General features: G+C 72.1%; 51 protein-coding genes, 2 tRNA genes and 1 pseudogene (2 of these 54 running past the window's edge). 28 read left to right on the top strand and 26 right to left on the bottom strand.

Annotated features, from left to right (window positions below; all coding sequences use genetic code 11):
- Positions 1-401, top strand: the 3' portion of a protein-coding gene (locus tag F9C41_RS04365; protein WP_230689284.1) for an LOG family protein. Its footprint begins 193 nt before the window's first position; the window shows 401 of its 594 coding nt (coding positions 194-594); its start codon lies off the left edge, out of view; it ends in the stop codon at positions 399-401.
- Between the two features lie 57 nt (positions 402-458).
- On the opposite strand, the gene F9C41_RS04360 is transcribed toward F9C41_RS04365, so the two are convergent.
- Positions 459-1,019: a TetR/AcrR family transcriptional regulator gene (locus tag F9C41_RS04360; RefSeq protein ID WP_155385246.1), complete on the bottom strand. Its 561-nt coding sequence runs from the start codon at positions 1,017-1,019 to the stop codon at positions 459-461.
- Between the two features lie 90 nt (positions 1,020-1,109).
- On the opposite strand from F9C41_RS04360, the gene F9C41_RS04355 reads away from it, so the two are divergent.
- Positions 1,110-1,952: an alpha/beta fold hydrolase gene (locus F9C41_RS04355; protein ID WP_196279610.1), complete on the top strand. Its 843-nt coding sequence runs from the start codon at positions 1,110-1,112 to the stop codon at positions 1,950-1,952.
- A 101-nt stretch (positions 1,953-2,053) separates the two neighbouring features.
- Here F9C41_RS04355 and F9C41_RS04350 read toward each other — a convergent pair whose 3' ends face one another.
- Complete coding sequence (locus F9C41_RS04350) at positions 2,054-3,316, bottom strand: vanadium-dependent haloperoxidase (RefSeq protein WP_155385244.1); 1,263 nt, start codon at positions 3,314-3,316, stop codon at positions 2,054-2,056.
- Between the two features lie 193 nt (positions 3,317-3,509).
- Here F9C41_RS04350 and F9C41_RS04345 point away from each other — a divergent pair, with 193 nt between their 5' ends.
- On the top strand, positions 3,510-4,418 hold the full coding sequence (locus F9C41_RS04345; RefSeq protein WP_155385243.1) for a class I SAM-dependent methyltransferase: 909 nt from the start codon (positions 3,510-3,512) through the stop codon (positions 4,416-4,418).
- 12 nt (positions 4,419-4,430) lie between these two features.
- On the opposite strand, the gene F9C41_RS04340 is transcribed toward F9C41_RS04345, so the two are convergent.
- The 3 genes from F9C41_RS04340 to F9C41_RS04330 all read right to left on the bottom strand — a co-directional run bounded on the left by F9C41_RS04340 (position 4,431) and on the right by F9C41_RS04330 (position 7,696).
- Positions 4,431-5,183, bottom strand: a complete 753-nt coding sequence (locus F9C41_RS04340) for a hypothetical protein (RefSeq protein ID WP_155385242.1) — start codon at positions 5,181-5,183, stop codon at positions 4,431-4,433.
- Positions 5,184-5,194: 11 nt separating this feature from the next.
- On the bottom strand, positions 5,195-6,349 hold the full coding sequence (locus F9C41_RS04335; protein ID WP_155385241.1) for an LLM class flavin-dependent oxidoreductase: 1,155 nt from the start codon (positions 6,347-6,349) through the stop codon (positions 5,195-5,197).
- A gap of 102 nt (positions 6,350-6,451) precedes the next feature.
- Positions 6,452-7,696, bottom strand: coding sequence for an SfnB family sulfur acquisition oxidoreductase (locus tag F9C41_RS04330; RefSeq protein ID WP_155385240.1), 1,245 nt, complete (start codon positions 7,694-7,696; stop codon positions 6,452-6,454).
- Between the two features lie 383 nt (positions 7,697-8,079).
- Between F9C41_RS04330 and F9C41_RS04325 the strand changes: the two genes are divergently transcribed.
- The 13 genes from F9C41_RS04325 (at position 8,080) to F9C41_RS04265 (ending at position 23,712) form a co-directional block, all read left to right on the top strand.
- On the top strand, positions 8,080-9,753 hold the full coding sequence (locus F9C41_RS04325; protein WP_155385239.1) for an ABC transporter substrate-binding protein: 1,674 nt from the start codon (positions 8,080-8,082) through the stop codon (positions 9,751-9,753).
- 2 nt (positions 9,754-9,755) lie between these two features.
- Positions 9,756-10,688: an ABC transporter permease gene (locus F9C41_RS04320; protein ID WP_155385238.1), complete on the top strand. Its 933-nt coding sequence runs from the start codon at positions 9,756-9,758 to the stop codon at positions 10,686-10,688.
- Entirely contained in the window at positions 10,685-11,551 is an 867-nt protein-coding gene (locus F9C41_RS04315) for an ABC transporter permease (protein ID WP_155385237.1), read from the top strand. Before F9C41_RS04320 ends, F9C41_RS04315 begins: the two co-directional genes overlap by 4 nt.
- Entirely contained in the window at positions 11,548-13,248 is a 1,701-nt protein-coding gene (locus F9C41_RS04310; RefSeq protein ID WP_155385236.1) for a dipeptide ABC transporter ATP-binding protein, read from the top strand. Before F9C41_RS04315 ends, F9C41_RS04310 begins: the two co-directional genes overlap by 4 nt.
- Positions 13,241-14,644 (top strand): LLM class flavin-dependent oxidoreductase, encoded by a 1,404-nt coding sequence (locus F9C41_RS04305; protein WP_155385235.1) that lies wholly within the window; start codon positions 13,241-13,243, stop codon positions 14,642-14,644. The genes F9C41_RS04310 and F9C41_RS04305 overlap by 8 nt, the downstream gene beginning before the upstream one ends.
- A gap of 11 nt (positions 14,645-14,655) precedes the next feature.
- A complete protein-coding gene (gene ssuE / locus F9C41_RS04300; RefSeq protein WP_155385234.1) occupies positions 14,656-15,207 on the top strand; it encodes an NADPH-dependent FMN reductase in 552 nt (183 codons plus the stop codon).
- Position 15,208: 1 nt separating this feature from the next.
- Positions 15,209-16,417 carry an acyl-CoA dehydrogenase family protein gene (locus F9C41_RS04295; protein ID WP_230689283.1) on the top strand — a complete coding sequence of 403 codons (1,209 nt, stop codon included), beginning with the start codon at positions 15,209-15,211 and terminating at the stop codon, positions 16,415-16,417.
- Between the two features lie 136 nt (positions 16,418-16,553).
- Positions 16,554-17,903: an LLM class flavin-dependent oxidoreductase gene (locus tag F9C41_RS04290; RefSeq protein WP_155385233.1), complete on the top strand. Its 1,350-nt coding sequence runs from the start codon at positions 16,554-16,556 to the stop codon at positions 17,901-17,903.
- 15 nt (positions 17,904-17,918) lie between these two features.
- Positions 17,919-18,968, top strand: a complete 1,050-nt coding sequence (locus F9C41_RS04285; RefSeq protein ID WP_155385232.1) for an aldo/keto reductase — start codon at positions 17,919-17,921, stop codon at positions 18,966-18,968.
- An 89-nt stretch (positions 18,969-19,057) separates the two neighbouring features.
- Complete coding sequence (locus F9C41_RS04280; RefSeq protein ID WP_155385231.1) at positions 19,058-20,854, top strand: ABC transporter ATP-binding protein; 1,797 nt, start codon at positions 19,058-19,060, stop codon at positions 20,852-20,854.
- A 100-nt stretch (positions 20,855-20,954) separates the two neighbouring features.
- Positions 20,955-22,904: an ABC transporter ATP-binding protein gene (locus tag F9C41_RS04275; protein ID WP_155385230.1), complete on the top strand. Its 1,950-nt coding sequence runs from the start codon at positions 20,955-20,957 to the stop codon at positions 22,902-22,904.
- Between the two features lie 132 nt (positions 22,905-23,036).
- Positions 23,037-23,579 carry a flavin reductase family protein gene (locus tag F9C41_RS04270; protein ID WP_155385229.1) on the top strand — a complete coding sequence of 181 codons (543 nt, stop codon included), beginning with the start codon at positions 23,037-23,039 and terminating at the stop codon, positions 23,577-23,579.
- Between the two features lie 60 nt (positions 23,580-23,639).
- Positions 23,640-23,712: transfer RNA gene (locus F9C41_RS04265), tRNA-Cys, on the top strand.
- Positions 23,713-23,774: 62 nt separating this feature from the next.
- Here F9C41_RS04265 and F9C41_RS04260 read toward each other — a convergent pair.
- Positions 23,775-24,035: a hypothetical protein gene (locus F9C41_RS04260; protein WP_155385228.1), complete on the bottom strand. Its 261-nt coding sequence runs from the start codon at positions 24,033-24,035 to the stop codon at positions 23,775-23,777.
- A 167-nt stretch (positions 24,036-24,202) separates the two neighbouring features.
- Here F9C41_RS04260 and F9C41_RS04255 point away from each other — a divergent pair, with 167 nt between their 5' ends.
- Entirely contained in the window at positions 24,203-24,622 is a 420-nt protein-coding gene (locus F9C41_RS04255) for a cupin domain-containing protein (RefSeq protein ID WP_155385227.1), read from the top strand.
- A 29-nt stretch (positions 24,623-24,651) separates the two neighbouring features.
- Here F9C41_RS04255 and coaD read toward each other — a convergent pair whose 3' ends face one another.
- Positions 24,652-25,089, bottom strand: coding sequence for a pantetheine-phosphate adenylyltransferase (coaD, locus tag F9C41_RS04250; RefSeq protein ID WP_155385226.1), 438 nt, complete (start codon positions 25,087-25,089; stop codon positions 24,652-24,654).
- Between the two features lie 282 nt (positions 25,090-25,371).
- On the opposite strand from coaD, the pseudogene F9C41_RS04245 reads away from it, so the two are divergent.
- From F9C41_RS04245 to F9C41_RS04235, 3 genes and pseudogenes are all read left to right on the top strand, one after another.
- Positions 25,372-25,854: pseudogene (locus tag F9C41_RS04245) on the top strand (transposase); the annotation flags it as partial.
- 246 nt (positions 25,855-26,100) lie between these two features.
- The gene (locus F9C41_RS04240) at positions 26,101-26,571 is read left to right on the top strand and encodes a hypothetical protein (protein ID WP_155385224.1); all 471 of its coding nucleotides are present in this window, start codon (positions 26,101-26,103) and stop codon (positions 26,569-26,571) included.
- Positions 26,572-26,698: 127 nt separating this feature from the next.
- Positions 26,699-26,995, top strand: a complete 297-nt coding sequence (locus F9C41_RS04235; RefSeq protein ID WP_155385223.1) for a hypothetical protein — start codon at positions 26,699-26,701, stop codon at positions 26,993-26,995.
- 1,183 nt (positions 26,996-28,178) lie between these two features.
- Here F9C41_RS04235 and F9C41_RS04230 read toward each other — a convergent pair.
- The 8 genes from F9C41_RS04230 to F9C41_RS04195 form a co-directional block, all read right to left on the bottom strand.
- Positions 28,179-28,247, bottom strand: a tRNA-Val gene (locus tag F9C41_RS04230).
- 71 nt (positions 28,248-28,318) lie between these two features.
- Entirely contained in the window at positions 28,319-29,038 is a 720-nt protein-coding gene (locus F9C41_RS04225) for an ABC transporter ATP-binding protein (RefSeq protein ID WP_155385222.1), read from the bottom strand.
- Complete coding sequence (locus tag F9C41_RS04220) at positions 29,011-29,865, bottom strand: ABC transporter permease (RefSeq protein ID WP_155385221.1); 855 nt, start codon at positions 29,863-29,865, stop codon at positions 29,011-29,013. Before F9C41_RS04220 ends, F9C41_RS04225 begins: the two co-directional genes overlap by 28 nt.
- The gene (locus tag F9C41_RS04215; protein WP_155385220.1) at positions 29,862-30,827 is read right to left on the bottom strand and encodes an aliphatic sulfonate ABC transporter substrate-binding protein; all 966 of its coding nucleotides are present in this window, start codon (positions 30,825-30,827) and stop codon (positions 29,862-29,864) included. The genes F9C41_RS04220 and F9C41_RS04215 overlap by 4 nt, the downstream gene beginning before the upstream one ends.
- 232 nt (positions 30,828-31,059) lie before the next feature.
- A complete protein-coding gene (locus tag F9C41_RS04210) occupies positions 31,060-32,817 on the bottom strand; it encodes a DEAD/DEAH box helicase (protein WP_155385219.1) in 1,758 nt (585 codons plus the stop codon).
- Between the two features lie 149 nt (positions 32,818-32,966).
- On the bottom strand, positions 32,967-33,347 hold the full coding sequence (locus tag F9C41_RS04205) for a DUF1304 domain-containing protein (RefSeq protein WP_155385218.1): 381 nt from the start codon (positions 33,345-33,347) through the stop codon (positions 32,967-32,969).
- Between the two features lie 15 nt (positions 33,348-33,362).
- Positions 33,363-34,580: an MFS transporter gene (locus F9C41_RS04200; RefSeq protein ID WP_155385217.1), complete on the bottom strand. Its 1,218-nt coding sequence runs from the start codon at positions 34,578-34,580 to the stop codon at positions 33,363-33,365.
- 111 nt (positions 34,581-34,691) lie between these two features.
- Positions 34,692-35,423 (bottom strand): LysR family transcriptional regulator substrate-binding protein, encoded by a 732-nt coding sequence (locus F9C41_RS04195; protein WP_230689281.1) that lies wholly within the window; start codon positions 35,421-35,423, stop codon positions 34,692-34,694.
- A 187-nt stretch (positions 35,424-35,610) separates the two neighbouring features.
- On the opposite strand from F9C41_RS04195, the gene F9C41_RS04190 reads away from it, so the two are divergent.
- The gene (locus F9C41_RS04190; protein WP_230689280.1) at positions 35,611-36,084 is read left to right on the top strand and encodes a DUF5997 family protein; all 474 of its coding nucleotides are present in this window, start codon (positions 35,611-35,613) and stop codon (positions 36,082-36,084) included.
- A gap of 291 nt (positions 36,085-36,375) precedes the next feature.
- Positions 36,376-36,921: a hypothetical protein gene (locus tag F9C41_RS04185; RefSeq protein WP_230689279.1), complete on the top strand. Its 546-nt coding sequence runs from the start codon at positions 36,376-36,378 to the stop codon at positions 36,919-36,921.
- 51 nt (positions 36,922-36,972) lie between these two features.
- On the opposite strand, the gene F9C41_RS04180 is transcribed toward F9C41_RS04185, so the two are convergent.
- The 4 genes from F9C41_RS04180 to F9C41_RS04165 form a co-directional block, all read right to left on the bottom strand.
- Complete coding sequence (locus tag F9C41_RS04180) at positions 36,973-38,028, bottom strand: TerC family protein (protein ID WP_155385216.1); 1,056 nt, start codon at positions 38,026-38,028, stop codon at positions 36,973-36,975.
- 362 nt (positions 38,029-38,390) lie between these two features.
- Entirely contained in the window at positions 38,391-39,062 is a 672-nt protein-coding gene (locus F9C41_RS04175) for a class I SAM-dependent methyltransferase (RefSeq protein WP_155385215.1), read from the bottom strand.
- A 56-nt stretch (positions 39,063-39,118) separates the two neighbouring features.
- A complete protein-coding gene (locus tag F9C41_RS04170; RefSeq protein ID WP_230689278.1) occupies positions 39,119-40,186 on the bottom strand; it encodes a dipeptidase in 1,068 nt (355 codons plus the stop codon).
- Positions 40,183-41,490 (bottom strand): amidohydrolase family protein, encoded by a 1,308-nt coding sequence (locus F9C41_RS04165; RefSeq protein ID WP_155385214.1) that lies wholly within the window; start codon positions 41,488-41,490, stop codon positions 40,183-40,185. Before F9C41_RS04165 ends, F9C41_RS04170 begins: the two co-directional genes overlap by 4 nt.
- Before the next feature lie 79 nt (positions 41,491-41,569).
- Between F9C41_RS04165 and F9C41_RS04160 the strand changes: the two genes are divergently transcribed.
- Positions 41,570-42,394 (top strand): IclR family transcriptional regulator, encoded by an 825-nt coding sequence (locus F9C41_RS04160; protein WP_155385213.1) that lies wholly within the window; start codon positions 41,570-41,572, stop codon positions 42,392-42,394.
- Positions 42,391-43,332, top strand: coding sequence for an ornithine cyclodeaminase family protein (locus F9C41_RS04155; protein WP_155385212.1), 942 nt, complete (start codon positions 42,391-42,393; stop codon positions 43,330-43,332). Before F9C41_RS04160 ends, F9C41_RS04155 begins: the two co-directional genes overlap by 4 nt.
- On the opposite strand, the gene fdhA is transcribed toward F9C41_RS04155, so the two are convergent.
- Complete coding sequence (fdhA, locus tag F9C41_RS04150) at positions 43,333-44,535, bottom strand: formaldehyde dehydrogenase, glutathione-independent (protein WP_155385211.1); 1,203 nt, start codon at positions 44,533-44,535, stop codon at positions 43,333-43,335. It abuts the gene before it with no gap.
- 139 nt (positions 44,536-44,674) lie between these two features.
- Here fdhA and F9C41_RS04145 point away from each other — a divergent pair, with 139 nt between their 5' ends.
- Complete coding sequence (locus F9C41_RS04145) at positions 44,675-47,500, top strand: poly(A) polymerase (RefSeq protein ID WP_155385210.1); 2,826 nt, start codon at positions 44,675-44,677, stop codon at positions 47,498-47,500.
- 45 nt (positions 47,501-47,545) lie between these two features.
- On the opposite strand, the gene F9C41_RS04140 is transcribed toward F9C41_RS04145, so the two are convergent.
- The 3 genes from F9C41_RS04140 to F9C41_RS04130 form a co-directional block, all read right to left on the bottom strand.
- Positions 47,546-48,658, bottom strand: coding sequence for a DUF3103 family protein (locus F9C41_RS04140; RefSeq protein WP_155385209.1), 1,113 nt, complete (start codon positions 48,656-48,658; stop codon positions 47,546-47,548).
- Between the two features lie 252 nt (positions 48,659-48,910).
- Positions 48,911-50,098, bottom strand: coding sequence for an RtcB family protein (locus tag F9C41_RS04135; protein ID WP_155385208.1), 1,188 nt, complete (start codon positions 50,096-50,098; stop codon positions 48,911-48,913).
- 109 nt (positions 50,099-50,207) lie between these two features.
- Entirely contained in the window at positions 50,208-50,816 is a 609-nt protein-coding gene (locus F9C41_RS04130) for a PadR family transcriptional regulator (protein WP_155385207.1), read from the bottom strand.
- A gap of 55 nt (positions 50,817-50,871) precedes the next feature.
- Between F9C41_RS04130 and F9C41_RS04125 the strand changes: the two genes are divergently transcribed.
- Together F9C41_RS04125 and F9C41_RS04120 are read left to right on the top strand one after the other, a co-directional pair.
- A complete protein-coding gene (locus F9C41_RS04125) occupies positions 50,872-51,747 on the top strand; it encodes a CE1 family esterase (RefSeq protein ID WP_155385206.1) in 876 nt (291 codons plus the stop codon).
- A 59-nt stretch (positions 51,748-51,806) separates the two neighbouring features.
- Complete coding sequence (locus F9C41_RS04120) at positions 51,807-52,571, top strand: hypothetical protein (RefSeq protein ID WP_155385205.1); 765 nt, start codon at positions 51,807-51,809, stop codon at positions 52,569-52,571.
- Here the strand turns inward: F9C41_RS04120 and F9C41_RS04115 are convergent.
- The 3 genes from F9C41_RS04115 to F9C41_RS04105 form a co-directional block, all read right to left on the bottom strand.
- Positions 52,540-53,775, bottom strand: a complete 1,236-nt coding sequence (locus F9C41_RS04115) for a DUF2207 domain-containing protein (protein ID WP_155385204.1) — start codon at positions 53,773-53,775, stop codon at positions 52,540-52,542. The genes F9C41_RS04120 and F9C41_RS04115 overlap by 32 nt on opposite strands.
- A gap of 191 nt (positions 53,776-53,966) precedes the next feature.
- On the bottom strand, positions 53,967-54,746 hold the full coding sequence (locus tag F9C41_RS04110; protein WP_155385203.1) for an ABC transporter permease: 780 nt from the start codon (positions 54,744-54,746) through the stop codon (positions 53,967-53,969).
- On the bottom strand, positions 54,743-55,645 hold the full coding sequence (locus tag F9C41_RS04105) for an ABC transporter ATP-binding protein (protein ID WP_155385202.1): 903 nt from the start codon (positions 55,643-55,645) through the stop codon (positions 54,743-54,745). The genes F9C41_RS04110 and F9C41_RS04105 overlap by 4 nt, the downstream gene beginning before the upstream one ends.
- A gap of 133 nt (positions 55,646-55,778) precedes the next feature.
- Here F9C41_RS04105 and F9C41_RS04100 point away from each other — a divergent pair, with 133 nt between their 5' ends.
- A protein-coding gene (locus tag F9C41_RS04100) for a sensor histidine kinase (protein ID WP_155385201.1) crosses the window boundary here: on the top strand, positions 55,779-56,262 show its 5' portion. Its footprint extends 749 nt past the window's final position; the window shows 484 of its 1,233 coding nt (coding positions 1-484); its start codon is at positions 55,779-55,781; its stop codon lies beyond the right edge, outside the window.

The raw sequence follows: 56,262 nt of genomic DNA, 5'->3' as shown, positions 1-56,262 counted from the left end.
GGCTCACCGGGTTCTCCGTCGACTTCCTCCGGCAGTTCGCCAGGCACGACGCCGACGAGATGACCTACGCCAAGGACCTCGCCGAGCGTAAGGCGCTGCTGCTCGCCGCGGCCGACGCGGTGGTGGTGCTGGCCGGTGGCCTGGGCACGCTCGACGAGGCGACCGAGGCCTTGGAGCTGCGCAAGCACGGACTGTTCGACAAGCCCGTGGTGCTGCTCAACACCGCGGGCTTTTACGACGGGCTGATCCTCCAGCTGCGGCGGATGGACGCCGAAGGCTTTCTGCCGGTGCCCCTCGCAGAGCTGGTCTTCATCGCCGACAACGCCGCTGACGCGCTCGCCCACCTGGAGAAGGCGGTGTCAGCCGAGGACCCGGCCGCTACGGCAAGGCCTGCCGCCTGAGTGGCCGACATGTGCAGGGATGCCGGGCATCGGTCATCCCCTGCCAGGAGGGACGGGTCAGGCGAACGCCCGGTCCAGTTGGGTGTCGAGCAGTGCGGTCGCCTGCTCGGCGGTGAAGTGGCCGAGCAGCACCGGTCCGAGCAGGCCCTGGGTCAGGAAGAACAACGTGTCAGCCTCGTGCTGCCGGTGGGGCGGGAGTTGGGCGGCCAGCAGGGTGAGCAGGCGACGGTAGCCGTCGCGTAGTGCGGCGGCGTATGCCGGGGTCGCGACGGCGCGGTTGAAGAACGCGATCGACACCGCGGCTTCCTGGCGGGATTCCTTGGTCGAGGGCAGCATCTCGGTGAGCATCGCCCTGGTGACCTGCTTCGGCGTGGGATCGGGCAGGGCCGCGAGGCGGGCCTGGAGGCGGCGGCCGACCCGCTCGCCCATGTGATCCAGGGCGAACATGAGCATCTCGTCCTTGGTGCTGAAATAGTGCTGCACCATGCCCATCGAGACGCCGGCCTCGGCGGCGACGTCGCGCAGGCTCACTGCCTCGCTGCCGGTCGTCTCGATGACGCGGAACACGGCCTCGGCGATGGTCCGGCGCCGCTCGTCGGCGTCCACCTTCTTCGGCAAGCTGCGACCCCTTTGACAATACGACTGCATTGTGAAATGTTTTCACCGGCGTTTAGCATGTCGAGTGTATTGCAAAACGGAAGGCAGCACATGATCAAGACTGTGCGCAGGGGCGACGTCGACATCGCATACGAGGAGTTCGGGCTGCCCGGCGGCGAACCGCTGCTGCTCATCATGGGCCTGTCGTTCCAGATGATCTGGTGGCCGGACGAGTTCTGCGAGCAGCTCGCCGGGCGGGGCTTCCACGTGGTCCGGTTCGACAACCGCGACAGCGGCCTGTCCTCACGCTGCCCCGGCACGAAGTACACCGCGCGGGACCTGGCCGCCGACGCCCTGGCGGTCATGGACGAGCTGGGCTGGGACTCGGCCCACGTCGCCGGTGCGTCCCTGGGCTCCGCGATCGCGCAGCTCGTCGCGATCGAGGCGCCACCGCGGGTCCGGAGCCTGACCTGCATCATGAGCGGCGGCGTCGGCGGCAACTGGAACACCATGCGCGTGCTCAAGCTCGGCGCGCTGTTCAAGCTCATGGGTAAGTGCTATTCGCCCGACCTCGAGGGCCGGACCCAGGCACAGGTCGACGTCATCCGGGCGATGTCGTCGCCGAACCGCCCGTTCGAGGAGGAGCGGATTCGCCGGATCGCGACCGTCGGCGCGGAGCGCGGCGGTCTGGACAACGCCTCGACCCAGCGCCAGTTCGCCGCCGGACGCACGACCGGCAACCTGACCAGGCGGCTGCGGCAGCTGACCATGCCGGTCCTCGTGGTGCACGGACGGGACGATCCGCTGATCCGGCCGGTGGCCAGCCGCGACATCGCCGCGGCGATCCCCGGCTCCCGCCTGGTGATCTACCCCGCGATGGGCCACGACATCCCGAGCGACCTGTTCACCACGCTGGTTGACGAGATCCAGGCGATCACCGAAGCCGCGGTGTAGGCACTGCGCCGTCGGTGGAGCCCGAGCGGCGGGCTCCCCGCGGCCTGACCGGGCACTCACCCAGGCGGCGCCCGCCGGCCGGCGGGCGCCGCATGCTCGTGCTACCTCGTCGGCTTGAAGTAGTCCCCGGCCGCCATGTAGGCGAAGACGGACAGCCCGATCCGCACGCCCTGGTTGTCAGCGGATCGGAAGTGGACGCCACCCCAGATGCGCGCTTCGACGACCTCGGCCAGCGCCTTCGAGAAGCTCGCGAAGTGCCGTGTCGCGTTCGCGGCGGGACTGTACGCACTGAAGGAGATGTTGTCCCTGCGGTAGAAGAACGCCAGCGTCGCCATCGACGCGGAGGTGAAGCAGGTGTGGCCGGAGGTGTATTCGGGGAACCCCGGTGTCACGAGCAGCGGCATCCAGCTCGGATCGCCCACGGTGGCCCGGTTGCCGTCGGTTTCGCCGAGTTGGACCGCCGTCACCGGCCGCCAGAAGCTCCAGTGCTCCTTCTCGGCGTAGCACGCGATGAGGGCGTCTGCCTCGGTCATGTCCACCATGGCGAACATGCGAGCGGCTTGCAGCGTGTCCAGCCCTTGACCGATCGCGACCTGCCGTTTGATCTCCCACTCGGTCAGGCGCCTGTCGTGCCACCAGATGGCGGCCGACGTCTGGTCGGCGGTGCGTACCGAACTGTCGACCGCTCCGAGCCGCTTCACCTCGTCGTAGTCCCGGGCGTAGGCGCGGCTGGTGAGCTCGGGCGGTCCTGAGGTGCGGAACATGGACGCGCTGGGAATGAGGAACGGTTTGACGTGCCCCGTCCACGCTCCTGCCGATGCGAACGTCGGCGGCGTCGGGCGCCACTGACCGGGCTGGGTGCCCTCCCGCCAGGTCTGCGACCCGAATGCGCCATCGTTGCGACGTGCCGCGATCATCGCGGCAGCCGCCTGCGCGCCCACCGACACGCCGCGCTGCTTGTGCGGGCTGTCGGGGACCGCGGCCAGCGCCGCGTCGTACTGGGCCTGAAGCCGTGCCAGCTGAGCCGGGAACAAGAACGCGAGCACCTGGTGCGCGGCCGTCGCGACGGCCGCCTCGGCCGACTCCGTTCCGTCGGCGGCCGGTGCGCCCAGATACGGCCGGTACGGCTTGCCCGCGATCGCGTTCACCGCGTCGTAGACCGCCCCATGCACCATCGCGAAGCTGCGGGCCTGCTCGTTCGGCTGCTGCTGCGCGACATCCCAGATGGCCTGCTGGGCATTGGCGTCCCAGGTGACGACCGGGTTGGCGGCGGCAGCCTGGGCGCTCGGCGACCTGATCACCACCGTTGACGTGAGCACGACGACCGCGGAAACGACGACGCGCAGGACCGTACACCATGTCATGAAACTCCCCGTTCTGGACGTAGCTGCCAGTCGTCACCTATCGAACCATTCGGCTTAATGGATTTCAACGCCTACATCCCGGTCCGGCGTCGCCGCGAAAGGCTCCGGGCTCTGACCCGCCTGGTCAGCACATTGGAGGGTGTCGGCTCGAAATTGCGTGGATCGATGCGGGCCGGCGGGCTACGGTCGCGGCATGATCTACCAGCATCCGTTGGCATACCTGCTCGGGATCGAGGGCCTCGCGCTCCTGCACGGATGGGGCGGGGAGTACGACGAGGAGTTCACGCAGCGGCGGCTGGCCGAGGTGCGGGCGCTGCTGGCCAACCCGGCGCTCACCGGGCACTCGGGCGTGCAGGTCGGGTGGGGCGACACGGTCACCGGGTACCGGCAGTGGGCGGCGACCTACGACGAGCCGCGCAACAGCCTGTTCGACATCGACGAGCCGGTCATGCACCGGCTCATCGAGGCGCTGCCGGTCGGCAATGCCCTCGACGCGGCGTGCGGCACGGGAAGGCACGCGGAGCACCTTGCCGGGCAGGGGTTCACGGTGATCGGCGTGGACAGTTCACCGGAGATGCTGGAACGGGCCCGCGTCCGGGTGCCGTCCGGGGAATTCCGCCTGGGCGATCTGCGCGAGCTGCCGCTGCCCGACGACAGCGTCGACCTCGTCGTCTCCGGCCTCGCGCTGTCCCACTCGCCCTCGCTGGAGCCGGTGCTGGCCGAGTTCGCCCGCGTGCTGCGCCCCGGCGGGCATGCGGTGATCTCCGACGCCCACTGCGAGATCGGCTTCCGCGGCTCGATCCCGCACGCACTCGGTCCGGGCGGCGAACCCGGCCTCGTCGCCACGTACCGGCACACCACCGGCGACTTCGTGCGCGCCGCGCTGGCCGCCGGACTCCAGATTCGGGCGTGCGAGGAGCCGCGCGGCTCGGACGGTGACCAGCCGCCACCGCCTCCGCCGGTACCGCTGGCAGAGGCGTCTCCCGGCGACTGGGCCGGTTGGCCGTGGTCGCTGATCGCGCTGCTGCCCGAGGCGGTCCGGGCCGCGTGGGCGGTGCCCGCGGTCATCGTCTGGGACCTCGAGCTTCCTCGGTGTGCCTGAGGCTGCGAGCCGTCAGTGGGGGAGTCCGGCGGTGGACCGGTCGGCGATCGCGGTCAGCCACTGTGCGGCCTGGCGCGGGTCCGGGGCGGTCAGTCCGTACAGGTCGGTCACCGCGCGGGCGGCCGGGACCCAGTCGCCGTCGCGCAGCGTGGTGCAGGCCCGCGCGGCCGCATAGTCCCACCAGGCCTGCCGGTCGGCAGGCGGCTGCGGCCAGCCGGTCTCCAACCTGGTCAGCCGCCGGTATGCGGCATCGCCCGCGCTGCGCAGCCGCGCCTGCTCGGCCGCCGACACCGCCCCACCGGCGGCCGCGATGGCCAGCGGCCGCCGCCACGAGGCAGGCAGCAGCTCCTCGTCGATCGCGCGAAGCGCCCCCGCCACGATGTCGCGCAGCGTGTCGTCATCTGCCTCGTCCAGGTGCCGGGCGGCCCAGCCGAGCCGGGCGAACACCTCGGCGTCCGGGAACGGCACCCACGAGTCGAGCTCGCTGAACGCGTGCGCGAGGTCGGCGTGCGCCCCGGCCGCGCCGAGCGCCACCGCCTGCCGTACGCCGATGGTCCGCCCGCGGGTCAGCAGCCCGGCGGCCGGGGTGAGCTGGACCCGCTGGTGCGGGGCCGACCGGGGATGGAATCCCCGGTCCGGCGCCCAGCACCAGCGGTCAGGCCGCACGGCGTGGGGGATCAGCCCACCCAGCGGGCCCGTCGACGACACCGGCGGGCAGCGGTGGGCACCACTTTCACTGGTCAGCTGGTTCGTCGATCCGGTCATGAGGACACCGCCTAACGGGACTGTGCGCCGGCGAAGGGGATCTTCGGTAGCTCGCGCGCCGGGTCGCCGGCCGGGTGCGTCCACAGGCCGCGGTCGCGCAGGATCGGCAGCACCCCCTCGCCGAACCAGTACGCCTCCTCGACGTGCGGGTGTCCGGAGAGGATGAACTCGCTGATGCCGAGGTCGGCGTACTCGGCGATGCGGTCGGCGATCTCGGTGTGGCTGCCGACCAGCGCGGTGCCCGCGCCGCCGCGGACCAGGCCGACGCCCGCCCACAGGTTCGGCGCGATCTGCAGGCTGTCCCGCTTGCCGCCGTGCAGGGCCAGCATGCGCTTCTGCCCCTCGGACTCGCTGCGGGCCAGGCCCGCCTGCACCGCGGCGATGTCGTCGTCGCTGATGCCTTCGAGCAGTTTGCGGGCCTGCGCCCAGGCCTCGTCGGCGGTGTCGCGGGCGATGACGTGCAACCGGATGCCGTAACGCAGCTCCCGGCCCTCCTCGGCGGCGAGCTTGCGGATCCAGTCGAGCTTGCCGGCGACCTGCGCGGGCGGCTCGCCCCAGGTGAGGTAGACGTCGGCGTGCTTTGCCGCGACCGGGCCGGCGGCCTTCGACGAGCCCCCGAAGTAGATCGGCGGCACCGGGTCGGGCACCCGCGGGATGGTCGCGCCCTCGATGCGGTGGTGCTCGCCGGTGAAGTCGACGCTGCCGCCGCGCCACAGCGAACGCGTGACGTGCAGGAACTCGTCGGCGCGGGCGTAGCGGGCGTCCTTGTCGAGCCAGTCGCCGTACGCCCGCTGCTCGTGGGTCTCGCCGCCGACGACGACGTTGAGCAGCAGGCGTCCGTTGGAGTGGCGCTGGAAGGTGGCGGCCATCTGCGCGGCCAGGGTCGGTGACAGCAGGCCGGGACGGAACGCGACGAGGAACTTCAGCCGCTCGGTGACCTCGGTGAGCATGGCGGTGGACAGCCAGGCGTCCTCGCACCACGCGCCGGTCGGCGTGAGCGCACCGACGAAGCCCAGCTGCTCGGCGGTGCGGGCGATCTGGCCGAGGTAGGCCAGGGTCGCCGGGCGCGCGCCGCCGGCCACGCCCGCGGGCAGGCCGTGGCCGCCGCCGACGATGAACCGGCTGTCGCCGTAGGTGGGCAGGAACCAGTGGAAGGTGAGGCTCATGTGCGGTCTCCGTGCTGTTCGGGTTGGTCGCGGTCCGGGGCCGTGACGCTGTTGTCGCCGAACTCGCGGCGTCGCGGCCCCGGACCGACGTTGGTGGGCGGGTCAGAGCAGGCCGTGGCGTGGTGGGGCGGTGCCGGTGAGGGCGGCCCGGCCGAGGTGCTGGATCTTCCAGCGGACGGGGTCGTGCAGGGTGTGCGTGCGGGCGTTGCGCCAGTGCCGGTGCAGGTTGTAGTCGTCGAGGCTGGAGCGGGTGCCGCTGACCTCGAACAGGGCGCTGCTGATCTCGTTGGCGGCGCGGTCGGCGTACGCCTTCGCGGCGGCGACGGCCAGCGACGCGGTGGCGGCGGTGTCGTCGGTCAGGTCGACGGCGGCGCGGTCGATCTCGGCGGCGGCATGGGCCAGCAGCGCGCGGGCGGCCCGCAGTTGCAGGTCCAGCTCACCGAAGCGCTGCACGAGCAGCGGGTCCTCGGCGGCGGTCTCGACACCGGCCTCGAACCATGGTCGGGTCCTGGTACGCACGAACTCGGCGGCGTCGGCCAGCGCGCCCTCGGCGATGCCGACGTCGATCGCGGCGTGCACGATCTGCGCGAACGCGCCGTAGAGCTGCGGGCCGGTGAAGGTCAGGTGGTGTGGCACGACCCTGTCGGCGGGGATCGCGACGCCGTCGAGGTGCACGGTGCCGCTGGCGGTGGTGCGCTGGCCCATGCCGTTCCAGTCGTCGACGACGCTGACGCCGGGGGAGTCGGCGGGGGTGTACGCGACGTGCAGCTTCTCGTCATCGGCGCGGGCCAGCACGGCCAGCCAGTCGGCGAACAGCGCGCCGGTGGTGTAGAACTTCGTGCCGTCGAGCCGGTAGCCGTCGCCGGCGGGGGTGAGCCGGGTGCGGTAGTCCATCAGGTGCCTGGTGCCGGTCTCGGACTGGGCGTTGCCGATCCGCTTTCCGGCGAGCACCTCGGCGAAGAAGAACTTGCGCTGCTCCGCGGCGCCGTTGTGGCGCAGCACGTTGACGTAGACGAAGTGGCTGTGCGGGATCTGGGCGATGTTCGGGTCGGCGGCGGCCAGCAGCCGGAACACCTCGGTGACGGTGGCCGTGCTCGCGTCGGCGCCGCCGTGTTCGGCGGGCACCGTGATGGCCAGCAGCCCGCTCGCGCTCAGCCGGTCGAGCTCGGCGCGGGGCAGGCGGCGGCCGGCGTCGCGGGCGGCCGCGTCGGCGGCGAACTCGGCGGCGAGCGCCGCCGCGACCCGCAGCGCCTCGGCGTCGTCGGCGATGACGTGCGCGTGGGCGATGTCGGGAGTGGACGGGGCATCGAGCGGTGCCGAAACGAGGTCCGGTGTGGAGCTGACCATGAACGGATGCTGGCACGCGCAGGTGGGCCAGCACAATCCATCGAGCAGATAATTCATATTAATTCTATGGGATATACCGGAGAACTGTGTGATCCAGGTCACAAAAGCCTGGACGATCTTGCCTGCGCGCTCCTACCGTCCCTAGCCATGAAGCGAAGCCTGCGCCTGACCCAACGGCGCCATGTGGACTTCCAACGGGTGTGCAGCAGCGGCTGTTGACGCCGCGCACCGGCCTGCCTCAGGCCTGACCTTCTCGCGGCTTCGCGCCGGACGGCATCGCAGCCGTGGCCCGCGCCGCTCCTCGACTCCGATCTCCGAGCCGCCCCCGACGACACGAGGGCGGCCGTCTCGGCACACCCCTACCCCTTGCGAAGGGCTTCACCGTGCGTTTCCTCCTGTCCACCCGCCTGCTCGCCGCGACCGTCGCGATCGGCGCCCTGGCCGCCTGCGGCTCCAGCGGCGGCACCACCCCGGCCAGTGCCGACGCGTCGTCGCGTACCGCCGGGGACGTGCTCAACGGCAAGGGCTCCCCGGTCGCCGGGGGCATCCTGAACCTGTCGATGTCGGCCGACCCGCTGTGCCTCGACCCGCACGCCATCTCCTCCGACGTGGAGCAGATCTTCGGGCGCATCCTGACCGACAACCTCGTCTACCTCGACACCGACGGCAACCCGGGTCCATGGCTGGCGGAGAAATGGGAGATCTCCGCAGACGGCAAGGTCTACACCTTCCACCTGCGCCAGGGCGTCACGTTCAGCGACGGGGCGGTGTTCGACGCGGCCGCCGTGGTCGCGAACTTCGAGCACATGCTCGACCCGGACACCCGCTCCCCGCTGGCCGGGCCGTACATCGCGCCCTACGAGAGCAGCCGCATCGTCGACCCGTACACGCTGGAGGTGACGCTCAAGCAGCCGTACACGCCGTTCCTGGACGTGCTGGCGCAGGGCTGGCTGGGCCTGCTGTCGCCCAAGGCGATCAAGGAGAGCACCCCGGCGCAGCTGTGCGAGAAGCCGGTGGGCTCCGGCCCGTTCGTGCTGACCGGGTACACCAAGACGCAGGGCGCGACGTTCGCCAAGCGGGCGGGCTACGACTGGGGGCCGCCGCAGCTCGGCTACTCCGGCGCGGCGCACCTGGACGGGATCAACGTGTCCTGGGTCGGGCAGGACGCCGTGCGGTTCAACTCGCTGGTCAGCAACCAGTACCAGGCCACCGGGTACGTGCCGGCGCAGAACGCGGCGGCGGTGAAGACGGACCCGAACCTGGTGTACTCCAACGTCAACCGGATCGGGCTGCCGTACACCATCGAGTTCAACACCTCCCGCGCCCCATTCGACGACCTCGCGATCCGGCAGGCGTTCGTCTCCGCGGTCGACCGGGAGGCGCTGGTCAAGACCGTCGGGTTCGGTGAGCGGCAGCTCGCGACCAGCTTCGTCGACCGGGTCACCAAGTACTACGACCCCGAGGTGAAACTGCGCGGGCACGACCTGAAGCAGGCCAACGAGCTGCTGGACAAGGCCGGCTGGACGGGTCGGGACGCCGAGGGCTACCGCACCAAGGACGGCAAGACCCTGCTGGTGCAGTGGCCGGTGGCTCAGACCGCGACCATCAGCCCGATCTTCGACCTGGTCCAGGCGCAGGTGAAGGCCGTCGGCATCAAGGTCAACGTCGAGCTGCTGCCCAGCGCGCAGCTGACCACCCGGCGCTACAACGGCGACTACGACCTGTCCGCGGGCGTCTGGCACACCAACACCCCGGACGTGCTCTACATCAAGTACGCCACGTTCAGCATCCCCAACGAGAAGCGGCTGGGCCAGAACACCTCCCGGATCAGCGACGCCCAGCTCGACGGCTGGCTGGAGGAGGCCCGCCGCACCGGCGACAAGGCCAAGCTGGCCGAGCTGTACGGCAAGTCCCAGCAGCGCCTGGCCGAGCTCGTGCCCGGCTTCCCCGTCTACGACAACTCCGTGCTGTGGGCGTTCAGCGCCAAGCTGCACGACGTCGTCGTCGACACCTCCCACGGCACGCCGTACTTCGCCTACTCCTGGCTGGAGAAGTAGACATGCGCCAGCTGAAACGCATCGCCACCCGGTTCGCCGCCGGTCTCGGGGTGCTGTGGGGCGCGGCGACGCTGTCGTTCGTCGCGCTGCACGTCACCGCCGGCGACGCGGCCCTGGCGACGGTGGCCGGGGACGGGGCCAACCCGACCCAGGCCGTGCTCGACCGGGTCCGCGCCGACTACGGCCTCGACCAGCCCCTGTGGCAGCAGTATCTCGGCTATCTGGGCCGGCTGCTGCAAGGGGACCTGGGCGAGAGCTACCAGCAGCGCGTACCCGTGGCGTCGGCGATCGGGGAGCAACTGGGCGAGACGGTTCAGCTGGCGCTGTCAGCCGCGCTGGTCGCGGTCGTCCTGGCGGTGGGGACCGCGGTCCTCACCGCCAGGAGGCGGCCGTGGATCCGCTCCGCGGCCTCGGGCACCGAACTGGTGCTCACCTCGTTCCCGACGTTCGTGCTGGGCCTGGTGCTGCTCATCGTGTTCTCGTTCCAGGCCGGCTGGTTCCCGGTGTCGGGCAACGACGGGGTGTCCGCGCTGGTCCTGCCGACGTTCACGCTCGCGCTGCCGATCGCGGCGACGCTGTCGCAGGTGCTGCGTACCGAGCTGGAGGAGGTCCTCGAACAGCCGTTCATCCTCACCGCCCGCAGCCGCGGAATGCGCGACGCGGCGGTGCGGCTGCGGCACGCCCTGCGGCACGCGCTCATCCAGATCGTGACCATGTCCGGGTTCGTCATCGGCGGCCTGCTCGGCGGCGCGGTCATCACCGAGACGCTGTTCGTGCGCCGCGGCGTCGGGCAGCTCATGCTCACCGCCACCACCACCAAGGACATCCCGCTGGTGCTCGGCGTGGTGCTGTTCGCGGCCGCGGTGTACGTGGTCGTCAACCTCGTCGTCGACATCGTCTACGGCCTCATCGACCCGAGAGTGGTGACCGCATGACCGCCATCACCGTCCCCGCCGTCCTGCCCGAGCGGCGTGGCCATGCCGCGAGCCGGCGGCGCGCCTTCCGGCCCGGTGTCGCGCTGGGGCTGGCCTTCCTCGGCCTGCTCGCCGTCGCCGCCGTCGCGCCGGGCCTGCTCACCTCCCACGATCCACTGGAGATCAGCACCGCGGGCGCGTTCGTCCCGCCGGGTGCCGAGCACCTGCTCGGCACCGACCAGTCTGGCCGGGACACCCTGGCCCGGATGGTCTACGGGGCGCGCTCGTCGCTGGTGATGGGCCTGGGCGCGACCGGGATCGCGGTCGCCCTCGGCTCCGCGATCGGCCTGCTCGCGGGCCTGGCCAACCGGTACGTCGAAGGCGCGGTGATGCGGCTGATCGACGTGGCCCTGTCCATCCCGGACCTGCTGCTGGCGCTGGTCGTCATCACGCTGTTGGGCACCGGCACGGTCAACGCGCTGTTCGCGGTCGCGTTCGCCAGCGTGCCGTACTACGCCCGGATGATCCGCGCGCAGACGCACGTGGTCCGCGACGCGACCTACGTCGAGGCGGCCACCGCGCTGGGGCTGCGCCGGTCGGCGGTGATCCGCCGGCACGTCCTGCCCAACGCGTTCAAGCCGCTGGTCGTGCTGGCCACGATCGGCGTCGGCAACGCCATCGGCGCGGGCGCGTCGCTCAGCTTCCTCGGCCTGGGCACCAAGCCGCCCGCGCCGGAGTGGGGCAACATGCTCTCGCTGGGCATCCAGTACATCTCCAACGACCCGTTCATGGTCATCGTGCCCGGCCTGGCGATCACCCTGACCGTGCTGTCGGTCACCGTCGTCGGCCGCGACCTGCGCCGCCGCACGGAGGGCCGGTCATGAGCGCCCGCAGCACCGCGCCGGGGCACATCGGCGCATCGGCCGTACCGGCCGCGGAAACGACGGCCGCGCCGCTGGTGAACGTCGACGACCTGCGGGTGTCGTTCGGCAGGCACGGCGTGGACGTCGTCGACGGGGTCTCGTTCACGATCGCGCCGGGGGAGTGCCTGGCGCTGGTCGGCGAGTCCGGGTCGGGCAAGAGCGTCACGGCCCGCACCCTGGTCGGGCTCACCGGGTACGGCGCCCGGGTGCGTGCCGCGACGCTGGAGTTCGACGGCCGGGACGTCTCCCGCAACACCGAACGCCACTGGCGCGGCATCCGCGGCGCACAGGTCGGCTTCGTGCTGCAGGACGCGCTCAGCTCGCTCGACGCGCTGCGCCCGGTCGGCCGGGAGATCGCCGAACCGCTCGCCCTGCACACCACGCTGGCCAAAGCGGCCCGCGGTGAGAAGGTGATCGAGCTGCTGCGGGCCGTCGGGGTCCCCGAGCCGGAACTGCGCGCGCAGCAGTATCCGCACCAGCTCTCCGGCGGCCTGCGGCAGCGGGCGCTGATCGCCTCCGCGATCGCCTGTGAACCGCGGCTGGTCATCGCCGACGAGCCCACCACCGCCCTGGACGCCACCGTACAGGCGCAGATCCTGGAACTGCTCGGCGAACTCAAGCGCGGCGACGCGGGCATGCTCGTGGTCAGCCATGACCTGTCCGTGGTCGCGCGGCTGGCCGACCGGGTCGCGGTGATGCGCGCCGGGCGCATCGTCGAGCAGGGCCCGACCCGGCAGGTGCTGGAGGATCCGCGCGACCGATACACGAAGGCGCTGCTGGCGGCAGTGCCCGCCACGCACGCCAAGGGCACCCGGCTGTCGTCCGCGCCCGCCGCCGTCATCCGGGCCACCCCACGCGAGTTCGACCGCACCACCCCGATCGTCGCCGCCGAAGGACTGGTCAAGGCGTACGCCGGACCGGACAAGGTCAACCGGACCGTGGTCCGTGAAGTGTCCTTCGCGGTGCACCCGGGGGAGACGCTCGGCATCGTCGGGGAGTCCGGATCGGGCAAGACGACGACCGCCCGGCTGATCCTGGGCCTGGAACGGGCCGACGGCGGGCACGTCAGCGTGCGCGGCCGCCGCTGGGACAGCCTCACCCCGGCGGACAAGCGCGCCGAGCGCCGCCGGCTGCAGATCGTCTACCAGGACCCGCTCAGCTCGTTCGACCCCCGCTATACCGTCGAGCGGGTGCTCGGCGAGGCGATCGGCGTCACCGGCCTGCGGGCCGGGCAGCGCCGCGACCGCGCCGTCGAGCTGCTCGAACAGGTCAGCCTCGGCGCGGAGCACCTCAAGCGGCGGCCGCTGGAGCTTTCCGGCGGCCAGCGGCAGCGGGTGGCGATCGCCCGCGCGCTGGCCCCGGAGCCGGAGCTGATCGTCTGCGACGAGCCGGTGTCGGCGCTGGACGTCTCGGTCCAGGCGCAGATCCTGGACCTGCTCGCCGACCTGCAGGAACGGCTCGGCATCGCGTACCTGTTCATCTCGCACGACCTGGGCGTGATCCACCACGTCAGCGACCGGGTGCTGGTGATGAAGGACGGCGAGGTCGTCGAGTCCGGCGACGTACGCCAGATCTTCACCGCGCCCGCGCACGAGTACACCCGCACGCTGCTGTCGGCCGTGCTCACCCCCGCAACCCAGGGAGGCCCGCGTGCCTAAGCAGATCCACGTCAACCTGTTCGAGATGAACTGCGTCGGGCACATCTCCCACGGCCTGTGGGTGCACCCCGACAACAACCGGCACCGCTTCAACGACCTCGAGTTCTGGACCGAGCTGGCCCAGCTGCTGGAGTACGGGACCTTCGACGCGGTGTTCCTGGCCGACGTCATCGGCGCGTACGACGGATTCCGGGGCGGGCCGCAGACCGCGCTGCGCGAGGCCGTGCAGATCCCGAACAACGATCCGCTGCTGCTCATCCCGGCCATGGCGGCGGTGACCCGCAACCTGGGCTTCGCCGCCACGTTCTCCACCACCTACGAGCCGCCGTTCGCGTTCGCGCGGCGCATGTCCACGCTGGACCACCTGACCAAGGGCCGGGTGGCGTGGAACGTGGTCACCTCCTACCTGCCCAACGCGGCCCGCAACTTCGGCCTGGCCGACGAGGTCGAGCACGACCAGCGATACGCCATCGCCGACGAGTACCTCGACGTGCTCTACAAGCTGTGGGAAGGGTCCTGGGACGACGACGCGGTGATCCGCGACCGCGACAACCGGGTCTACACCGACCCGGCGAAGGTCCGCTACATCAACCACGTCGGCGAGCACTACCGGGTCGCCGGGCCGCACCTGAGCGAGCCGTCCCGGCAGCGTACGCCGGTGATCTACCAGGCCGGGGCGTCGGACGCGGGCCGCGGCTTCGCGGCCAGGCACGCCGAGGCGGTGTTCGTCGGCGGGTTCTCCCTCGACGACGTGCGCGCGAACATCGAGGACACCAAGGACCGGGCGGTCGCGTACGGCCGCGGTCGCGACGACATCAAGTTCCTCGCGGGCGCGGCGGTCATCGTCGGCCGCACCGACGCCGAGGTGGACCGCAAGGTCGCCGAGTTCCGGCGCCTGCGCAGCGTGGAAGGCCACCTCGCGCACGCCGGAGCCGGGCTGGACTGGACCCGCTACCGCCCCGACGAGCGCGTCGCCGACATCATCGCCCGGCAGGACCCCGGCCACCAGCGCCTGGGCAGCCGGTTCCGGCCCGAGCAGACCGTCGGCGAAGTGCTCGAGCGGATCGGCGGGTTCGACCGCGGGCCGTTCTTCGTCGCGGGCACGCCCAAGGTCGTCGCCGACGAGCTGGAGCGCTGGGTCGACCACGGCGGCATCGACGGGATCAACCTGCGCCAGTTCCTGACCCCCGGCACCGCCGCGGACTTCATCGAGCTGATCGTCCCGGAGCTGCGGCGACGCGGCCGCTACCGGGCGTCCTACGACGACGGCGAGACCCTGCGCGAGCGGCTGTTCGGGGCCGGGCGGCCCCGGCTGCCCGACGTGCACCCCGGGGCCCGCTACCGCGATCCCGCCGCGCTCGCGGCGGCCACGCCCGAACCCGTGCCCGTCGGCTGAGGAGGAACCCCATGCCCTCGATCCTCGCGATCTCCGGATCGCCGTCACCCACCTCGAAGACCGCGCGCGTGCTGCGGCACGTCGCCGACAACCTGCCCGGGTCCGGCTCATACGAGGTGCGCCACCTCGCGGTCCGGGACCTGCCCGCCGAGGCGCTGCTCGGCGCGGACGTGCACCACCCGGCGATTCTGTCCGTCGGCGCGGCGATCGCGGCCGCCGACGGCGTCATCGTCGCGACGCCCGTGTACAAGGCCGCCTACAGCGGCGTCCTGAAGTCGCTGCTCGACCTGCTGCCGCAGTACGCGCTGGCCGGCAAGGTGGTGCTGCCGCTGGCCACCGGCGGCACCCCGGCCCACGTGCTGGCCATCGACTACGCGCTGCGGCCGGTGCTGTCCAGCATGGGTGCGACGCACATCGTGGCCGGGTGCTTCATCCACGACAAGACCATCGTCGACACCGACGGCGGCGGCATCCTGCTCGACGCCACCGGGCAGGCGTTCCTGGACGCCGTCGTCACCGGTTTCACCGACGCCCTCGTCGCGCGCTCCCTGCAGGCGGCCTAGCGTGCCGACCACAGAACCGGACCTCGTCGAACCGACGACCGCGGCTTTGACCGCACGGGTGCTGCATGAGCGGGCCGCGCCGGTGCTCGCGCAGATCCGGGCCGGTGCGGCCGACCGCGAACGGCTGCGCGAGCTGCCGTACGACCAGGTCCGGGCGGTGGCGAAGGAGCAGCTGTTCGCCTTCCGGATCCCCGAGGCGTACGGCGGCGCGGGTGCGAGCGTGCGCGACACCATCCGCTTCGTCGTCGACCTGGCCGCGGCCGACTCCAACGTCGCCCAGGCGCTGCGGCCCGACTTCTCGTTCGTGGAAGGGCTGGTCGCGCAGGGCTCCGACGCCGAGCGCAAGACCTGGTTCTGCCGCCTGATGGCAGGCCAGGTCGTCGGTAACGCGGGCTGGGAGATCGGCGGCGCGAACGGGGCGATCAGCGCCCGGATCACCCGCGAGGGTGCGCACTACCGGGCCACGGGCAGCAAGTACTACAGCACCGGATCCCTGTTCGCGGACTGGGTCAGCGCCACCGCGCTGGACGACGACGGGCAGCCCGTCTCGTTCATCGTGCCCCGCGACCGCGCCGGGCTGCGGCTGCACGACGACTTCGACGCCATCGGCCAGCGGCTGACCGCCAGCGGCACCACCGACCTCGACGATCTGGTGGTGCACCCGCACGAACTGCGCGACCGGCGCGGCTTCCGCGACCGGCGCTCGCCGGTGACCGCGTTCCTGCAGCTCTACCTCGGCGCGGTGCTGGCCGGCATCGCCCGTGACGCGCTGAGCGACGCGACCGCGTTCGCCCGGGACCGAGCCCGGCCGATCAAGCACAGCACCGCCGCGCGGGCCGTGGACGACCCGTACGTGCGGCTCGCGGTGGGGGAGATCGCCGCGCGGGCGTACGCCGCCGAGGCGGTCGTGCTCGCCGCCGCGCAGGCGATCGACGACGCCTGGGCAGCCGACCTCGCCGAGGACGCGCTGGTCCGGGCCTCGGTCGAGGTCGCCCAGGCGCAGTACGTCGCCGCCGACGCCGCCTTGCGGGCCGGGGAACTCGTGTTCGACGTAGGTGGCGGCTCGGCTGTCGCCCGGGAGCACAACCTCGACCGGCACTGGCGCAACGCCCGCACGGTCGCCAACCACAACCCGCGCCTGTGGAAGGCCGCAGCGGCGGGCGCCTACCACCTCACCGGTGAGCAGCCCCCGCTGAGCGGGCTGTTCTGACCGCCGCCCGCCGGTGACGGTCGCAGGCGATGCGACCGAGGCCCTCGCCCGTCCGCGGGCGAGCGACGGAGCCGACGCGGCGTCGTCCGATTCCGTGCCCACCAGGGCTACCTCATTCAGCAGCAAGGAGCACGCCATGGGCACGAAGCCACGGCAGATGAGCATCGGCATGAACATCCTCGGGCTGGGCGGGCACAGCTCGGCCTGGCGTCACGGCGAGGTCGACCCGCTGTCCTACCTCGACATCGGCTACTACCAGCACATCGCCCGGATCTCCGAACGCGGCGCCCTCGACGCGATCTTCCTCGCCGACGGGCCCGCCCTGGCCGGAGACCCCGGCGGCGGCCCGAGCGGGCGGCTGGAACCGACCCTCGTGCTGACCGCGATCGCGCTGGCCACCGAGCGGATCGGAGTCATCGCCACCGCGTCGACCAGCTACAACGACCCGTACAACCTGGCCCGGCGGCTGGCCTCGCTGGACCACCTGTCCGGCGGGCGGGCCGCCTGGAACATCGTCACCACCGCCGGCGACGCCGCGGCCCGCAACTTCGGGCTCACCGGCGCGCCCGTGCACGACGACCGCTACGGCCGCGCCGAGGAGTTCGTCGACATCGCCGTCAAGCTCTGGGACAGCTGGGAGGACGACGCGATCATCGCGGACCGGGCCCGCGGCGTGTTCGCCGACCGGACCAAGGTGCACACCATCGACCACGAAGGCCCCCACTTCGCGGTACGCGGACCGCTGAACATCCCCCGCTCGCCGCAGGGCCGCCCGGTGCTCGTGCAGGCCGGGTCCTCCGAACACGGCAAGGCCCTGGCCGCCCGCCGCGCCGACGCGGTGTTCACGGCGCAGACCACCCTCGAAGACGGGCAGGCCTTCTACGCGGAGATGAAGGCCCGTGCCGCGGGCAGCGGGCGCGACCCAGACTCGATTAAGATCATGCCAGGGCTGTCGACGGTCATCGGCAGCACCGAGGCCGAGGCGCTGGCCCGCCAGGCCGAACTCGACGAGATCCAGGGCCTCGACGCGCAGCTCGGCCAGGTCGCGCAGCGGCTGCAGCTGGACCGCAAGCACCTCAAGCTCGACGAAGAGCTGCCGTGGCACCTCATCGGCGACGCCGGCCGGATCGAGAACGGCTCGCGGGGCTTCTTCGACGCCCAGATCAACCTGGCGCGCCGGGAGCGGCTCACGGTCCGCCAGCTGGCCGGGCGCATCCGATCCGGACACCGCCTGGTCGCCGGATCGCCGGAGCAGATCGCCGACACCCTCGAGGAGTGGTTCCTCGGCGGCGCCGCCGACGGCTTCAACATCATGCCGGACATGTTCCCGTCCGGCGCGGAGGTCTTCGTCGACCACGTCGTGCCGGAACTGCGCCGCCGCGGCCTGTTCCGGACCGAGTACACCGGCACCACCCTGCGCGACCACCTGGGCCTGACCCGCCCGGCCAGCCAGTACGCCACCGCGGCCGAGCCTGCCGCGGTCTGACGAGAAGAGCAGCACATGACGCAGTACCGGCCCTTCGGTCGCACCGGTGTGAAGGTCAGCCCGCTGACCCTGGGCGCGATGAACTTCGGCGCGCGCGCCAACCCCGACCACGAGGACGGCATCCGGATCATCCACCGGGCGCTGGACGCGGGCATCAACGTCGTCGACACCGCCGACACCTACTCGCAGGGCGAGTCGGAGATCGTCGTCGGCAAGGCGCTGGCGGGCGGCCGTCGCGACGACGTGTTCCTGGCCAGCAAGGTGCACCACCGGATGGGCGACGACGTCAACCACTTCGGCAACTCCCGGCGCTGGATCGTCCGGGAGGTGGAGCACAGCCTGCGCCGCCTGCAGACCGACCACATCGACCTGTACCAGGTGCACCGGCCGGAGACCGACACCGACTTCGACGAGACCCTGGGCGCGCTGACCGACCTGGTGCGGCAGGGCAAGATCCGCTACATCGGCACCTCGTGCTTCCCGCCGTCGGCGATCGTGGAGGGCCAGTGGATCGCGCAGCGCCGCGGGCGGGAGCGGGTCGTGAGCGAGCAGCCGCCGTACTCGATCCTCAACCGCGGCATCGAGCGTGAGGTGCTGCCGGTGGCGCAGCAGCACGGCCTGGCGGTCATCCCGTGGAGCCCGCTCGCGGGCGGCTGGCTGTCCGGCCGCTACCACCGCGACCTGACCGAGCCGATCTCGCTGCGTGCCGCCCGCCAGCCGGGCCGCTTCGACCCGGCACTGCCCGCCAACCAGGTGAAGCTGGCGGCGGTGGAGCAGCTGACCGAACTCGCCGCCGAGGCGGGGTTGTCGCTGATCCACCTGGCGCTCGCGTTCGTGCTGGAGCACCCGGCGGTCACCTCGGCGATCATCGGCCCGCGCACCCTGGAGCACCTGGAGTCGCAGCTCGGCGCGGAGAAGCTGACCCTGTCGCAGGACGTGCTGGACCGCATCGACGAGATCGTGCCGCCCGGCACGATCCTCAACCAGGCCGACGCCGGCTACCAGCCGCCCTCGATCACCGACCCGGCACAGCGCCGCCGCCAGGGCGTCACCCCGGCGCGGTAATCCGTCGCGCCGACGACGACCGTCGTGCCATGGTGGGGAGCGGGCCCTCCCGCTCCCCACCATCACCCGCCACCACCCCCTGGAGCGTGATGTCAGCGCCGTCGCCGTATCCGGCCCCGAAGTCGACGATCGATCCCGACCAGAGCCGGTCCTGGCTGCGGCGCGCGCTGCCGATCGTGCTGGCACACCGCGGGCTGCTGCTCACCTCGCTGGGCCTGTCCCTGGTCGGCCTGCTGGTGCAGGTGCAGATCCCCAACGTGATGCGGCTGGGCATCGACCACGCCCTGGTCGCGCGCACCGACAGCCTCACCGGCTACGTATGGTGGCTGGCCGGGCTCGCCGTGGTGTCAGGTCTGGTCAACTATCTGGCCCGGCGCTACCTGCTGCGGACCGCGTACGAGATCGAGTACGACCTGCGCAACATCATGTATGCGCACCTGATCCGCATGCCGTACGGTTTCTACGACCGGGTGCAGACCGGCGAGCTGATGTCGCGGTCCAGTTCGGACATCCGCGCGGTGCAGATGTATCTGGCGTTCGGGCCGTCGATCCTGGTGCAGTGCCTGATCGCGGTGTTCGCGTTCGCGCTGATGGTGTCGATCGACCCGCTGCTGGCGGTGGTCGCGATGGCCACCATGCCGGTGATCGCGCTGCTGGGCGTGTGGATGCGCAAGGCGATCTTCCCGGTGTCCTGGCTGATCCAGTCCCGGCTGGCGCAGGTGGCCACGGTCGTGGACGAGAACATCAACGGCGTGCGCATCGTCAAGGCGTTCGCGGGCGAGCAGCGCCAGGTGACCCTGCTGGCGTCGGCCGCCGACCGGGTGCGCTGGGCGTACCGGCGCGACGCGTACATCCGCAGCCGCTGGTCGCCGACGCTGGAGAATCTGCCGCGGCTGGGTCTGGCGCTGGTGCTGCTGTGCGGCGGCTGGATGGTGATCGAGGGCCGGGCCACGGTCGGCGCGATCGTCGCGTTCAACTCGTACGTGCTGATGCTCCAGCCGCCGTTCCGCATGCTCGGCATGATGATCATGATGGGCCAGCGGGCCGCCGCCTCGGCGCAGCGCATCTACGAGGTGCTCGACACTCGCAGCGAGATCACCGAGCGGGCCGACCCGGTGCGCGCGCGAATCCGCGGCGAGGTCGAGTTCGTGGCAGTCGAGTTCGCATACCCCGACGGCACGGTCGCGCTGCGCAGTCTGGACCTGCGTGTCCCCGCCGGGACCACGGTCGCCGTGGTCGGCCGGACCGGCTCGGGCAAGTCCACGATGGGACGGCTGCTGGCCCGCTACTACGACACCACGGCGGGCAGCGTCCGCGTCGACGGCCGCGACGTGCGCGAGTACGCCCTGGACAGCCTGCGGGACCAGATCGGCATCGTGCCGGACGAGCCGTTCCTGTTCTCGGTGTCCATCCGCGACAACATCGCCTTCGGCCGGCCGGACGCCGACCTTGCCGACGTCGTCGCCGCGGCGCAGGCGGCCGGGGCCGACGGCTTCGTCCGGGCGCTGCCCGAGGGTTACGACACGGTGATCGGCGAGCGCGGGTACACGCTGTCGGGCGGGCAGCGCCAGCGCGTCGCCATCGCCCGCGCGCTGCTGGTCAATCCGCCGGTGCTGGTGCTGGACGACGCGACCAGCGCCGTCGACGTGCATGTGGAGCAGCGTATCCACGCCGCGCTGCGCGACCTGCTCCAGAACCGCACCACGATCATCGTCGCGCACCGGCTCTCCACCATCGCGCTGGCCGACACGGTCGTGCTGGTCGACGACGGGCGCGTGGCCGCCCAGGGCACGCATGAGGAACTGCTGGCCGGGGAGCCGCGCTACCGAGACGTGCTGGCCGCCTTGACGGCCGGGTCGGACGTGGACGAGCAGGTGGCCGCATGACCTGGCGGACACGACGAGCCGAAGCGATGCTGCGGGCTGACCGGTGCCGTGAGGTGGCCGTCGGCAGCGGTGCGGTCGACGAACGAGGGCAGGAGCCGGCATGAGCATGTTCGGGGGCGGGTTCGGCGGGCCGGGCGGGGGGCCGGGCAGCGGCCCGATGGGCGGGCTCAGCGCCGTCGGCGCGGGCCGCGGCGCCCGGCGCACCGGTGACACGCTGCCGTTCGCCGGGGTGCCGGACGAGCTGGCCGCGGGGGTGCGCCGGCTGGAGGAAGCCGAGCCGGACCACGGAGTCCCCGCGGACCGGTTCACCCACCGCCGCGCGGGTGGAGCCGAGTTGAGCCTGCTGTCGCTGCTGACCCGTCGCCGCGGGGTCTTCCTGGCGGCGTGCGTGACGATCCTGGTCGAGACGCTGCTGCTGCAGGCGGGCCCGTTCCTGGTGCAGGTCGGCATCGACCACGGCATCGTCGCGCGCGACCTGCCCGTGCTGCTGTGGTCGGCGGGTGCGTTCACCGCCGCGGTGCTGGCCGGCTGGGCCACCACGACCGCGCGTATGCGCCAGACCGGCTCGCTCGCCGCCGACGCCATGCGCGACCTGCGGGTACGCGTCTTCGCGCACCTGCAGCGGCTGTCCATGGACTACTACACCGAGGAGAAGGCCGGGGTCATCATGACCCGGATGTCGTCGGACATCGAGTCGCTGCAGCAGCTACTGCAGGAGGGCCTGGCCCAGTTCGCGGTGCAGGGGCTGACCATGGTCGTGGTGACCGCGGTGCTGTTCCACTACGACGCCGGGCTCGCCGCGATAACGCTGCTGCTGGTGGTCCCGCTGCTGTTCGCGGCGTCGGTATGGTTCCGGCGGGCCTCCGACGTCGGGTACGCCCGCCAGCGCGACGCCATCGCGGCGATGTTCACCGACCTGGCGGAGAGCCTGCACGGCGTGCGCGTGGTCACCGCGTACCACCGCGCGGACCGCAACATCGCCCAGCACCGCACGGTCGTCGGCCGCTACCGCGACGCGAACGACTTCACCGGCCACATCAGCGCGATCTACGGCCCCGGCACCTCGGTCATCGGCCTGGTGGGCATGGCCGTGCTGCTGTTGATCGGCGGGCGCATGGTGCTGCGCGGCGAGCTGAGCATCGGCGAGCTGACCGCGTTCGTGCTCTACCTCAACGCGTTCTTCGCCCCGATGCAGCAGCTGGTGCAGCTGTACACGAACTACCAGCAGAGCCGGGCCGCGGTGGCCAAGCTGCGTACGCTGCTCGCGCAGGCCCCCACGGTGCCCGAACGCGCCGACCCCGTCGAGCTGCCGCCGGTGGCGGGCGGGATCGTGTTCGAGCGGGTGGTGTTCGGCTACGACCCGGCGCGGCCGGTGCTGCGCGGGGTGGACCTGCGCATCGAGCCGGGGGAGACGATCGCCTGCGTCGGGCCGACCGGGGCGGGCAAGTCGACACTGGCCAAGCTGGTGACGCGGCTGCACGACCCGGACGCGGGCCGGGTCCTGATCGACGGCCACGACCTGCGCGAGGTCAGCCTGGTATCGCTGCGCCGCCAGATCGGGGTGGTGCCGCAGGAGCCGTTCATGTTCGCCGGTTCGATCCGCGACAACGTCGCGTTCGCGCGGCCGGCGGCGAGCGAGGCCGAGATCTGGGCGGCGATCGACGCGGTCGGGCTGCGTGACCTGGTCGAGCGCACCGACGCCGGGCTGGACGCGATGCTGCACGAGCGCGGGCAGTCGGTGTCGTCGGGGCAGCGGCAGCTGCTGGCGTTGGCCCGGGCGTTCCTGGCCCAGCCGCGGGTGGTGGTGCTCGACGAGGCGACCTCGAACCTGGACCTGCGCTCGGAACTGCGCGTGGAGCAGGCCCTGGACCGGCTGCTGGAGGGGCGCACCGCGCTGCTCATCGCGCACCGGCTGTCCACGGCGATGCGGGCCGACCGGATCGTGGTGCTGGACGAGTCGGGCGTCGTCGAGATCGGATCGCACGCCGAGCTGCTGGCCGCCGAGGGCCGTTACGCGGACATGTTCGCGACCTGGTCACGGCATCACTGAGATAAAGTCTATAATTCCCATAGGAGATAGTGACTTTACGGCTTCGCGCTGCTAGCGTCGGGGCATGAGCGCAATGCGATGTCGACGGTGACGCCCCCCGTCACCGTCACCTGCGCCCCGAGAGGCACCCCCATGACGCTCACCGCCCTGCCGCCCACCGCCTCCGCCGACGACCTGCCCGGCCACGCTGTCACCGGCATCGAACTGCACCGCCATCTCGGCCTGCTGCGCCGGCACGCCACCACGGTCACTGTGGTGACCGCGCCGGGTCAGGCCGGCGGCCCGCCCGTCGGGTTCACCGCGACCTCGTTCACCTCGGTGTCGCTGCGGCCGCAACTCGTCTCGTTCTGCCTCGACCGCGACTCGACGAGCTGGCCGGCCGTCGCGCGGGCCCGGCACGTCGCCATCCACCTGCTGGCCGAGGAGCAGCAGGAGGTGGCCCGGATCTTCGCCACCCGCGGCGTCGACCGCTTCGCCGACACGAGCCTGTGGCGGCAGGGGCCATACGGGCTGCCGCTGCTGCACGGGGCGCTCGCCGTGCTGACCTGCGAGGTCGTGCAGCGCATCCCGGCCGGTGACCACGCGATCGTGCTCGGCCGCCCGGTCAGCGCCGAGCACCGCGACGGCGAGCCGCTGCTCTACCACATGGGCGGCTACGCCGGCCTGGCCCGCTGACCGGCACGACCGGCCCCTGTCGCGGGTGGACGCGGCAGGGGCCTAAGCTCGCCCGAGAACGGGGCCGTAGCGCAGAAGTCGTCGCGCCCGCCTGCACAGCGGGAGGACGCCGGTGCAAATCCGGCCGGCCCCACACCTCCGGCGCGCGGACACGCCGCAGTGGAACACCGGCAGCCGGCACGCGTGCGCCGAGGCCTATGCGTGCCACGGCGGCGGCTCGAGCAACCCGGCGGCGATCAGCGCGCGCGACTCGGCGTCGTTGCGGTATCGCAGTGGGACGACCGTCAGCGGGAGCGGCTTGCCGGTGTCGGCCCGCCTCGCCCTGATCGGCCTCACCAGCGGCCGCGGACCAGGCCCACGGCTGATCCACTCCAGCAGCGGCACGTCGAGGTCACCGAACGGATGGCCGATCGTGACGACGACGTCCGCCGGACCGGGTGGACCGTCTGCTTCCATACGGGTCAAGGTAGTGCGAACGTGCCCATGCGCTGTTGCGTACGTCGTTGCGGGTACCTCACCGGGACGACCACCGGCAGGAGCGGGTCACCGGCGTCGGCCCAGCGGTAGGATTCGCATTTGAAACGGTTTGTATAGGTTCCGCCACCGACAGGGGGTCAGCAGGGATGAGCACCCACCACGTTGACCAGGAAGTCTTCAAGTCGGTTCTGCAGGAGGACATCGACTGGCGGCCGTTTCCCGGGTTCCCGCCTGCGGCCCGCCTCGCCGTCATGGTGGGCGACCCGTCGGAGCCCGAGCCCTATGTGGTACGGGTCAACCTGCCCGCCGGCGAGAGGCTGATGCCGCACCGACACCACGAGGACCGCGTCTACACGGTCATCTCCGGTGTCTTCTACATCGGCCGCGGCGACGAGTTCGACGAGAGCAAGCTGGAGGCGTACCCGCCCGGGGCCGTCATCGTGCTGCCCGGCGGAACCTCCCACTTCCACTGGGCGAAATCCGGCCAGTACGTGACGCAGGTGACCGCGATCGGTCCGATCTCCTTGGAGTACGTCGACCCTCGAAACGATCCGCGGAAGACCTGAGAGGCCCGGGCACAGGGCGAGGTGAGTGCTCAGGTTCGCAGAGCCCGTACCGCGGTGGACGACACCGTTGCCAGCTCCGGCCGGGTGGGCACGAGCATCGTCGTCACCCCCAGCGCGTCGTTCGTCGCTGCGAGGTCGCACTCGTGCTGGCAATCGGTGGCGTTTCTGACGTCACGGACGATCACACTGGATCCATGGTGTCGGCAGTACTCCACGGTCAACCCATGCCAGGTGGCCACCGAGACGTTCTGCCAGCCTGCCGGACTCAGGCGCTCGATCTCAGCCGCCCGCGCCGCAGTCGTCTGGGACGGTCGTTTGTCGTTGTTGACGGCGACCACGACCGTGACGTGATCGAACATGTGGCGTGCCCGGTCGACGATGTCGAAGTGACCCGGTGTGAAGGGATCGAAGGTCCCGGGATAGACCGCTCGGGTCGAGCCGAGACGGCCATCAGACACATGAGGCATCGCGCCAGCGTAGGCCCCACCGACCGGGACGACAGGCAGGGGGCCGACCATGATCGATCGGCGGCGGACAGTTCATGCCGCGACGCCCGACCTCAGCGCGCCGAAAGCGGTCGTCCGGCGCAGTACGGCGCTCCACCTTGACCAGCCGCTTGCCGACGGCGAGCTGGGAGGAACGCACTGGCATACAAGACGGACAAGGTCGCCGATGCCGCCCTGGCAGCCGCCGACCAGCAGCACATCGCCCTACCCGCGCAAGACACCGCCGCCACGCTGGCCGGGCTGCTGGCCGCTCACCTGCTCCAGTTGCGCATCAGAATGAGGAACACCGACAAGGCCATAGCCGCCGCGTTCGACACCCACCCGCAGGCTGAGATCATCCGCAGCCTGCCCGGCATCGGCACCCACGTCGGCGCGGAGTTCGCTGTCGCGGTCGGTGACCTGTCGGCCTTCGCCAGCCCCGACCACCTCGCCGCCTACGCGGGACTCGCCCCGGTCCCACACGACTCCGGCAAGCGCACCGGCAACCACCGCCGGCCGCAGCGCTACAACCGCCGACTGCGGCACGTGTTCTACATGGCAGCGCTCACCAGCATCAAGCCCGACGGCCCCAGCCGGACCTACTACCAGCGCAAACGCGCCGAGGGCCGCAAGCACCAACAGGCGCTGATCGCCCTGGCCCGCCGACGCGTCAACGTGCTGTGGGCGCTGCTGCGCGACAACCGGACCTACCAACCCCACCCGCCAGCAGCAGCCCAGAGCGGCTGAGCCCAACACCGCGGGGGCTCCGCCCCGCACCCCGACCCTCCTCAGAGAGCACGCGCGGGCTCTCCTCGACTGCGCACCACAAGGGCGACCCGAGAACCCCGGTCGGGTCAAGGCCAAGCCGCTACGCGGTCGCCTTCGGCGAGCCTTGACCCGACCGAGAACCTCGGGACGGGCTGAAGCCTGCCCAGCCGAGGAGAGCACAGCCAGCGGCCGCCACGACCACACCACCGCGGGCACAATCACGAGGTGAGAATCGGAGTCGAGAACCACCGGAACCTGATCGCCGAAGTCCGCAAGCGGCCCGGTATGTGGCTCATACGACCGGACTTCGCGAGTGTCGTCGCGTTCGTGACCGGGTGCGACGAGGCGAATGCAAGCCTGCTCACCGGATTCCGCGAATGGCTCGTCACCCAGGTCGGTTCCGGCGACAACCACGTCTGGTGGTCCCTCGTCGCCCACCTGACCGAGCCAGCCGGCCCGAAGAACTTTCACCAGATGGAGCCTGCCCTCGACACTCGCGCCGTCGAAACGCTGTTCGACCTTCTGGACGAGTTCCTCGAGTTGCGCCAAGAACGCGATGGTCTACGACGCATCTACGCCGCCTACGAGCGATGGCACCAACAGTCTGATCAACCCGACTGCGGCGCCACCGCTGAACCATCCCACCCGAACGTCGCATGGCCACGAGCATCGAGCCGAACCAACTCAGCGTCTTGACATGACATTGAGACTCTTACGGTGGGGAGCTCCGTCTTGACCACGGCCGGAGATCATGACCACGGGGTGCGGGCCGACGGCAGACGGGGAGCTAGGCGAAACGCCTTGTAAATGGCAATCTCCAGTCATGGAGTTCCCGACCCGCGCCGACTATCCGGTGATCAACGCCGAGGCGCTGTTGCAGAATCCAGCATTTTGGCCGCTGTACCTGCACTGGGCACACGACATGTCCAACCTCATGTCCCGACTCGATGTCGACGGCGGCGACATGGACGTACTGGCGGAGCAGCTGAACGCCCCCGAACAGTGGCCGGTCTTCAGGGTTCCAACGGACGACGGAAACAAGCTAGTGATCATCTACCGCAACTTTGAAGACGATGCCGGTATCGACTTCGAGCGCCAACACACGCCGGTGGTGCGATAGCGCAGCTTGCCGCCATCGAGGGCGACTGGCCAGCCCGGGTGCTCGAATGGGACGAGCTACTTGAGTTCGCAACAAACATCCCAAGTGAGCCTGGTGTCATCGAACCAGTCGAACGCTTCCTGCTACTTCTGCCAATCCTGGCCGACGCTCCTGCTGATGCGGCCCAGCAGGTACGTCGCCTGTTTCGCCCGAGAAGCGCGGCCACCGCTTCACTCATCGAGATCGCTAGCGTGATCATGGAGCAGCCATGGTGACACCGCCGTTCACGCGTTCCCCGCATGTTCCCCAGGACGGCCGTATACGGCTGGCCTCAGCTGGACACAGTCGGACTCAAGGCGAAACGCGGCCCCGACCGTTCTTGTCGGTCAGAGCCGCGTTCTTGCTGCTGGTGGCGGGTAGAGGATTCGAACCTCTGTAGCTTTCGTGACGGATTTACAGCCCGGCACCGTTCCTTCGAGTAGCGAGAACCACTCTTCGGCCGATCTCCGTTGCCCCTCTGCCTCGTCCGATCTACAGTTCCAGCGACCCGCCCTAGGCGCGCCTACCCGGTAAGGGCGCGTCCGCTGTTGGAGAGGGAGGCTGCCCGTTCGAGCCGGGCCGGGACCGTAAGCTTCCAAGGCTTGACTGCACTTCAAGCACGGCGCTTCAACCTGGACCTCCCGGTACGGCAGCGACGTACAGCAACGCCGTTGCCCGCACCCGGCGGTGCACGACCGTCGTCAGGGCTGCGGACCTCGTCACTGGACCCTACTGACCTTGCCGCCGGTAATCCGTAGGTTCAGGGTCACGGGGTCGGCTTGCTTTCTGGTCATTTCTCGTTGTCGGTAGGTTGATGGTCGACTTCAGGCCGTCTCCAGGCCGTGGAGCATGGCTCCAGGCCGTCTCCAGGCCGTCAAACGGCGACCGACAACGACCGGCATCGGCTGACAACGCGAAGCGGAACAGCAGCCCAGAGGGCACGCCGACGGCGTGACCATGAGGACGACGGACGAGTTGGCCTGTACGCCGGATACTGGGCGGCCGACCAGACGCACCCAGGCTAGGGGCCGATCTTGCGTGCGATATCCGTGCGATAAGCGTCGGCAAACTATGGTTCGCAGCGGACAACGGCGGTGAAAGACCGCCCGGTCCGAAGATCCCATGAAACACAGCAGGGGCAGGCGAAATGCCTGCACCTGGACTGTGGGCGTGGCAGGGTTCAAACCTGCGACCCTCCGCTTGTAAGGCGGATGCGTTTCCCGAGAGGTGCGCGGGTGCGATCCGGGCCGCCTCGGCTCCGTGCGCCGGGTGGCACCCTGCTCATTGCCACCGGGGACGAATGGTTCACGCCGCCACGCCCAGCCTGTCCAGCAGGCGCCGCCGCAGCGCGCCGAAGCCAGGGTCGTCCGGTGTACGTGGATGTGTCAGCGGCACGGGGGCGTCCTCGACGAGTCGGCCGCCCTCCAGGACCAGGGTGCGGTCGGCAAGCAGTAGCGCCTCGTCCACGTCGTGCGTGACCAGCAGCGCCGCGAAGCCGTGTTGTGCGCGCAACCGGATGAACAACTGCTGCATCCGCAGCCGGGTCAGCGCGTCCAGCGCCCCGAACGGCTCGTCGAGCAGCAGCAGTTCCGGCTCGCGTACCAGCGCACGGGCGACCGCGACCCGCTGCGCCTGCCCGCCGGACAGCTCCGCGGGCCACGCTGAGTCGCGATCCGGCAGGCCGACCTCTGCCAGCGCCGCCCGCGCCCGTGCGCGTACGTCCGGTCCGGTCAGCCCGAGCGCGACGTTGTCGATGACGCGCTTCCACGGCAGCAGCCGGTGCTCCTGGAACACCACGGCCTGGTGGGGCGGCCGGTGCACGGTTCCGGCGGCGTCCGGGTCGAGCCCGGCGAGGATGCGCAGGAGTGTGCTCTTGCCTGAGCCGCTGCCGCCGAGCAGCGCGACCACCTCTCCGGGCGCGATGGTCAGGTCGACGCCGTCGAGCACGACGGCCGCGCCGAACGAGCGGCGTACGCCGCCGGCGGTCAGCACCGAACTCAGGTCGCCTTCAGTCCGCGTCGCCACGACAGCGTCCTCCTCTCAGCGATGCGCAGCAGCAGATCCGACAGCAGGCCCAGCAGCGCGTACACCAGCAGCCCGAGCAGCACCACGTCGGTCTGGGCGAACTCGCGTGCCTCCATCATCAGGAAGCCGATGCCGGTCTGGGCGTTGACCTGCTCGCCGACGACGAGGCTGAGCCAGGCCGCGCCGATGGCCAGCCGCAGCCCGAGGAACAGCGAGGGCAGTGCGCCGGGCAGCACCACGTGCCACAGCCGGGCGAGCTGGCCGAGACCGCAGGTGCGGGCCGCCTCGACGAGCCGTTCGTCGATGTCGCGGATACCGGCGTAGGTGTTGAAGTAGATCGGGAAGAAGCTGCCCAGCGCGACCAGCGTGATCTTCAGCTCCTCGCCGATGCCGACCCAGATGATCAGCAGCGGGACCAGGCCCAGGTGCGGCAGCATGCGGGCCATCTGCACGGGCGGGTCGACCAGGTCGTCGCCGATGCGCAGCAGGCCCGCGACCGCGCCCAGCAGCAGTGCCAGCCCGCCGCCGACGGCCAGGCCGATCGCCGCGCGTTGCAGCGATTCGAGCAGGTGCACGACGAGGGTGCCGTCGGCGGCCAGCCGCCAGCCGGTGCGCAGCACCTCGCTGGGCGCGGGCAGCTTCTCCGGCGGCAGCAGACCGGTCCGCGCGGCAGCCTCCCAGGCGGCCAGGAGCACGACCGGGCTGACCAGGCGCAGCACGCGCCGACCGCGGCACGGCCGGGCGGACCTGCCCGGTGCCGGGGTCACCGCGTCGACGGAGGGGGCGCGGACGGCGGCCGGAGCCGCCGTCCGCGGTGCTGCTGTCATCGCAGCGACTCGTTGAAGCGGCCGTCGATGCGGGACTTGATGTCGATCTTCTCGGGGATCAGCTGGAGCGCGGCGAAACCATCGGCGATGGCCTGCAACTCGTCGCCGATCTCCGAGGTGATCGGGGCGAGGGGCTGGGCGCTGCGCGAGAGCGCGCGGGTGGTGACGTCCAGCGGGATCTTGAGCTCGGGCGCGAGCACCGCAGCGCGCTCGGCGGGGTTGGCGATGCCCCAGTCGGTCACCGTCCGGTACTGCTTCAGGAACTCGCCGAGCTGGTCGGTCTTCTGTTCCAGCGCGGTCGGGTCGACGAGCAGGTATTCGCGGTTGCTGGCCAGGCCGGTGGCGTCCTCCAGCACGACCACGCCCGGCTGCTCGGCCAGGGCGAAGTAGGGATCCCAGATGATCCAGGCGTCGACCTGGTCGCCGTCGAAGGCAGGGCGCGCCTCGGCGGGCTTGAGGTACTTCACGTCGATATCAGTGATCTTGAGGTTGTGCTTCTCCAGGAGCTTCACCAGCAGCCAGTTGACGTTGGAGCCCTTGTTCAGCGCCACCTTCTTGCCCTTGAGGTCGGCGAAGGACTTGAACCCCTTGGCCTGCTTGACGAGCACGGCCTCGCCTTTGGGCACCGGCGCGGAGGTGCCGATGATCTTGAAGTCGATCTTCCCGGCGGCGGCGAAGATCGGCGGCGCCTCGCCGGTCTGTCCGATGTCGATCGCCTTGCCCTTGAGGCCCTCGGTGAGCGCGGGGCCGCTCTCGAACAGCGACCAGGTGGCCTTGGGATCGGCGGCGTTGCGCGCCTTGACCAAACTGAGCCCGCCGAAGCGCTGGTAGCCGATGCGCAGCGGCTGCCCGGCGGCGGCCGGTTCTTCGCCGCCGCAGGCCGACAGGAGGGTCGCGGACAGGGGTGCCGCCGCCAGCGCGGCCAGTAGCGTACGGCGGGAAAGTCCAGGCTGGGCCTGCATGAGGAATCTCCTGAGGGGTCGGAGCGAAGTCTCGTCACCGATGACGGGGGAGCGTGCCCGGTCGTGCGGTATGCCGTGGCAGCCCGCTCGCGGTGGAGAAAGGCTATCAACCCCATAGGATTTATGGGAATAGCGTCTGACCTGGAATGCGGCCATAGATCCATGCTCACACAGGTAGAGGGCCGTTCCTGCCCGCGAGCAGGAACGGCCCTCTACCTGATGTCAGTGGCGCTTACCAGCGCTGGCGGCGCGGGGCCGCCTCGCGGTCACGGTCGCGGTCGCGGCGGGCGCTGACCCGCTTGCCCTTGATGGTCGCGGTCCGCAGCGCCTCGATCACGTCGTCGGCGGCCTCAGCAGGAACCTCGACCAGCGAGAACCGGTCGGCGATCTCGATCGCGCCGATGTCGCGCCCGGGCAGACCCGCCTCGCCGGCGATCGCGCCGACCAGGTCCTGTGGGCGGATGCCGTTGCGTCGGCCGAGTCCGATGAAGAGCTTGACCGCGCCTGCCGCGGGGCCGCGCGAACCGCCTCGGGCACGCCCGTCACCCTGGCCGGGCCGCTCGCGCCGCTCGACGGGCTCGGCGATGTCGGGGATGACCTCGTCGTCGGGGGCGTTGCCCATCGCCTCGTGCGCGACCTTCACCGCAGCGAGGGCGACCTCGACGATGTCGTACTCGTCGGCCAGGCTCTCCACGACGACCCGGAACCGGTCGAGTTCGTCCTCGAGCAGGCTCTCGTGGATCGCGGCCCGGGTCATCTCCAGCCGGCGGGCGTGCAGGTCGGCGACGCTGGGGATCTTCTCCATGGTGATGCGCTGCCGGGTGACCCGCTCGATCGCCTTGAGCATGCGGTGCTCACGCGGCTCGGCCAGCGTCACCGCGACGCCTTCGCGGCCGGCCCGGCCGACGCGGCCGATCCGGTGCACGTACGCCTCGGGGGCGGACGGCACGTCGTAGTTGATCACGTGGGTGAGCTGCTCGATGTCCAGGCCGCGGGCGGCCACGTCGGTGGCGACCAGCAGGTCGGCCGTGCCGGCGCGCAGCCGTCCCATCACCCGGTCGCGCTGCTCCTGGCTCATGCCGCCGTGCAGCGCCTCCGCCCGGTAGCCGCGGCCGTTCATGGTCTCGGTGAGCTGGTCGACCTCTTCGCGGGTGCGGCAGAAGACGATCGCGGCCGTCGGCGCCTCCACGTCGAGGACGCGGCCGAGCGCGGCCGGCTTGTGCGCGCGGGCCACCACGTATGCGCTCTGGCGGACCTTGGGCGACTCGCCCGGAGCCTGCGTGGCGCGACCCATCTGGATCCGTGCCGCGTCGCGCAGGTAGCGCTTGACCAGGCCCTCCACCCGCGACGGCATGGTCGCCGAGAACAGCACGGTCTGCCGGCTGTCCGGGGTCTCCTGCAGGATCGCCTCGATGTCTTCGGCGAAGCCCATGTCGAGCATCTCGTCGGCCTCGTCGAGCACGACGGTGCGCAGGCTGGCCAGCTGCAGCGTGCCGCGGCCGATGTGGTCCAGCGCGCGGCCGGGCGTGGCCACCACGACGTCGACGCCGCGCCGCAGCGTCTGCAGCTGGCGGCCGATGGGCTGCCCGCCGTAGATCGGCAGCACGCGCACACCGAGGTCGCGGCCGTAGCGATGGACCGCCTCGGAGACCTGCACGGCCAGCTCGCGGGTGGGCACGAGGATCAGTGCGGTCGGGTCGACGCTGGTGCGGCCGTCGGCACTGTCGGCCCAGTGCTGCAGCACCGGCAGGGCGAACGCGGCGGTCTTGCCGGTGCCGGTGGCGGCCTGCCCGAGCAGGTCCCGGCCTGCCAGCAGCGGGCCGATGGCCTCGCGCTGGATCGGCGTCGGCTCCTCGTAGCCCAGCGCCGAGAGCGCCTTCGTCAACTCCGGCCGCAGGCCGAGGTCGGCGAAGGTGACGGTCTCTTCGGACGTGGCCGCTGAGGGCTCCTGGCTCAATGTTCCGCCTTCTGCTCGACAATTCCGGGTCATCAGTACGCTACCCGGGCAGAACTGCCACCCTGGACGGTACCCTGCGATCGCGTCCTCGCGGGCGTGTGCTGCGCAGATCGCCGCCTCGGCCGGTCGTGTCGCGGTCCGGCGGCGCGCCGGTGCCGCAACCTCGGCTGACCTGGCCCGGATCAGCCGGCGAACAGTGCCGCGACCAGGGCGGCCAGCGGGGTCACACCCTGGATGGCGGCGGCCCGGGCCATCCGGCGGTCGGTGGCGGCCAGCACCACGGCCGCGCCGAGCATGCTGGCGCAGCCGAACAGCGCCACGGCAGCGCCGACTGCCGCGTGTCCGGTGTGCACGGCGACCACGCCGCCCAGCGCCCCCAACGCCAGGAACAGGTTGTAGAAGCCCTGGTTGAAGGCCCAGGGCTGGACCGCCGCCAGGTCCTGCGGCTTGACCCGGAACCGGCCGTGCACCTGCGGCCGCCGGAACAGCACGCTCTCCATCGTGAAAATGAGCACGTGCAGCAGACCCGCGAGCACGGCGAACACCTGAGCGACCACGTTCATGGACATGATTGTCGGTCACGTCCCCGCGATGCCGGTCACCCGTTCGGCCGGGGAATGCCGGGTGCGGGTCGCGGCCAGGTACGCGACGATCAGGGCGGCGGCTAGCACGACGAGGCTGAGGCCGAGCGCGTTGACGCCCCACGTGCCCAGCACCACGCCGATTATCGCGGGGATGATCGAGCCGCCCAGCCCCGCGCCCGCCATCTGCAGGCCGATGGTCCGGTCGGCGTGCGCGGCGCCGACCCGCTCCGCCGTCAACAGCGTGAACAGCGGGAACACCGCGGCCGCGGCGAAACCGATCACCATGAACCCGAACGCGGCCAGCCAGCCCGGACCGGGGATCGCGACCAGCACCGCTCCGGCCGCCATGCCGCCGATCGACCACACGACGGTCTGGCCCGGCAGGAACCGGTGCGCCGCGAAGCCCTGCAGCACCCGGCCCACGAACAGGCTGCCCCAGTACAGCGACACGCAGACGCCCGCGACCGCGTCGCTCATGCCCCGGCCCTCGGTGAGCAGCTGGTACGCGAACAGGCCGGCGCCGACCTCCAGCGCGACGTACACGGCGATGGTCAGCACGCTGAACCACACCGCGGGCAGCTTGAGCGTGTCCCGCGCCCGGATCGGCCCGGCCTGCGCCTCGTGGGCCGCGTGCTCGGGAACCGGCCGCTGCGCCCACTGCCGGGCGGTGAGCACGAACGCCACGGCGAGCACCGCCTGCCCGGACGCGACCACCAGGTAACCGGGCCGCCAGGCGTCGCCGTACTGGATGGAGGCGGTCATGATGAGCGGACCCATCGCGACACCCAGCCCGAAGAACGCGTGCAGCCAGTTCATGTGCCGGGGCCCGAACGCCGACGCGGCGTACGCGTTGAGGCCCGCGTCGATCGCGCCGCCCGCGAAACCGGCGAACAGCGCCGCGGCCATGGTGAACGCGAACGCGGGCGACACCGCGTATCCGAACAGCGCCAGGCTGGCCAGTGCCGTGCTGCCGGCCAGCAGGCGGCCGACGCCGAGTTTGGACAGCACGAACCCGGCCGTCACGCTGGAGATCAGGTATCCGCAGGTGGACGGGATCAGCAGCAGGCCGATCGTCTCCCGGGGCACGTCCAGGTCGGCGCTCATCGACGGCCAGGCCACGCCGAGCAGGCCGTCGGGCAGCCCCAGGCTGATGAACGCGAAGTAGGACAGGGCGAGCACGGACAGGCGGATCGGGGTCCCGGTAGAACTCACTTCGTGATCATGCCTGACGCGCGGCGCGCCCGTCGGCCGGGCGGGTCGGGCACGGCCACCGATCGGGACACCGGGTAGACGACAGCGTCGCACCGCTGCTTTGGCGCGCGGTCAGCGGCCCCGCCGCTTCGGCGGAGTGCCGCCGGTGCGGCGCGCGCCCGTGCGCCCGGGCGCGGGCTTGCCGCGGTTCGCGCCCTCGGCCGGTTTACGCGCGGACGTTGCCGGGCGCGGTTCGGCAGGGGTCGGGGCCCGGCCGCGGGTGCTGTTCGCGGTCCGGCCGCGGACGACGCCGATCATCTCCTCGACCAGGTCGGTGTACCGGTCACGGGACCACACCAGCCCCACGGACGAGGCCGGGGCGTCGGTGAGCACGCGATAGGTGAGGTCGCGGCGGTGGTGCGCGCGGGCCAGGGACTGCGGCACCACGAGCACGCCGACCTCGGCGGCCACGAGCTCGACCGCCTCGGCCGTGGTGGCGGGCCGGTGCGCGGCCACCGTGCCGGGCACGACCGACGGGTCGGGCCAGCCGATCACGTCGTCCTCTGGCAGCAGCAGCGTCTCGTCCGCCAGATCCGCGAGCGTCACCTCGTCGGCGGCGGCGAGCAGGTGCTCGCGCGGCACCACGACGACCGTCGTCTCGGTGTACAGCGGGATGGCGTGGAAGGCGTCCTGGTCGGCGGGCAGCCGGAGCAACCCGGCGTCGGCCTCGGCGACCAGCAGCGCGGCGGCTTGCGCGGCCTCCACCGGGACCACCTCCAGGGCCACCTCGGGCTGCCGCTCGGACCAGACCCGGCTCCACTTGTCCATGGTTACTCCGGGGACGACCAGCAGGCGGAACGTCACAGGAGGGTGATCATCGGGCACGGTAACCTCCGGAGCGTCGACCGGTCGGGCACCGGCGATCAGGCCGCGCTGATCTCATGCGCAACCTGGTCAGGTTACCGGTAGGCCTGTCACCGGCCCGGTGACAGGCGGCACCCCGGCCAGGGGCGAGCGGCCCGGCCGGCGGCCCGGCCGCTAGGCTGAGGCGGTGACCAAGCCGAAGAAGTCCCAGCTGATGAAGCCCGCCACGGCGGCGCTGAAGCTCGACATCTACCTGCCTGCGACGCCGCAGGAGTTCCAGGAGAGCTTGGTATCGCGCGAGGACCTCGACGAGCTGCAGCGCAACCCTCCGCAATGGCTGTCCGACCTGCGCCGCGAGGGTCCCCACCCGCGCAACGTGGTCGCCGCGCGGCTGCGGATCTCCAACAGCGGGCTGGCCCGTGCGGGCATGACCGAGGCGCTGACCACCGCCCAGATCGCGGATCTGGCCGCCAACCCGCCGGAGTGGCTGGTCCGCGAGCGCGCGACCCACGCCGAGACGCAGCGCGAGCAGCGGCGGCTGCAGGAACGCCAGCAGGACGCGACCGACAAGGTCACCGTGCCGGCCAAACCCGCCAAGCCGGCCAAGCCCGCGCGCCGCCAGAGCCCGACGAGCCGGGGCGGCCGGTCCCCGCGCCGCTGACGGTCGGCCCGGCTCAGCCAGGCGTGGGACGGCCGCAAGATGCCCGGTGGCCCGCGACGGATCGGGGTGACGATGATGACCCACCCGCGCCGCACGAGCCGGATCGTCTCGTGGCCGTGATAGCCGCGCGGAGTGTGGTCGATGTTCATGACCTCGGTCCAGGGCACGGTGTGCGTCTTCCAGAACAGGCGGATCCTGATCGCGGTGGGGCTCACACACACGCCGCCGTTCGCATCCCCGCCCGCCGCCCGCAGCAGCCAGTCGGGATCGTCCGTTGGTTAAGGTGTGCCGGTGGGAAGCGGCGCAGTGGATGACGCGGACAGGGTCGCGGGCTCCCTGCAGGCGTGGCTCGCGACGGTGGAGTTCACGGACCGTGACGCCGATCAGGTCACCGAGGCGCTGACCGAGGCCGTGCTGGCGTGGGGGATGGCGCAGGGCTGGCGGGTCTACCGTCGGGCCCGCAGCGTGGTCAAGCTGCCGCCGCCGTACGAGGACCGACACTCCTGGGTCGACGTGGGAGTCGCCCGCGCCGATGAGCCGCCGATCGTGGTCGAGATCGACCAGTCGGAGCGCCGCCGCACCCTGGAGAAGCTGACCGCCGAGGCCGCCGAGGGCCGAGTCGCGGTCTGGCTGCGCTGGGGAGCCGGTCCGTTCACCGCCCCCGACGGGCCTGTGCGGCTGGTGACCTGCGAGGTCACCGGCCGCAAGGACGCGTCGGGGCGGCGGCTGTTCTCGGCTCCGGTCGCGGCCAGACCCGCGCCCGCGCACAGCGGCATCGATCTCGCGGCAGCAGACCAGGGCGACCTGTTCGCGTCCGGTGGCCCGGACCCGGCCTGACCGCGGTCCGCCGGGTCCAGGCTCGCGGCGGCACCGACCGCTCGCGCAGGCTCAGTGGCTCGCGCCGGCGGACGTCGCGGGGGAGCGGGTCTCGCTGTTCTCGTCCAGCGCCGCGGCCGCGAGCGCGCGGGCGTCGCGCCGGTTGGCGGCCAGGCTCGCCACGGTGACGGTGACCAGCACCGCGATGATGACTGCCAGGGACAGCAGCGTCGGCACCTCGGGCAGCACCGGCCAGACCCCGTGCGCCCAGTGCAGCACCAGCTTGACGCCGATGAACGCGAGGATCAGCGCCAGGCCGTGGTTGAGGTAGCGCAGGCTGCTCAGCGCGTTGTGCAGCACGAAGTACAGCGCGCGCAGGCCGAGCAGGGCGAAGGCGTTGGTGGCGAAGACGAGGTAGGGGTCTTCGGTGACGCCGTACACGGCGGGCACCGAGTCGACGGCGAACACCACGTCGGTCATGAAGACCGCGGCGACGACCAGGGCCATCGGGGTCAGCGCGCGTACGCCGTCGCGGCGGACCGTCAGGCGCGAGCCGTGGTATTCCTCGGTGACCGGCATGAACCGGCGCAGCAGCCGTACGCTGCGCATCTGGTCGATGTCGAGCTCGTGCGGACCGCCGCGCAGCGCGTCGCGCAGCACCTTGACCGCGGTGACCAGCAGCACGGCGCCGAACAGCACGAACGCCCAGGTGCCGGTCTGCAGGACGGCGGCTCCGGCCGCGATGAACACCGCGCGCAGCACGAGGGCGCCGACGATGCCGTACAGCAGCACCCGCTGGGCGAGCTGCGCGGGCACCGCGAACGCGGCCAGCAGCAGCATGAACACGAACAGGTTGTCGACCGACAGGGACTTCTCGACGACGTACCCGGTGAAGAACTCGACCGCGGGTGTGCCGCCGAAGCGCGACCACACGAAGAAGCCGAAGGCGACCGGCAGCGCGAGGTAGAAGACGGTCCAGCCGATCGCCTCGCGCATGCTCACCGCGTGCGGGCGGCGGGTGATCACGAAGTCGACCGCGAGCAGCCCGAGCAGGACCAGGATCGTGACGGCCCAGAGCCACGGGGTGCCGATGGTGGTCAGCGAAGCGGCAGCGGTTTCGGCAGGCATGCGGAGACTCCAGACGTTGACGTCTGAGGTCTCCCTCACCCGCGTGACGCGGGCGACCGTCCGGGGCCGGATGGCCGACCGTAATGACCGGAGCGATCTGCTGAGGTACTCCCCTCGAACGGGTAGATTACCGCTCGGACCTGTGAGTTTGCTGAGGGTGACGGGTGTTGCCGGTGTGCTTGCCGGGGCCGGGCGCGCCGGTGATCGTGGAGGGAGACGTCGCTGCGGAGGAGGCGCCGACGATGATCGAATTCATGATCACCTTGTTGCTGCTGGCGTGCGGGATCGTCGCCGGGCTGGCGCTGATGGGTCCGGCCGGCGGTCCCGGTGACGGCCGGCTGCGCCACCGCTGACCCGCGGGATCAGTCCTTGACGGCGGCGAAGCCGAACAGGTCCGGCACGGCGCTGCCGCCCGATTCGGCCGTCCGCTCCAGGCGCAGGCCGGCGGCCATTGTCGCGTTGAGCAGGTCGGCCAGCGGGATGTGCCAGCCGCCCACGCGGGCGCGTACGCCGTGGGCGTTCCAGGTCTCGAACGTGTGCTGGCGCTCGCCGTACCGTTCGTCGACGACGACCCGTGGTCTGTCGCTCCAGTCGGCGAACGCGCCGATGAAGCACGGGTGCACGCCCAGGTGCACGAACCGGCCACCGGGCCGCAGCACCCGTCCGATGTCGGCGATGACCGCACCGTAGTCGGGCACGTCGGTGCTGGCCAGTACGCATACCGCGGCGGGCATGGTGGCGTCGGCGAACGGCAGTCGTGCCGCGTCGGCGACCACGACCGGCAGCCGGTGCATGGCGTGGCGCAGTTGCCCGGTGGACAGGTCGACGCCGATCGGGGTCCAGCCCAGACCCGCGACGGCGGGCGCGTGTGCACCGGTGCCGCAGCAGACGTCGAGGCAGACACCGTCACCGGGACCGAGCAGATCACCGAGAGTGGCGTGCACCCGGCGCAGGTAGTCACCCGCGGCCGGGGACATGAAGTCGTTGTACCAGTCGGCGTGCGCGTCGTACGCGGCAGTCGTTCCAGTCCCCATGCCGTCCGAGCCTAGGCAGGGGACCGCTGGATGGCGGCCCCCGTTCGCTCAGGGCGTCAGGCGGCCCAGACGCGGTCGGCGTAGTCGAGGAAGTTGCGCCCCATGATCTTCTCGATCCGGGTCTCGCTGAAGCCGCGCTGCTCCAGCAGGCGGATCAGCTTGTGGAACTGGTCCACGCCGCGCAGGTCCTCGACGAACGGGAACGTGTCGGCGCGCTCGCCCGCCGCGCCGACGCCCGCGGCCTGCCGGTGCGCCACGTGCTCGGCGAGCTGCGTGCGGTAGCCGTCGAGGTCGTCGATGGAGGTCACGGTGCCGTCGGTGCCGATGCCGACGAAGTCCTCGCCGCACACGTTGACCGCGTGGACGATGTGGTCGACGACGTCTTCGGCCCGGGCGTGGCCGGTGGCGTTGACGAAGGGCATGAAGTAGACGCCCACGAAGCCGCCGCGCTCGGCGACCAGGCGCAGCTCCTCGTCGGTCTTGTTGCGGGGCAGGTCGACCAGGGCGCGGCAGCCGGTGTGGTTGATGGACACCGGCAGCTTCGCGATCCGGGTGGCTTCCAGGCAGGTGTGCTCACCGCTGTGCGACAGGTCGACCATGATGCGGCTGTCGCAGAGGGCTTCGACGACCTCGTGCCCGAACGGGGTGAGCCCCCGGTTCTGCGGGGCCATCGAGCCGTCGCCGATGTGGTTGGCCTGGTTGTAGGTCAGCTGGATGACGCGTACGCCCAGGTGGTGGAACTGTGCCACGCGGGTGGGGTCGTCGCCGACGGCGACGGCGTTCTGGAAGCCGTAGATGATGCCGACCTTGCCGTCGCGGTGCGCGGCCCGGATGTCGTCGGCGGTGAGCACCTTGACCAGGTCGGCGGGGTTGTCGGCGACGAAGCGGTCCCAGACGTCGATCTCGCGCAGGGTGTGGGCGTACGGCTCGGCGTCGCCCATGGTGTAGCCGAGGGTGATGTTGACCGCGGTCAGGCCGGAGGCGTGCGCGTCGGCGATGGTGCGCGCGTCGATGGTGAGGTCGTCGCTGTCCTGGACGAGCTTGTGCGCGGCGGACAGCGAGTGCTCGGCGTTGGGGTTGTCGAGGATGCCCAGCGCGTTGATGATCATGTAGTCGGTGCTCACTGCTCGTCCTTCCGGAAGTCGCCGCGGTCGAAGCGGCGGCCGCGCTTGACGGTGTACTCGATGCTGTCCAGGTTGGCCATGTCGGCGCGCGGGTCGCGGGCCAGCACGACGAAGTTGGCCAGCTTGCCCGCCTCGACGGTGCCCATGACGTCCTGCGCGCCCATGCTGATCGCGCCGACCAGCGTCGCGCAGCGGATGACCTCCTCGGCCGGGATGCCGCAGCGGTCGGCCAGGAACGCCATCTCGGCGTGCAGCGACGGGAGCGGGTGCGCGGGGTCGGTCTCGTAGTCGGTGCCCGTGGAGACCAGCACCCCCGCGCGGAACGCGTCGCCGGTCAGCTTCGCCGACAGCGCGTCGTTGGCCAGGGCGCGTGCCTTGCCCTCGGCGTCGTCGGCGTGCTCGGCCATCCACGTCCACATGCTGCCGGTCGCGTCGAGCACGGTGCCGCGCTGGCGCATCAGGGCGTAGAGGGCGTCGAGGCGCTGGTCGCCGTCGCGCACCAGACGTTCGACATCCACCGGGGCCTTCGTCTTGTACGACGTCAGCGGCTCGTCCGCGGTCTCCTGGGCGAGCAGCGTCACGTGCGAGACCGCGTCCACGCCGGACGCGACGACCTGGGCGGGCGTGGCCGGGAACACCGCGGCGTGGGCCCATACGCCGATGCCCTGCCGCTTGGCCTCCGCGGTGATCGCCGCGACGGTCGCGCCGGGCAGCTCCGCGTACACCTTGATCGCCGTGGCGTGCGTGCCGCGAGCCATCGCGACCGCGAGGGGCAGGTCGGTCTCGTCGTCGATCGCCTGCATCCACGGCACGTGGCCGGGGGTGCCGCCCTGGGAGACCTGCCAGGTGCGCGGGTCGTCGAAGAAGGTGGGCCCGGCCATCAGCGACGCGTAGGCGATGTCGGGGCCGGGGATCTCGCCGATCCGGGTGGCGCGGGTCAGGTCGGCGATCTGGCGCAGGTCGTCGGCCATGTCGCGGATCGCGGTGACGCCGCCGTACACCTGCCGGCGCAGTGCCGCCTCGGCGACCGGCCGGTTCGGCGGGGTGGCCAGGTGCTGGTGGGAGTCGATGAGGCCGGGGATCACGAACGCGCCGCCGACGTCGACCGTGGCCACGCCGTCGGGCACGGTGGCGGCCTCGTCCGGGACGACCTCGATGATCACGTCGCCGTCGACCACGATCGTGGTGCCGGGCCGGGCCGGGCCACCGGTGCCGTCGATGAGCGTCGCGTTGCGGTACGCGGTGACCGTGCCGGGCTCGGGCGGGGCGTACGGGGTCGGCGCGGGCTCGTCCACGTGGGCCATCGGTGCTCCTTGTTACAGCAGATGTAACGTCTGTATCGTTACCTGAAACGTCAGTGCACTGTACCCCAGGAGGCGACCCGTGCCGAGATCCGCCAGCTCGGCGGTCGACAAGGCGCTCGACCTCATCGAGGCCGTCGCCCGCGCCGACCGCCCGCTCCGGCTCGGTGAGCTGGCCCAGGCCGTCGGCCTGCACCGCGCCACCGCCTACCGCGTGCTTGTCGACCTGGTCCGCCGCGGCTGGGTGCAGCGCGCCGGGGAGCACTACCTGCCGGGGTCCGCGGCACTGCAGGTGTCCCGCGCGGCGGCGACCCGGTCGCTGGCCGCGCTGTGCCGCCCCGTGCTCGAAGGCCTCGCCGAGCGCACCGGGATGATGGTCAACCTGCAGGTCCTGGAGGCCGACCGGTCCCGCGTGATCGACGTGGTGCGCCCGCCCCGCCTGGAGATGATCAGCGACCTGCGCGACGAGGCGCTGCCCGTGCATCGGTTCGCCGGGCCGCTCGCGCTGGTCGCCCAGCTCGACGAGCAGGCCCGCGCGCCGTACCTGGCCGTCGCGCAGGCGGCCGGGCACCCGCTGGACGGATCCGGCGGGCTGCTGGCCGACCTGGCCCGGGTCCGTGGCACCGGTTTCGCCATCGAGCACGGCCGCAACGACAAGGTGATCGGCTCGATGAGCCGGGCGGTGCTCGCCCCGGGCGGCGCGCCGCTGTGCGCCGTCACGCTCGTGGGACCCGACGCCGAATTCGGCGAGCCCCGGCTGTCCGAACTGGAGCGGGTGCTGACCGACGCCGCTGCGACGCTCGCCGCCGTGCTCACCGCGCCCGCCGAACCCGGCGCACCCGTGCGCCCTGCCACCCGGGACGCCGCCGCGATCCGGTCCGCCACCAGCGAGGGAAACTCCCGATGAATCACGTGCTCGTGCTGGACAAGGAGCAGACCAGGGCCGGGCTCGATCCGCTGCGGGTGCTGGAGGCGGTGTCGGTCGCGCTGGTCGCGCTGAGCCGGGGCGAGGTCTCCGCGCCGCCGCGGATCGCCGCGCAGGCGCCGGGCGGGCTGCTCGGCGCGATGCCCGCCTACGTGCCCGGCGTCGGCCTGGCGGCCAAGCTGGTCTCCGTCTTCGCCACCCCCGGCCAGGCCGGTCGCAGCTCGCACCGCGGCCTGGTCGCGCTGTTCGACGAGCACGACGGCCGCGTCCGCGCACTGCTCGACGCCGAACCGCTGACCGCCGTGCGCACCGCCGCGTCGGCGACGCTGAGCATGCGGGCGCTGCGGCCGCAGCCCTCCCGGATCGCCGTGGTCGGCACCGGCGTGCAGGCCACTGCACAGCTCGCCATGCTCGCGGCGCTGGATGCAACGATCCCGGTGGTCGTGGGCGGGCGGGACAGCGCTCGCGTGGCCGAGCTGGCGGCCCGGCACCCCAAGGCCGAGGCGGCGACCGTCGAGCTGGCGGTGCGCGACGCCGATGTGGTGTTCTGCTGCACCGGGGCGACCGAGCCGGTCTTCCCGCGGGCCTGGCTGCGTGGCGACGCGCACGTCAGCTCCGTCGGCGGCTCGCACGGGCACGAACTCGACCCGGCCGTCGTCGCCGAGGCCGCCCTGTTCGCGGAGTGGCCCGGAGCGGTGGCCGCGCCGCCGCCCGCCGGGGCGTACGAGCTGCAGGGTGTCGACCCGGGCCGGGTCACGCTGCTCGGCGCGGTGCTGGACGGGCGCCACCCCGGCCGCGGCGGCCGGGGTGGGCTGACGGTGTTCAAATCGACCGGCCACGGCGCACTCGACGTGGCCGCGGCCGCGGTCGTGCACGACTGGGCGCGGGCCCACGGCGTCGGCACGGCCGTGGACATGTGATCAGACGCCCGCGCCGACCAGCTCGCGGTTCGGGTCCAGCACGTACTTGCTGGCCGCGCCGTGGTCGAAGTCGGTGTAACCCTTCGGGGCGTCGTCGATCGGCAGCACCGTGGCGTGCACGTTCTTGGCGATGTGCGTGCGGTCGTGCAGGATCGCCATCATCAGCTGCCGGTTGTACTGCTTGACCGGGCACTGGCCGGTGGTGAAGCTGTGCGACTTCGCCCAGCCCAGACCGATGCGCACCCGCAGGCTGCCGACCTTCGCCTCCTCGTCCTTGCCGCCGGGGTCGCCGGTCACGTACAGCCCCGGAACGCCCAGCCGGGCCGCCGGCCTGGCGATCGACATGATGTCGTTGAGCACGGTGGCGGGCTCCTCGCCGGCGTCCGCGCCGTGCCCGCGCGCCTCGAAGCCGACCGCGTCGACCGCGGCGTCGACCTCCGGATCACCGAGGATCTGCTCGATCATCTCGGACAGAGGCGCGTCCGAGGTCAGGTCGACGGTCTCGCAGCCGAAGCTGCGGGCCTGGGCCAGCCGCTGCTCGTTGAGGTCGCCGACGATGACGACCGCCGCGCCGAGCAGGAACGCCGACGTGGCCGCCGCGAGCCCCACCGGCCCGGCCCCGGCGATGTAGACCGTGGAACCGGTGGTCACGCCCGCGGTGTAGCAGCCGTGGTATCCGGTCGGGAAGATGTCGCTCAGCATGGCCAGGTCGAGGATCTTCTCCATGGCCCGGTCCTTGTCGGGGAACTTCAGCAGGTTGAAGTCCGCGTACGGCACCAGCACGTACTGTGCCTGGCCGCCGAGCCAGCCGCCCATGTCCACGTAGCCGTACGCGGCGCCGGCGCGGGCCGGGTTGACGTTGAGGCATACGCCGGTGTGGCCCTCCATGCACATGCGGCACCGGCCGCAGGCGATGTTGAACGGCACCGAGCACAGGTCGCCGACCTTGATGAACTCGACGTCCGGCCCCGTCTCGACCACCTCGCCGGTGATCTCGTGGCCGAGCGTCTGCCCCTCCGGGGCGGTGGTGCGGCCGCGGACCATGTGCTGGTCGCTGCCGCAGATGTTGCTGGCGACGACCTTGAGGATCACGCCATGGTTGATCTTGCGGTGCTGTTCCTGTAGTTCCAGCTTCGGGTAGTCGAGGTCTTCGACGCTGACGTGCCCGGGGCCCTGGTAGACGACGGTCTTGTTGCCCGACATCGGTGCCACCCCCACTCGCATAAACGGCACTCTCTATTTTCCCACTTCAGAGCCGATCAATCATGATCGCGACGGAAATCCGGTGGGGCTGCCGGGGCGTGCCGTCCATACTTGGCTCGATCTTCGACAGGCGGGGGACATGCGTACCAGCGAGCAGATCTACCACCGGGTGCGCTGGGATCCGCGGTTCGACCCGGAGCGCTTCGTGCTCGGCGTACGCCAGCGCGGGACCGGGCCCAAGCGGGTGCCGCTGCCCGCGTTCTCGCCCGGCGGCGACATCCCGTGGCACCGGGTGATGTTCATCGAGGCCGACGGGGTGCTCGTGTGGGACCGCGCGACCGGTCTCGACCGGGTCGACACCTCCGGCGCGGGCCTGGTGCGCCACCACGGCCTGCTGCCCGCGCCGTTCTTCACCCCGGGCACCGCGCACACCTGGCAGCCGGGCCACGGCTGGCGTCCCGCGCCCACCCCGGAGCCCACCGCGCCCGGCCCGCTACGCCTGCTCACCTGGAACACGCTGTGGGACCGGTACGACAGCGACCGCATCGACACCGCCCGGCGGCGGCCGGCACTGCTGGCGGCCCTGGACGCCGCCGACGCGGACGTCATCGCGCTCCAGGAGGTCGAGCCGGAGCTGCTCACGCTGCTGCGCGACGCGCCGTGGGTCCGCGCCCGCTACACCCTGAGCGCTGCCGCGGACGCCGCCGCGCCCGGTGGGCTGGTGCTGCTCAGCAGGCTGCCGGTCCGGGAGGTCGGCAGCCACCGGCTCGCCCCGCACAAGGCCGTCGTCGCGATCGTGCTCGACACCGCGGCCGGCCCGCTGGCCGTCGCGACGACGCATCTGAGCAGCGACCACTCTGCCGACGGCGCGCGGCGGCGGCAGGACGAGCTGACCCGGCTCGCCGAGGGCCTGGCCGACATCGGGGCGGACCTGGTGCTGCTCGGCGACTTCAACGACGACGGCGCCGCGCCCACCGCGATGCTCGGCATGGACGACGCCTGGACGCAGGTGCGCGGGCCCGGCGACGGCACGCCGACCTTCGACCCCGTCGCCAACCCGCTGGCCGCGGTGTCGTCGCTGTCCGGCGTGGCCCGGCGGCTGGACCGGGTCCTGCTGCGCGGCGGCGCGCCCGCCACCGCGGCGGCGCTGGTCGGCGACCATCCCGAGCCGGACGGCCTTTACCCGTCGGACCACTACGGCGTCGTGGTGGACCTGGCCTTCGGCGGGGCGGGGGAGAGCGACGTGCTCGACGTCGCGCCGACCGCCCGCACCGCACTGGCGTGGCTGCCGCCCGAGCGGGTGTGGCCGGCGGTCCAGGAGCTGCGCGCGGCGCACGACCCGCAGTTCCACCGCTGGCCGCCGCACGTGAACGTGCTGTTCGGGTTCGTGCCCGAGGCCGACTTCGAGCAGGCCGCGCCGCTGCTGGCCGCGGCTGCCGCCGAGGTCCCGCCGTTTCCGGTACGGCTGCACGGGGTGCACACGTTCGGCCACCGCGACGACGCGACGATCTGGCTCGACCCGGCGGCCGACGGCGACGCGCCCTGGCACCGGCTGTGGCAGGCGCTGCGGCGGCGTTTCCCGCGCTGCCGGGGCCGGGCCGAGGGCTTCACCCCGCACCTGACGCTGGGCCGCAGCCGCGACCCGCAGCGCGTGGCGGCCGCCTGCGCCGCGGCGCTCGGCGAGACTCGGGCGCAGGTCGGCGAGCTGGTGCTGCTGTCGCGCCGCGGCGACGAGCCGATGCGTCCGCGCGCCGTGCTGACCCTGGGCACTGGTGAGCTGCGTTGGCTGCCCGACGCGCAGGCCACGGGCGCCGGAACACCGCCGGCTTCGCCGGTGCTGGCCTTGGTTCCCGCCGTCGCCGGGGATGATGTGGCCGCTTCGGTCGTCAAGTGGCTGGCAGCCGGGTTCGCCGAGGGGGTCGTGCCCGTCACGGGGTCGCGGCGGATGGGCTGCGCGCTGCCGGGAGCCGATCTGGATCTCGTGGCGGCGCTGCCAGGCCGGGTCGATCCGGTCGACGTGGCCACCCGGGTGAGGGCAGCGGTGCCTGATGCGGTCGCGGTGCGGGCGGTCGCCGACGCCCGGGTGCCGAGGCTGCGGCTGTCGGTGCAGAACCTCGACGTCGACCTGGTGGTGATCGGCACGGGCGGGCTCGATCCCGCTGACGCCGTCGCCCGCCGCGCGGAGCTGGGCGAGGACGCCGCGGTGGCGCTGAGCGCGGTCAGCGACGCCGACGCGGTACGCGCCGCCGTCGGGTCCCGGCACGCCGCGTTCGCGCTGCTCGCCCGGCAGGTGAAGGGCTGGGCGCGGGCGAAGGGCCTCGACTCGGCTCCGTTCGGCGGGCTGCCCGGCCTGGCCTGGTCGGTGCTCGCCGCGCGGACCGTGCTCGGCGCGCCCGCCGACACCACCCCCGAGACGTTGCTGCGGCGCTTCTTCGAGGACTGGGCGGCGTGGGACTGGCGGCAGGCGGTGTCGCTGACCGGGGAGGCTGAGGGCGTACACCCGGAAGGCACGGTGCTGACGCCGACCTCGCCGGTGCGCAGCTGCGCCGACCAGCTCGGACCCGGTGGGTGGGACCTGTTGACGCAGGAGCTCTACCAGGCGTGGGAGGTCATGGAGGAGGCGTCGAAGGCCGGTGCCGACCCGTGGCCGGTGCTCATCGAGCCGCCTGCGCTGCACCGGCGTCATGCCCGCTGGCTCGTGGTCGGCGTGCGTGGCGACGACGAGGTGCTCGGCCGCGTTCGGGGGCGGATGCGCGCCCTGCTGACCCTGCTCGACGGGGCCGGGGCGGCGCACGCGCACGCCTGGCCGCGGCCGTTCGGGAACGGCCCGGTGACCTCCTATGCCGTCGGCTTGGGCCGGGCCGAAGCGGACCCGGCGCTGGCCGCCGCCCGGCGGTGGGCCGCTGACCTGCCCGGCGTCGAGGTGACCCTGCTCGACAGCGGAGGGGTCCCGACCCTGCGCTGACGCCGCCGCGGGCCCGCATGCCTCGCGGGCCCGCGGCGGATCAGATCAGAGCGGGGCCACCCAGTACGGGCCGACCTCCAGCCACCCGTGCGCGCCCGCGCCGTTGAGGTGGCCGCTGCTGCCGGTGGACAGGGTGTACCAGGCGTCGACGAAGTCGGGGTCGTCGGTCCACCAGGACGTCGGGATCGCCGACAGGATCGCGTCGACCAGCGGGATGTACGCCCCGACGTCGGCGATGGTCAGCAGCACCGCGGCGATGGCCTGGGCGAGCTGCTGGTAGTTGGTGTCGCCGTCGTCCTCCATCATCACGACGTCGGCGAGGTTGTACTTGTACGCCGAGAAGTGCACCAGCAGTTGGTTCGGGTAGTACGTGGTGCCGTCGTAGTCCAGGTAGGGCATCTGCACGACGTCGACCTTGGGGTGGCCGTCGAGCCCGAAGCCGCTGACGATGCTGTAGACCTCGGCCGCGCCCTTGATCCAGGGTTCCTGGTCGTCGGACAGCCGGACCGCGTTCACCTTGGTGGCCCAGTAACCGCCGCTCGCGAGGGCGGCGGATGCCGCCGCGGGGGCGACGCCGCGCTGGGTGAGCGCCTGCCGCAGGACGTCCAGCCCGGCGGGCAGCGCCTTGGCGACGTCCACCTCGATGACGATCACCGGGCGGGTCGGCACGCGGGCCGGGTCGAGCAGCACACGTCGGCCGTCGGGCTCGTAGGAGACGATCGCCGCCGCCTCGTCGTCGCCGGGGGCGGCGGCGACCAGCGGCACGGCGCCCGCGGCCAGGGCGGCGGCCATGCTGTCGTCGGCCAGGCGGGCCCGGACCAGGGAGCCGGTCGATGCGGGCAGGCCCTTGGCGGCGTGCACGGCCTGGTCGGCGGTGCGTACGCGGCCGGCGAGGGTGGTGTCGGCGCGCAATGCGGACAGGTCGACCGGACCGGAGCGGACCGCGGAGACCAGGGCGCGGCGGGCGGCCGGGTCAGTCAGTGAGGCGGCGACCTGCCGGGCGAGGGTGTCCAGGGTGGACGCGACCCCGGCGGGCGCGACAGCCTGCGCCGGGGCGGCCTGCTGGGGGATCTGGGCGGTGGCCGGGGCCGCGGCGAGCACGGCGGCGGCCGCTATGCAGGCTGGTAGGACGAGATGGCGCAAGCGCGCAGGGCGCATGACGTCTCCTTCGCATCCGATCCCGCGCTCGTGGCGCAGGATCTCATGGCGTTCAATGGATGCGGTACATATTGGAGCGTCGGTTTGGCGATGGCAAGATGCGCCGACCGGGTCCGGGCGGGGTCCGCATGCCGGTGGCTGCGCGAACGCCGTTGCCCGCGCAACGATCCCCGGCGTGGCGTCGGCGGTCGGGCGTGTCGCCGACGGCGTCCGCGCCGCCAGGTGGCGCGGCGGACGCCGTCGGCCCGTGGCTCAGCCCTTGACGCAGATGACCTGCTTGAGCCGGGCCACGACGGTGACCAGGTCGGACTGCTGGGCCATGACCTCGTCGATGTCCTTGTAGGCGGCGGGGATCTCGTCGACCACGCCGTTGTCCTTGCGGCACTCGACGCCCTTGGTCTGCTCGGCCAGGTCGCGGGTGTTGAAGCGGCGGCGCGCCTCGTTGCGGCTCATCTTGCGCCCCGCGCCGTGCGAGGCCGACTGCAGCGCCGGCGCCGAGCCGAGTCCCTGCACGATGAACGACGACGCGCCCATCGAGCCCGGGATGATGCCGAAGTCGCCCGCCCCGGCGCGGATCGCGCCCTTGCGGGTGACCAGCAGCTCCTGACCGTCGTGCCGCTCCTCCGCCACGTAGTTGTGGTGGCAGGAGATCTCCGGCTCGAACTCGACCTTCTTGAACTGCTTGCGCACCACGTCGCGCAGCAGCGCCATCATCACCGCCCGGTTGCGCCGGGCGTAGTCCTGCGCCCAGAACAGGTCCCGGCGGTAGGCGTCCATCGTCGGCTCGCCCGTGACGAACACGGCCAGGTCCGGGTCCGGCAGGTCGGCGTTGTGCGGCAGGTCCTTGGCCTTGGCGATGTGGTACTGGGCCAGCTCGTTGCCCACGCCCCGCGAACCGGAGTGCAGCATGAGCCAGACCCGGCCCTCGCCGTCCAGGCACACCTCGATGAAGTGGTTGCCGCCGCCGAGGGTGCCGAGCTGCTGCATCACCCGGCCCTTGCGGCGCAGCACGTGCGGGGCCGTCAGGTCGTCGAAGTCGCTCCAGAACCGGTGCCAGCCGCGCAGGCCGGTGTTGAGGTGGTCCACGTCGACCGAGTGCTGGTGCAGGCCCATGCCGACCGGCACGGCCTTCTCGATGGCCGAGCGCAGCTTGGTCAGGTCGTCCGGCAGGTGCCCGGCCCGCAGCGAGGTGAGCTGGGCGGTCATGCCGCAGCCGATGTCGACGCCGACGGCCGCCGGAGCCACCGCGCCGCGCATGGCGATGACCGAGCCGACCGTCGCGCCGATGCCGACGTGCACGTCGGGCATCACGGCCACGGCGTGCGTCCACGGCAGCGCGGCGACGTTGCGCAGCTGGTCCATGGCGCGCTCGTCGACGGTCGCGGGATCGGCCCACAGCCGCAGCGGAGCAGCGGTGTCACTGATGGTCTGGAAAGGCATGTCGGTGGTTCCCCCGTCTTCGGTGCCGACGGAGAGTGTGCCGAGCCGAGCGCCGTCCGGCCACTCAATATCATTGTCCCGCTCCCGGCGTGGGCCCGGCGAGGGGCCGTCAATCCGCCGCTTCGCCGTATGCCACGGGACGGCCGGTGCGCAGGCAGGAGGCCAGCCAGCGGGCCCAGCGGTGGACGGCGCGCTGCGACTCGACGCCCATCATGAGCACGGCGTAGTTGCCGAACCGGGGATGGGCCGGATCGTCCTGGCCCGCGGCCCGCATGCGTGCCGCGTCCTGTTCGTACTCGGCGAGCAGGCGGGTCGACCGGTCGGCGAGGTCGGTGTAGAGGGCGGCCATGGCGGCGGGGTCGGCGCTGGTGGCGGCGTACGCCTTGAGCGTGATCTCGCTGCGCGGCTGGGCGGTCGGCGGGATGACGAGCCAGGCGCGCAGGGCGGCCAGCCCGGCCGGGGTGACGGCGTAGGTCTTCTTCGCCCGGGGGCCCGGCCCCGCCTGCTCGACGGAGTCGACCCAGCCCGCCGCGGACAGGCGGGCCAGCTCGGGGTAGATCTGGCTGTGCCGGGCCGTCCAGAAGTGCCCCAGCGGGGCCTTGACCTGCTGAGTCAGCTGGTAGCCGGTGGCCGGGCCGCGGGTGAGCAGCGACAGCAGCGCGTAGCCCAGCGTCGAGCCGGACACCGTTGCCGAATCGTCACCCTCGATGCCCGCCACCCGGCCTCCTCACTATGTAACTTCTGACATGTCAACTCTGACATAGGGGGTTCTCGTGAAACGCGTCCTCGCCCTGCTCGGCATCGTCACCGTACTCACCGCCTGTAGCCCCGCCGCGCCTGCGCCGCCTGCGGCGAGTCCGAGCCCGGCCCTCAGCCTGCCGCCGGACCAGCCCGGACCGGGTGACCACAGCCTGGCGATCGGACACGACGGCGTGAAACGCGACTACGCGCTGCACGCGCCGCCCGGATACCGACCGGGGCAGTCCCTGCCGCTGGTCCTGGTGCTGCACGGGCAGCCGGGCAACAGCGCGGGCGCGGCGGGGCAGAGCGGCATGAGCCCGGTCGCGGACAAGGCCGGTTTCCTGGTCGCCTACCCGCAGGGGCAGGGCGGCACGTGGACCCCGGGCACCGCCGGCGATCCCACCAGCGGCGACGTCGGTTTCGTCGCCGCGCTCGTCGATCACCTCGCGTCCACCTGGCACGCCGACCGCAAGCGGGTCTACGTGGCCGGATTCTCGGCGGGGGCGGCGTTCAGCTACCGCCTGGCCCGCGAGCTGCCCGGCCGCTTCGCCGCGATCGCACCGGTCAGCGGCCGGATGGACACCGTCGCCGCCTGGACCGGGCCGCTGGGCGCCGCCAACCCGGTGTCCGTGGTGACGTTCCAGGGTGGACAGGACATGCTCTCGCCCGCCTGGAGCAACACCAACCAGTCCTGGCAGGAGGCCGCGGGCTGTGCCCAGCCGGTGGTCACCCCGATCGCCAACGCCCGCGGGCGGGCCGAGCGCAGCGTGTCGACCTGCGCCAACGGTGGCGAGCATGTGGTGTACACGCTGCCGACGATGACCCACGAGTGGCCGAACAGCCGTGAGCACCCCGTGGACGCGACCACCCTGATCGCGGAATTCTTCGCCCGGCACAGCCTGACCTGACCCGCGGCACCCGGATCCCGGTGAACACAGGCGTCCTCGGTCACGGCATGATGGCCGCCGTGACCGAGGAAGATCGACTCGAAGACATGATCGTGAAGACCTGGGGTGGCTGCACCCTGCCCATCCGGCCGGTGGGCGGACCGGCGGGGACCGCGTTCCTGTACAACGAGCTCCTGGAGTCGACTCCGGACGGCGATCGGGTGCGCGAGTGGGTGCTGACCGCCGCGGGGCTGACCCGCGGCGGGCTGGGCGAGTTCCGGCTGCGACCCGAACTGATCGAGCCCGCTGGGGCCGCGGCCGACTACCTGGCCGTGCTGGAGTTCGACCAGAGCTGGTCGCGCCGTGCGAACGTGGCTGCCATGCCGTCGGGTCTGCTGCACGACCACGCGGAGCGCAAAGGCTGGCAGTGGACCATGGCCCAGGTGGCCGACGGCGTCGCGGCCCGCGCCGAGGACTTGCTTGTCCTCAGTGGCGAACCCCATCGGGCGTACGCCCTCGGGCACGTCACCACGGAACCGGGAGCGCCCGGCGAGCAACGGCCGCTGGCCGTCGCCACCTCAGGTGTCACCCGCGACCCGGACGGTGTGGTGCGCTGGGCGGGCGCGCTGCCCGAAGGGTTCACGGGCGCTCCGGTCTTCCTCGCGCAGCATCGCAGCGGGCGGGAGTTCCGGCTGCTGTGCATCGGGCTGATCGCCGACGGCGACCGCAACCCGACCGTCGCCACCTTCGACACGATCCGCAAGATGATCGACCGGCTCGGCGCCGGCGCAACCCCCGGGCTGTGGGAGAGGGTCACCGGGCTGCTGCGCCGCCGTCCGCGATAGCACCACGGGCCGGTGGGCGGTCGACGAGCTCCGCCCGGCGTACGTGGCCGAGCTTCGGGGTGACCTGCAGCCGCAGCCACTGGTCCTTGTGCAGCTGGTGGTAGAGCGCGGCGGCGATCTGGTAGCGCACGGCGACGTCGGCGCCGTCGTCGACCGCGACGCGGTAGGTCGTGTTCTCCTCGGCGATGTCGGACTCCAGCCAGATCACCGGTCCGGCGACGACCCGGGCCGGGCGGACGGCGTCGTGCAGGCCGCGCCAGCCGATCCGCACGAGCCCGGCGACGGCGAGAATCCAGAGCATCCAGCCCGCCGTGAGCAGCAGCACCAGCCAGAGGTCGGCCGCCTGCCGGACGTCCAGGTCGGCCGAGAACATGCGCAGCAGGAGCAGCCAGATCCCGAAGAACATCGCGGCGGGTATCAGCGACCCGAGCGCCGCCCACGGCGACCAGCCGAACGCGAAGCCGCGGCCGTCGACGACCGCGACCCGCCGCCACGTCCCGTCGCGCCGCGACCACGCGAACGCCTGCTTGCCGTAGGCGAACGGCGACGCGCCCAGTCGGGCCGGGCGCGCCCCGACGGCCACGGCGTACGCGAGCCGCGGGTCACCGGGCCCGATGCCGGGCTCGGTGCGCAGCCGGGCGTAGCGGGTCGCGAACTGGACGCCCCGGCCATGCGGGACCAGCCGTTTCAGCAGCCGGAGCGGCAGCGAGACCACGCTCGCGACGAGCACCACGCCGATGGCCAGCTGAGGGCGTCCGGCCTGCCACACCACGGCGATCGCGCCGACCCACAGGACCGTGAACACGATCCAGAGCGCGACCCGCACGCCCAGCGGAGCCCGTGGGCGCACCAGCCCGCGCGCGGTCGCGGCCTCGCCGAGCAGGTCGGTGAACCGCTGGTGCCACTGTCGGGACTGCTCGGGGGAGCCGAGGTCGATCGCACCGAGCGGGATCGGCCCGGAGCCACCGGGTTCGCGGGCGACGACGGCGTCGAAGACGTGCTTCTCGAACGGGGCCAGCCCGGCGGGATCCGGCCGTGGCGCCTGGACCGTCCCGGCCGTCGCGTCCACCGCCAGGACGCCCCGGGCGACGAGGTCGAGCATCGTCGCGTACGCCCCGGCGGCCGCGACCCGGCGCGGCGGCTGCACGAGCAGAGCGGCCAGAGCCGGGCGCTCTGCTGCCAGGTCCGTCAGGGAGTTGACCATGCGGCGACGATAACGAGGGTCGTCCACACACGAGTGGACGGCAGGCGAACACGTGGTGTCCACGGGCTGGCGGCGGCCGACGCCGTCCACGGCCACCGAAACGACCGGCCGCGACCGCGCCGCCCGGACACCGCCGCGCCGGGCGCGCCGCGCTGAGTCGCCGCGCGGCGCGTCTCGACGTGCGGGCGGGCCTATTTGACCTCGCGCCGGGATACCCGGATCAGGCCCAGCACCAGCGGGACCACGATCCAGACCGCGACGGACGTGCCCAGCCTGGCCCAGTCGCGGCCGGTCATGACGGGCTCCAGCAGCAGGCCCGAGGTCACCGACAGGTCCAGCCACTGTGCCGGGCGGGCCAGCGCGGTGACCATCTCGCCGAGGATGCTCCACGCGATCGGCAGCACGAAGTACAGCACGATCGCCAGGGCCGAGTTGAGCAGCAGCATGCCGAACGCCACCCCGAGCAGCACGTTGACGACCAGGAACAGGCCCGCCTTGCCGAGCGCCGCGGCGGGCAGGTGCCACGGGTCGGGGCCGCCCGCGAACGGCAGCGCCGCCGCGGTGGCGGCCAGGCACGCGGCGTACGCCAGCACGGCCAGCGCCAGCGCCGCGAGCACCTTCGCGGCGGCGACCCGCATCCGCCGCGGCACCAGCGCGTACGTGGTGAGCGTGGTGCGCTGGGACCACTCGCTGGTCACCGACAGCACGCCGAGCACCGGCAGCAGCACGGCCGCGGGCAGCACCGTCGGGCCGAGCAGCCCGCCGAAGTCGAACTGCGGTGCGTCGGCGGTCAGCGACAGCACGGTGACGACGGCCACGGCGAGCAGCCCGACCACGCCCAGCAGCCACGCGCCGGAGCGGGTGTCGGCCATCTTGCGCAGCTCGACGGCGGTCAGCCGCCACAGCGGGATGGGGGAGTGGGACGCGGTCGCGACGGCGGGGATGTCACGGACGGGGGCGGTGACGGTCATCGGGCGGTCCCTTCGGGGGCGGTGGCGCCGTTGGTGAGGCTGAGGAACATCTCCTCCAGGCCGCGGGCCCGGCCGGGCTGCAGTTCGAGCAGCACGACACCCGCCGCAGCGGCGGCCCGGCCGACGGCCTCGGCTTCGGCGTCGACGAGCAGCGCGCCGCCGTCGGCCGGGGCGGTGGCCAGCCCGGCGGTAGCCAGCGCCGCCTGCAACGCGGCGGGATCCAGGGTGCGCACCCGCATCCCGGCGCCGGAGAGCAGCTCGTCCTTGGCGCCCTGGGCGACGACCCGCCCGTTGCCGATCATGACGAGCCGGTCGGCGACCGCCTCGACCTCGCGCAGCAGGTGCGAGGAGAGCAGCACGGTGCCGCCCCGGTCGGCGAAGTCGCGCAGCAGGCCACGCATCCAGAAGATGCCCTCGGGATCCAGGCCGTTGGCGGGCTCGTCGAGGATCAGCGCCCGCGGCTCGCCGAGCAGCGCCTGGGCCAGGCCGAGACGCTGGCGCATGCCCAGCGAGTAGTCGCCGACCCGCTTGCGCGCGGCCGCGGCAGGCAGGTCGACCCGCGCCAGCAGCTCGCAGACCCGGCCGGTGGGCACCCGGAGCAGCTGCGCGGCCAGGGTGAGCGTCTCCCGGCCGGTGCGGCCGGGGTGCTGGGCGGAGGCGTCGAGCAGGATGCCGACCTCGCGACCCGGGTTCGGCAGCTGCCGGTAGGGCCGGCCGGCGACGGTGGCGTGGCCGCCGGTCGGCGGGGTGAGTCCGCAGATCATCCGCATGGTGGTGGACTTGCCGGCCCCGTTCGGGCCGAGGAAGCCGGTGACGGTGCCGGGCGTGCAGCGGAACGACACGTCGTCGACGGCCGTCTGCGCGCCGTAGCGCTTGGTGAGATGAGCGACTTCGATCATGCGTACCAGCGTGGCTGGCGCGGGGCGCGAGCCGCAGCGGCCGCAGGGCGACGATCGCGGACTTCGGTCGACGGCAGGCGTAGACCAAAGTCGGTACCCGCTCGACCAGGCCGCACGTACCCTGGAGGCCACCATGACGACCGCTGTGACCCCCGCTCACCCCCCACGCCTGCTGCGTCACCTGCTGCCGGGCGACCTGCCGGACGGCATCGCGCAGCGGCGCACCGCCCGGGACTGGGCGGTGGACGTCGCCTGCTTCGTCTTCGCGGTGCTCATCGGCTTGACCGTGTACGACACGGAGGCGGCTGGGCGGCCGGTGCCGGAACTGATCCAGCTCGCCGACCTGGCCGCGGGCGCGATGTTGTGCCTGGCGCTGTTCTGGCGTCGACGTTTCCCGCTCGCGCTGGCCGTCGCGACGGCAGTGGCCGGGGCGTTCTCGCCACTGTCCGGTGGCGCGGCCGTGGTCGCCCTGCTCACGCTCGGTGCGCGGGGGCGGCTGGGCGCGGTGCTGGCGGTCGGCGCGGGCCACGCCGTGCTGTCGCTGCCGTACCTGCACCTGTATCCCGACCGGGACATGTCCTTCTGGGGCTCGGTCGCGTGGACCTGGCTGGTGCTCG

Origin of the sequence: Catellatospora paridis (genome assembly GCF_009720365.1) — a bacterium.
GTDB lineage: Bacteria > Actinomycetota > Actinomycetes > Mycobacteriales > Micromonosporaceae > Catellatospora > Catellatospora paridis.
Note: the sequence above shows the minus strand (reverse complement) of the source record. Positions and strands in the feature narration are given on the sequence as shown.

What these genes read in the sequence shown, in the direction of transcription:
- F9C41_RS04115 (WP_155385204.1), bottom strand. Translation starts at nt 53,775, where the DNA reads ATGGTCAACTCCCTGACGGACCTGGCAGCAGAGCGCCCGGCTCTGGCC.
- F9C41_RS04215 (WP_155385220.1), bottom strand. Translation starts at nt 30,827, where the DNA reads ATGCAGGCCCAGCCTGGACTTTCCCGCCGTACGCTACTGGCCGCGCTG.
- fdhA (WP_155385211.1), bottom strand. Translation starts at nt 44,535, where the DNA reads ATGTCGGGCAACAAGACCGTCGTCTACCAGGGCCCCGGGCACGTCAGC.
- F9C41_RS04260 (WP_155385228.1), bottom strand. Translation starts at nt 24,035, where the DNA reads ATGGAAGCAGACGGTCCACCCGGTCCGGCGGACGTCGTCGTCACGATC.
- F9C41_RS04235 (WP_155385223.1), top strand. Translation starts at nt 26,699, where the DNA reads ATGGAGTTCCCGACCCGCGCCGACTATCCGGTGATCAACGCCGAGGCG.
- F9C41_RS04310 (WP_155385236.1), top strand. Translation starts at nt 11,548, where the DNA reads ATGAGCGCCCGCAGCACCGCGCCGGGGCACATCGGCGCATCGGCCGTA.
- F9C41_RS04355 (WP_196279610.1), top strand. Translation starts at nt 1,110, where the DNA reads ATGATCAAGACTGTGCGCAGGGGCGACGTCGACATCGCATACGAGGAG.
- F9C41_RS04220 (WP_155385221.1), bottom strand. Translation starts at nt 29,865, where the DNA reads ATGACAGCAGCACCGCGGACGGCGGCTCCGGCCGCCGTCCGCGCCCCC.
- F9C41_RS04335 (WP_155385241.1), bottom strand. Translation starts at nt 6,349, where the DNA reads ATGAGCCTCACCTTCCACTGGTTCCTGCCCACCTACGGCGACAGCCGG.
- F9C41_RS04350 (WP_155385244.1), bottom strand. Translation starts at nt 3,316, where the DNA reads ATGACATGGTGTACGGTCCTGCGCGTCGTCGTTTCCGCGGTCGTCGTG.
- F9C41_RS04145 (WP_155385210.1), top strand. Translation starts at nt 44,675, where the DNA reads ATGCGTACCAGCGAGCAGATCTACCACCGGGTGCGCTGGGATCCGCGG.
- coaD (WP_155385226.1), bottom strand. Translation starts at nt 25,089, where the DNA reads ATGCCTCATGTGTCTGATGGCCGTCTCGGCTCGACCCGAGCGGTCTAT.
- F9C41_RS04285 (WP_155385232.1), top strand. Translation starts at nt 17,919, where the DNA reads ATGACGCAGTACCGGCCCTTCGGTCGCACCGGTGTGAAGGTCAGCCCG.
- ssuE (WP_155385234.1), top strand. Translation starts at nt 14,656, where the DNA reads ATGCCCTCGATCCTCGCGATCTCCGGATCGCCGTCACCCACCTCGAAG.
- F9C41_RS04340 (WP_155385242.1), bottom strand. Translation starts at nt 5,183, where the DNA reads ATGACCGGATCGACGAACCAGCTGACCAGTGAAAGTGGTGCCCACCGC.
- F9C41_RS04205 (WP_155385218.1), bottom strand. Translation starts at nt 33,347, where the DNA reads ATGAACGTGGTCGCTCAGGTGTTCGCCGTGCTCGCGGGTCTGCTGCAC.
- F9C41_RS04320 (WP_155385238.1), top strand. Translation starts at nt 9,756, where the DNA reads ATGCGCCAGCTGAAACGCATCGCCACCCGGTTCGCCGCCGGTCTCGGG.
- F9C41_RS04180 (WP_155385216.1), bottom strand. Translation starts at nt 38,028, where the DNA reads ATGCCTGCCGAAACCGCTGCCGCTTCGCTGACCACCATCGGCACCCCG.
- F9C41_RS04275 (WP_155385230.1), top strand. Translation starts at nt 20,955, where the DNA reads ATGAGCATGTTCGGGGGCGGGTTCGGCGGGCCGGGCGGGGGGCCGGGC.
- F9C41_RS04140 (WP_155385209.1), bottom strand. Translation starts at nt 48,658, where the DNA reads ATGCGCCCTGCGCGCTTGCGCCATCTCGTCCTACCAGCCTGCATAGCG.
- F9C41_RS04105 (WP_155385202.1), bottom strand. Translation starts at nt 55,645, where the DNA reads ATGATCGAAGTCGCTCATCTCACCAAGCGCTACGGCGCGCAGACGGCC.
- F9C41_RS04165 (WP_155385214.1), bottom strand. Translation starts at nt 41,490, where the DNA reads ATGGCCCACGTGGACGAGCCCGCGCCGACCCCGTACGCCCCGCCCGAG.
- F9C41_RS04270 (WP_155385229.1), top strand. Translation starts at nt 23,037, where the DNA reads ATGACGCTCACCGCCCTGCCGCCCACCGCCTCCGCCGACGACCTGCCC.
- F9C41_RS04255 (WP_155385227.1), top strand. Translation starts at nt 24,203, where the DNA reads ATGAGCACCCACCACGTTGACCAGGAAGTCTTCAAGTCGGTTCTGCAG.
- F9C41_RS04290 (WP_155385233.1), top strand. Translation starts at nt 16,554, where the DNA reads ATGGGCACGAAGCCACGGCAGATGAGCATCGGCATGAACATCCTCGGG.
- F9C41_RS04175 (WP_155385215.1), bottom strand. Translation starts at nt 39,062, where the DNA reads ATGGGGACTGGAACGACTGCCGCGTACGACGCGCACGCCGACTGGTAC.
- F9C41_RS04155 (WP_155385212.1), top strand. Translation starts at nt 42,391, where the DNA reads ATGAATCACGTGCTCGTGCTGGACAAGGAGCAGACCAGGGCCGGGCTC.
- F9C41_RS04330 (WP_155385240.1), bottom strand. Translation starts at nt 7,696, where the DNA reads ATGGTCAGCTCCACACCGGACCTCGTTTCGGCACCGCTCGATGCCCCG.
- F9C41_RS04135 (WP_155385208.1), bottom strand. Translation starts at nt 50,098, where the DNA reads ATGCCTTTCCAGACCATCAGTGACACCGCTGCTCCGCTGCGGCTGTGG.
- F9C41_RS04210 (WP_155385219.1), bottom strand. Translation starts at nt 32,817, where the DNA reads ATGACCCGGAATTGTCGAGCAGAAGGCGGAACATTGAGCCAGGAGCCC.
- F9C41_RS04315 (WP_155385237.1), top strand. Translation starts at nt 10,685, where the DNA reads ATGACCGCCATCACCGTCCCCGCCGTCCTGCCCGAGCGGCGTGGCCAT.
- F9C41_RS04345 (WP_155385243.1), top strand. Translation starts at nt 3,510, where the DNA reads ATGATCTACCAGCATCCGTTGGCATACCTGCTCGGGATCGAGGGCCTC.
- F9C41_RS04110 (WP_155385203.1), bottom strand. Translation starts at nt 54,746, where the DNA reads ATGACCGTCACCGCCCCCGTCCGTGACATCCCCGCCGTCGCGACCGCG.
- F9C41_RS04280 (WP_155385231.1), top strand. Translation starts at nt 19,058, where the DNA reads ATGTCAGCGCCGTCGCCGTATCCGGCCCCGAAGTCGACGATCGATCCC.